General features: G+C 61.2%; 35 protein-coding genes, 1 tRNA gene and 1 pseudogene. 11 read left to right on the forward strand and 26 right to left on the reverse strand.

Going from position 1 to position 41,306, the window contains the following annotated elements:
• Nucleotides 1-509: 509 nt before the first annotated feature.
• The 8 genes from GPK39_RS02725 to GPK39_RS02760 form a co-directional block, all read right to left on the reverse strand.
• Entirely contained in the window at nucleotides 510-851 is a 342-nt protein-coding gene (locus GPK39_RS02725; protein WP_215673684.1) for a 4Fe-4S dicluster domain-containing protein, read from the reverse strand.
• Between the two features lie 7 nt (nucleotides 852-858).
• On the reverse strand, nucleotides 859-1,947 hold the full coding sequence (locus GPK39_RS02730; RefSeq protein ID WP_215673685.1) for a hydrogenase large subunit: 1,089 nt from the start codon (nucleotides 1,945-1,947) through the stop codon (nucleotides 859-861).
• Nucleotides 1,948-1,952: 5 nt separating this feature from the next.
• On the reverse strand, nucleotides 1,953-2,669 hold the full coding sequence (locus GPK39_RS02735; protein ID WP_215673686.1) for an NADH-quinone oxidoreductase subunit C: 717 nt from the start codon (nucleotides 2,667-2,669) through the stop codon (nucleotides 1,953-1,955).
• A complete protein-coding gene (locus GPK39_RS02740) occupies nucleotides 2,669-3,271 on the reverse strand; it encodes an NADH-quinone oxidoreductase subunit B family protein (protein ID WP_215673687.1) in 603 nt (200 codons plus the stop codon). Before GPK39_RS02740 ends, GPK39_RS02735 begins: the two co-directional genes overlap by 1 nt.
• 12 nt (nucleotides 3,272-3,283) lie before the next feature.
• On the reverse strand, nucleotides 3,284-6,166 hold the full coding sequence (locus GPK39_RS02745; protein WP_215673688.1) for a proton-conducting transporter transmembrane domain-containing protein: 2,883 nt from the start codon (nucleotides 6,164-6,166) through the stop codon (nucleotides 3,284-3,286).
• Between the two features lie 180 nt (nucleotides 6,167-6,346).
• The gene (locus GPK39_RS02750; protein WP_035136573.1) at nucleotides 6,347-6,742 is read right to left on the reverse strand and encodes a helix-turn-helix domain-containing protein; all 396 of its coding nucleotides are present in this window, start codon (nucleotides 6,740-6,742) and stop codon (nucleotides 6,347-6,349) included.
• 449 nt (nucleotides 6,743-7,191) lie between these two features.
• A complete protein-coding gene (bilR, locus tag GPK39_RS02755) occupies nucleotides 7,192-9,222 on the reverse strand; it encodes a bilirubin reductase, long form (protein ID WP_252204596.1) in 2,031 nt (676 codons plus the stop codon).
• A gap of 528 nt (nucleotides 9,223-9,750) precedes the next feature.
• Nucleotides 9,751-9,827, reverse strand: a tRNA-Met gene (locus GPK39_RS02760).
• A gap of 197 nt (nucleotides 9,828-10,024) precedes the next feature.
• Between GPK39_RS02760 and GPK39_RS02765 the strand changes: the two genes are divergently transcribed.
• Nucleotides 10,025-10,798, forward strand: coding sequence for a type III pantothenate kinase (locus GPK39_RS02765; protein ID WP_158554584.1), 774 nt, complete (start codon nucleotides 10,025-10,027; stop codon nucleotides 10,796-10,798).
• Between the two features lie 106 nt (nucleotides 10,799-10,904).
• Here GPK39_RS02765 and GPK39_RS02770 read toward each other — a convergent pair whose 3' ends face one another.
• From GPK39_RS02770 to GPK39_RS02785, 4 genes are all read right to left on the reverse strand, one after another.
• Nucleotides 10,905-12,101 carry an ATP-binding protein gene (locus tag GPK39_RS02770; protein WP_195624825.1) on the reverse strand — a complete coding sequence of 399 codons (1,197 nt, stop codon included), beginning with the start codon at nucleotides 12,099-12,101 and terminating at the stop codon, nucleotides 10,905-10,907.
• A gap of 252 nt (nucleotides 12,102-12,353) precedes the next feature.
• Nucleotides 12,354-13,055, reverse strand: coding sequence for a hypothetical protein (locus tag GPK39_RS02775; RefSeq protein ID WP_055310271.1), 702 nt, complete (start codon nucleotides 13,053-13,055; stop codon nucleotides 12,354-12,356).
• Nucleotides 13,056-14,804, reverse strand: a complete 1,749-nt coding sequence (gene folP, locus GPK39_RS02780) for a dihydropteroate synthase (RefSeq protein ID WP_215673689.1) — start codon at nucleotides 14,802-14,804, stop codon at nucleotides 13,056-13,058.
• Nucleotides 14,805-14,899: 95 nt separating this feature from the next.
• The gene (locus tag GPK39_RS02785; RefSeq protein ID WP_215673690.1) at nucleotides 14,900-15,652 is read right to left on the reverse strand and encodes an NAD-dependent protein deacylase; all 753 of its coding nucleotides are present in this window, start codon (nucleotides 15,650-15,652) and stop codon (nucleotides 14,900-14,902) included.
• A 135-nt stretch (nucleotides 15,653-15,787) separates the two neighbouring features.
• Here GPK39_RS02785 and GPK39_RS02790 point away from each other — a divergent pair, with 135 nt between their 5' ends.
• A complete protein-coding gene (locus GPK39_RS02790) occupies nucleotides 15,788-16,606 on the forward strand; it encodes an exodeoxyribonuclease III (protein ID WP_215673691.1) in 819 nt (272 codons plus the stop codon).
• A gap of 149 nt (nucleotides 16,607-16,755) precedes the next feature.
• Here GPK39_RS02790 and GPK39_RS02795 read toward each other — a convergent pair whose 3' ends face one another.
• Genes GPK39_RS02795 through GPK39_RS02805 form a run of 3 tightly spaced genes read right to left on the reverse strand, consistent with a single transcriptional unit; the run spans nucleotide 16,756 to nucleotide 20,004 of the window.
• Nucleotides 16,756-17,469: a DUF6580 family putative transport protein gene (locus GPK39_RS02795; RefSeq protein WP_215673692.1), complete on the reverse strand. Its 714-nt coding sequence runs from the start codon at nucleotides 17,467-17,469 to the stop codon at nucleotides 16,756-16,758.
• Nucleotides 17,470-17,473: 4 nt separating this feature from the next.
• Entirely contained in the window at nucleotides 17,474-19,117 is a 1,644-nt protein-coding gene (locus GPK39_RS02800) for an ABC transporter ATP-binding protein (protein WP_215673693.1), read from the reverse strand.
• A complete protein-coding gene (locus tag GPK39_RS02805; protein ID WP_338404380.1) occupies nucleotides 19,117-20,004 on the reverse strand; it encodes an energy-coupling factor transporter transmembrane component T in 888 nt (295 codons plus the stop codon). Before GPK39_RS02805 ends, GPK39_RS02800 begins: the two co-directional genes overlap by 1 nt.
• Before the next feature lie 196 nt (nucleotides 20,005-20,200).
• Between GPK39_RS02805 and glmU the strand changes: the two genes are divergently transcribed.
• The 6 genes from glmU to gltA all read left to right on the forward strand — a co-directional run bounded on the left by glmU (nucleotide 20,201) and on the right by gltA (nucleotide 27,952).
• Entirely contained in the window at nucleotides 20,201-21,613 is a 1,413-nt protein-coding gene (gene glmU, locus GPK39_RS02810; RefSeq protein WP_215673695.1) for a bifunctional UDP-N-acetylglucosamine diphosphorylase/glucosamine-1-phosphate N-acetyltransferase GlmU, read from the forward strand.
• Between the two features lie 191 nt (nucleotides 21,614-21,804).
• Entirely contained in the window at nucleotides 21,805-22,791 is a 987-nt protein-coding gene (locus tag GPK39_RS02815) for a ribose-phosphate diphosphokinase (RefSeq protein WP_022094252.1), read from the forward strand.
• Nucleotides 22,792-23,344: 553 nt separating this feature from the next.
• The gene (locus GPK39_RS02820) at nucleotides 23,345-24,361 is read left to right on the forward strand and encodes an endonuclease domain-containing protein (protein WP_252204600.1); all 1,017 of its coding nucleotides are present in this window, start codon (nucleotides 23,345-23,347) and stop codon (nucleotides 24,359-24,361) included.
• A 348-nt stretch (nucleotides 24,362-24,709) separates the two neighbouring features.
• Nucleotides 24,710-25,339: an aminoacyl-tRNA hydrolase gene (gene pth, locus GPK39_RS02825; RefSeq protein ID WP_215673697.1), complete on the forward strand. Its 630-nt coding sequence runs from the start codon at nucleotides 24,710-24,712 to the stop codon at nucleotides 25,337-25,339.
• A 373-nt stretch (nucleotides 25,340-25,712) separates the two neighbouring features.
• A complete protein-coding gene (locus tag GPK39_RS02830; protein WP_006235793.1) occupies nucleotides 25,713-26,552 on the forward strand; it encodes a sulfide/dihydroorotate dehydrogenase-like FAD/NAD-binding protein in 840 nt (279 codons plus the stop codon).
• Nucleotides 26,543-27,952 (forward strand): NADPH-dependent glutamate synthase, encoded by a 1,410-nt coding sequence (gene gltA, locus GPK39_RS02835; RefSeq protein WP_006235794.1) that lies wholly within the window; start codon nucleotides 26,543-26,545, stop codon nucleotides 27,950-27,952. Before GPK39_RS02830 ends, gltA begins: the two co-directional genes overlap by 10 nt.
• Before the next feature lie 394 nt (nucleotides 27,953-28,346).
• Here gltA and GPK39_RS02840 read toward each other — a convergent pair whose 3' ends face one another.
• Nucleotides 28,347-30,335 (reverse strand): LPXTG cell wall anchor domain-containing protein, encoded by a 1,989-nt coding sequence (locus GPK39_RS02840; protein ID WP_215673698.1) that lies wholly within the window; start codon nucleotides 30,333-30,335, stop codon nucleotides 28,347-28,349.
• Between the two features lie 226 nt (nucleotides 30,336-30,561).
• Between GPK39_RS02840 and GPK39_RS02845 the strand changes: the two genes are divergently transcribed.
• On the forward strand, nucleotides 30,562-31,965 hold the full coding sequence (locus GPK39_RS02845; protein WP_215673699.1) for a helix-turn-helix transcriptional regulator: 1,404 nt from the start codon (nucleotides 30,562-30,564) through the stop codon (nucleotides 31,963-31,965).
• 108 nt (nucleotides 31,966-32,073) lie between these two features.
• Here the strand turns inward: GPK39_RS02845 and GPK39_RS02850 are convergent, their stop codons facing one another.
• Both GPK39_RS02850 and GPK39_RS09460 read right to left on the reverse strand, forming a co-directional pair.
• Entirely contained in the window at nucleotides 32,074-33,108 is a 1,035-nt protein-coding gene (locus GPK39_RS02850; protein WP_215673700.1) for an IS3 family transposase, read from the reverse strand.
• Nucleotides 32,997-33,236 (reverse strand): annotated as a pseudogene (locus GPK39_RS09460) (transposase); the annotation flags it as partial. The pseudogene GPK39_RS09460 and the gene GPK39_RS02850, both read right to left, overlap by 112 nt.
• A gap of 59 nt (nucleotides 33,237-33,295) precedes the next feature.
• Between GPK39_RS09460 and GPK39_RS09465 the strand changes: the two are divergent.
• Entirely contained in the window at nucleotides 33,296-33,793 is a 498-nt protein-coding gene (locus tag GPK39_RS09465; RefSeq protein WP_252204603.1) for a helix-turn-helix domain-containing protein, read from the forward strand.
• A gap of 20 nt (nucleotides 33,794-33,813) precedes the next feature.
• Entirely contained in the window at nucleotides 33,814-34,665 is an 852-nt protein-coding gene (locus GPK39_RS02855; RefSeq protein WP_338404381.1) for an IS3 family transposase, read from the forward strand.
• A 67-nt stretch (nucleotides 34,666-34,732) separates the two neighbouring features.
• Here GPK39_RS02855 and GPK39_RS02860 read toward each other — a convergent pair whose 3' ends face one another.
• From GPK39_RS02860 to GPK39_RS02895, 8 genes are all read right to left on the reverse strand, one after another.
• On the reverse strand, nucleotides 34,733-35,356 hold the full coding sequence (locus tag GPK39_RS02860) for a cytidylate kinase-like family protein (protein ID WP_148331746.1): 624 nt from the start codon (nucleotides 35,354-35,356) through the stop codon (nucleotides 34,733-34,735).
• Nucleotides 35,357-35,404: 48 nt separating this feature from the next.
• Nucleotides 35,405-36,043, reverse strand: a complete 639-nt coding sequence (locus GPK39_RS02865; RefSeq protein ID WP_215673702.1) for an amino acid ABC transporter permease — start codon at nucleotides 36,041-36,043, stop codon at nucleotides 35,405-35,407.
• Between the two features lie 3 nt (nucleotides 36,044-36,046).
• Nucleotides 36,047-36,793 carry an amino acid ABC transporter permease gene (locus GPK39_RS02870; RefSeq protein WP_215673703.1) on the reverse strand — a complete coding sequence of 249 codons (747 nt, stop codon included), beginning with the start codon at nucleotides 36,791-36,793 and terminating at the stop codon, nucleotides 36,047-36,049.
• A gap of 25 nt (nucleotides 36,794-36,818) precedes the next feature.
• Nucleotides 36,819-37,694: a transporter substrate-binding domain-containing protein gene (locus tag GPK39_RS02875; protein WP_215673704.1), complete on the reverse strand. Its 876-nt coding sequence runs from the start codon at nucleotides 37,692-37,694 to the stop codon at nucleotides 36,819-36,821.
• 8 nt (nucleotides 37,695-37,702) lie between these two features.
• Nucleotides 37,703-38,434 carry an amino acid ABC transporter ATP-binding protein gene (locus GPK39_RS02880; protein ID WP_022094215.1) on the reverse strand — a complete coding sequence of 244 codons (732 nt, stop codon included), beginning with the start codon at nucleotides 38,432-38,434 and terminating at the stop codon, nucleotides 37,703-37,705.
• Nucleotides 38,435-38,758: 324 nt separating this feature from the next.
• Nucleotides 38,759-39,202: a GatB/YqeY domain-containing protein gene (locus GPK39_RS02885; protein WP_055310319.1), complete on the reverse strand. Its 444-nt coding sequence runs from the start codon at nucleotides 39,200-39,202 to the stop codon at nucleotides 38,759-38,761.
• Between the two features lie 54 nt (nucleotides 39,203-39,256).
• On the reverse strand, nucleotides 39,257-40,480 hold the full coding sequence (locus tag GPK39_RS02890) for a peptidylprolyl isomerase (RefSeq protein ID WP_215673705.1): 1,224 nt from the start codon (nucleotides 40,478-40,480) through the stop codon (nucleotides 39,257-39,259).
• 187 nt (nucleotides 40,481-40,667) lie between these two features.
• A complete protein-coding gene (locus GPK39_RS02895; protein ID WP_215673706.1) occupies nucleotides 40,668-41,132 on the reverse strand; it encodes a PTS sugar transporter subunit IIA in 465 nt (154 codons plus the stop codon).
• Nucleotides 41,133-41,306 lie beyond the last annotated feature (174 nt).

A 41,306-nucleotide genomic window follows, 5' to 3' on the forward strand; every position in this document is an offset into this window, starting at 1 on the left:
GCGGCCTAGGATATCAACTGATTCCGGATATCGGACACAGGGGCCGCAAGGGCCCTTACACCAACTTTCTCGACACTACCTAAAGTTACGGAATGAGACACAATTAGGGCAGGTGACACATGTTCCAGATTCGGTTTTGAGCGTGAGACACATGTCTCACCAAAGTTGAGACACGGCGTTTTCGCAGGAAAACGGGTGCGACTCGGAGCCATCAGGCAAAAATGACCCACTTTCCTCCGTCCTTGGGGGGATCAGGAGCTGTTACGGGTATGGTGCCATTTCAAAACTATGCCGGATTACGGGGCAAAAGTCGGGGCCCTCATCCATACCCTCATTTTTTGAAAAACGGCAGGCTATCTACCTGCGGTTTTGTTTTTGCGATTTTCTGTATGGTCGGAGATTCGCTATCCAGCCCCGTAATCCGGCATAGTTTTGTTCGTGGCGGCCCAACCGCGCGTTTAAGCGCGGGGCCGATGGGGCATTTTTGCCCCACCGGCCCTATTCCAGCGCTATTCCGGCTTGGTTTCTACTGTGGGAGTCTTGTCCGCTGCGACTGGGGTGCGGGCGGTGTCCATAGTCAGGCAGTGCTTGGGGCAGCTCTCGATGCACTCACCGCACACCACGCAGGCATACGGGTCGATCGACCACGTTCCACCCCTGCGATCGACTGCGAGCGCGCCCGCCGGACAGCGACGCGCACACATGCCGCAGCAGATACACACGTCCATGTCGTTGACGATATGCCCGCGCAAGCGCTCGGGCGCCGCGAGCTTCTCCTGCGGATAGCACACCGTAACCGGCTGCTTGACCATAGAGCCCAAGGCCGTCTTGGCAAATGTCAGCAAACTCATGCCGCGCCTACCTTTCCGTGCAGCTAATGCAGGGGTCGATGGTCAGGATAATCATGGGAACGTTGGCAAGGAGTACGCCCTGCAGCGCATGCGTCAGACCCGCCAAGTTCTGCGACGTCGGCGTGCGCACGCGGAAACGGTCCAGGTTCTTGGTGCCGTTGCCGCGCACATAGTAATACGCCTCGCCGCGCGGCTGCTCAATCACAACCTCGCCGCGCGCGCCGTCGGCCGGTGTGAGCTTGGTACGCCCGCCGATGCCGTCGTGCGGAATCTTGCCGACAAGCTCCTTGATAATGTCCATGGCCTGCGTGACCTCGGCGCAACGCACCTGGCAGCGGGCATAGCAGTCGCCATCGGTAGCAACGATGGGCTCAAACGCGGCCAGATCCGCATAGGCGCCGTCGCCGAACATGCGCACGTCGTAATCCACGCCCGAGGCGCGGCCGAACGGGCCGACCATCGACAGATCCAGCGCGTCTTTCTTGCTGATCACGCCCACGCCATGCAGGCGCTCGCCGCAGCTGTTGTCGTCCAAAAACGTATGCACCAGGACCTCGTAGTCGGGGCGCATGGCGTCGAGCGTCTGGACAATACCCGCCAGCTCGGAGTCCTCAATGTCGTGCTTAAGGCCGCCGATTTCGTTGATCGACAGAATCACGCGGCCGCCGCAGGTGCTCTCAAAGCTCTTGAGAATCTGCTCGCGCAGGGTCCACGACCGATAGAACAGCGCCTCAAAGCCAAAGGCGTCGGCGAGCAGGCCCAGCCACAGCAGATGCGAGTGGATGCGCGAAAGCTCGTGTAAAATAGTGCGGATATACTGCACGCGGCCGGGCACCTCGATGCCGAGCATACGCTCGCAGGCGCTGGCATAACCGCAGCTGTGGCCCACGGCGCAAATGCCGCAGATGCGCTCGGCGATGTAGCCAAACTGGTGCATGTCGCGCTTTTCGGTGAGCTTCTCGAGTCCGCGGTGCACAAAGCCGATCTGCGGAATTGCCTCGATGACGCGGTCGTCCTCGATCACCAGGTCCAGATGAAGCGGCTCGGGCAGCACCGGGTGCTGCGGGCCAAACGGAATAACGGAGCGATGTGCCATGGACCTTACGCCTCCTTTTTCTGCTTGTCGCGGGCGGCCTTGGCGGCAAGCGCCGCACGGACCTTGGCCGCTTTCTCGGGATCCATGGCGGCGAGCTTTGCCTCCATCTCGGCGGCCTTGAGCGCGGCCTTCGCAGCGGCATCGTCATGCTGAGCATCGAAGCCGGCAGCAGCAGCGGGCTGGGCGGCAGCGGCGCTCGTAGCATCGCCGGCACCCGCGGCACCCTCCCCCGCAGCCGCGGCAGCGACGGCCTTCTCGGCCGCGGCCTTGCGCGCCTTGGCCTCGGCAGTGGCACGGACCTTCATGGCTTTCTCGCGCGCGGTCTTCACCTCGGGCGTGATGACGCTCATGGGCTCGGCAGTCGAGACCTGGTAGAAAAAGCCCTTAAAGTCGATCTGCATATCGGTGATGGCAAGACCAAATAGGTCGTGGGCCTCATTTTCAAACGGGAACACCGCCGGGTAATACGAGCTGATGGACGGAATCTCCTGGTACTGATCAATTCCCTCAACCACCAGGTTCTCGATCGCATAGCTGCCGTCCTGCGCAATATGCTCCTGGACAGCGCGAACGTCGATAAACGTATAGACCAGCCGATACGTGCCGTCGTCGATGTTGCGCTCGGCGTGCATTTGCACAAAGCGCGCGCCGACGCCCTTGAGCGCCTGGACATGCGACAGGAGTTCGTCGATCCCGACGGTGGTATAGATTGCCTTTTGCATTACTCGGCCTCCTTTGCAGCGGCTGGCGTCCCAGCGGGTGCGTCGCCAGCGGCGGGTGCGGCGGGCGTCCCGGCAGGGGCGTCGCCGACCCCCGCAGCCACAAACCCGTCCTCGCCCAGCTCAACGCCACCGTCCCAGGTAGCGGCACCACCCACGGTGAGCGGGTCACCGCCGGCGCGCATCACGGCCTCCTTCTGGTCCAGGATGTCGCACGCCTCCACGATGGCATCGATCACGGTCTCGGGGCGAATGGCGCACCCGGGCGCGTACACGTCCACGGGAATCGCGCGGTCCACGCCACCGATCACGTTGTAGGCGTCGCGGAACACGCCACCCGAACACGCGCAGATGCCGCACGCCACCACGCACTTGGGCTCGAGCATCTGGTTGTAGATCTGGCGCACGACAGGCAGGTTCTGGGCATTGACCGACCCCGTCACCAAAAAGATATCCGCATGCTTGGGGTTGCCGGTGTTGACCACGCCAAAGCGCTCCGCATCGAACAGCGGCGTGAGCGAGGCCAGCACCTCGATATCGCATCCGTTGCAGCTCGAGCCGTCGTAATGAATAACCCACGGCGAGCGCGACATTTTATGATCCATGGATGCCGCCTCCTAAATAAACACGTCGACGAGGATGGGCATAAGGTTGAGTAGGCCAAACACCAGCGCCACGCCCCATCCGAGCTTAAAGCAGCTGCGCCAGGTGCTACGGGCGAAGGTGTTGTCGATCAGCACCTCGACAAAATACGTCGCGGCCATCACGACCAGGGCTACAACCCAGCTCACGGGGTTGTCCCAAACAAAGAACATGCCCACCCACATCAAAAACAGCACGGTCTCGCACCAGTGCATAAGGGTCATCTTGGCCAGCGTGCCGCCGCTCATCTCGGTGGCGACGCCCTGGACAATCTCCTGATGCGCGTGATGCGAGTACGAAAGGTCAAACGGCGACTTGCGCAGCTTGATGGTAAGCACCGCGAGCAACGCGAGGAAAATGGGTGCGCTGTACACGATGATGGGGGCCGACTGCCCCGTCACGGCAATGGAATCGAAGCTGTCGGTGGCAAGGTACAGGCCCACGCTCATCAGCAGAACGGCAGGCTCGTAACTCATAACCTGCAGCAGCTCGCGATCGGCGCCAACCTGGGCAAACGGGCTTTGCGTCGAGGCGGACGCCAGCACCACAAAGATCGCGGCGAGCGTCACCATAAAGGCGCACAGCAGCGTGTTGGAGCCCGACACAAAGATGCCGCCGCCCACCACGGTAAAGATGAGCGCGCACGCCATGTAGGTGTCGTCCATGGTGTTTACGCTGGCGGGGGCCTTGCGCAGGAGCTTGGCCACATCGTAGAAGGGTTGCAGCAGGCGCGGGCCCACGCGGCCCTGCATGCGAGCCGAAAGCTTACGGTCAAGACCGTCAATCAGGCCGCCCACAAGCGGCGCCAGCAGGGCAAACACCACGGTACCAATAAATATGCCCACGACGCCCGAGCCTTCGAAATACTTACCGCGCAGCACCGAGGGCGCACTCATGGCAAGCCGCTCGGGCCCAATCCACGCGCAACACAGCAGCGCAAACAAGATAATGCTACAGCACACGACGCTGCCCGCGGGGCCAATACGCTTCTCGCCAAGGGCGTCCTCCGAGTACCAATTGCGCTTTTCGGCCTTCACCTCGTGTCCCATCGAGCCGCGGAAATGGCGATATTTGTCGGTTCCCACACCCGAAAGGTACACGTTGACGTGCGGCTTGTTGCTCACGCGGAATGAAGTCAGCAGCACCACGGCGATAAAAGCCACGATAACCACCATCAGATACATGGCGTCCTTGCCAATAACGTACGGCACGCGGCCAAACACCATGGCGAGGTAAGGCGACACCAGACCGCTCGAGATAACCGGAAACGCCACGCAGCACAGAATCAGCAGCGCGGCGATGGTGTTGAGCGCCATCCATTCGGTCTTATGGACATTGACCTCGACGTTTTGAGCCGTGGGGTCGACGCCCGAAAGCTTGGCAAGCCACTTGCCCCAGAAGAAGAACGTCGCGGCCGAGCCAAAGGCAAGCACCATGATCATGAGCACGTTGCCGGTCTGGGCAAACGCCACCAGGGCGCCCCACTTGGACACGAGCATGCCAAACGGCGCCACAAACATGCCCATAATGCCCAGCATCATCAGACGCGTCAGGTGCGGCATGCGGCTGAACATGCCGTCCATGTCCTCGATATTGCGGCTGCCGATATGATGCTCGGCGGTGCCCACGCACAGGAACAGCAGCGACTTGGCCACCGTGTGGAACAGGATCAGGAAGATCGCGGCCCACACGGCCTCGGGCGCGCCGACACCCAAGCAGGCACTGATGAGGCCCAAGTTGGAAATGGTGGAGTACGCGAGCACACGCTTGGCGTTGCTCTGCGAGATGGCCATGAGGGCAGCGAGCAAAAACGTGATGGCACCCACACTCGTGACCATAAAGCCGGTCACGGGATAGATGGCATAGAGCGGGCTCAGCTTGACCATCAGGAACACGCCGGCTTTGACCATGGTTGACGAGTGCAGCAGGGCGCTCGTGGGCGTGGGGGCAACCATGGCGCCCAGCAGCCAAGTGTGGAACGGCATCTGTGCGGCCTTGGTAAGGGCGGCGAGCGATAGCAGGACGACCGGCATCACCAGCAGTGCGGACTGCGCGGTACCGGCGCCGGAAAGCTCGATCATGCCCGAGATGGTCAGCGGCATGCCGTTGACGTGCAGAAACATAAGGCCCGCCAAAAACGCGATGCCGCCCAGCATGTTGAGGATGATCTGGGTGAAGGCGTTTTTGATGGCCTCGGGCGTGCGCGTGTAGCCAATCATGAGGAACGAGCACACGGTGGTGATTTCCCAGCCGCAGAACAGCCACTCAAGGTTGTCGCTCGTCACGATGACGAACATGGCCGAGAGGAACAGGAACATGAGCGCCAGGAACTGCGGGCGACGGTCGGGCGCGGTCTGCCCGCGCAGCGCGGCCTCGTGCTCGTCATGGGCCTGGAAGTCCTTCATGTAGCCCAGGGCATACACGCAGATAAGGCTGCCGACAATGCCAACGGCGAGCACCATGATCACACTCATGTAGTCCAGGTAGAGCGGGGTTGCGGTGACGGCTTCGGTCGCGGGCAGCGTCATGGCTGCAAAGCCGAGCGAGCCCACCAGTTGGACTATGCCGAGCACCGTGGTGAGCGCGTTCCTATATTTGTACGCGTTGTATAGGATGACGGCGCACAGGATGACGTCGATGACGGAGCTGATGATCGAGAGCACATGCGAGGTACCGGGGGCAACCTCAAAGCTCTGCGGACCCGTGCCAAAAAACATGACGGCGACTACAACCGTCACCGCCATAATAATGCCGGAACCTATGAGCCCCACCGCATCGCGGGCGCGGTCACCGCGCGCGAGCAGCATGCTCAGCGCCGGTACCAGCGGAAACAGGGTAAGGAAATACAGTAGCGTCATACCATCACTCCCCCATGCAAAAACGCTGCAATTGTTTAACGTTATAGCTCAATTGAGGAGCAGCGGCGGCAGGTTTTCGGTCAACTGGGGAGTTTTAGGCGTACGGGGTAAGGGCACGTCCGCATTGGAGCAGAGGGGCGGCAAGAAAAATGCGCCCCCGTGGGCGCACCATCCCGTTCGCTATTCCGCCTTTTTAACGCGCGGCTTGCGACCGCGCGGCTTATCGACCAGTGCGGCCTCACCGCTCTCGCGGTACTGACGGCACCAAGCCTTGACCGAAGACTCGCTGGGAATCTTGTGCTTGATCATGGCCTCGCGAACCGTCAAGCCGTTTTCCAGACGGTCCTTAACCACAGCGAGCTTTACGTCGTACGAGTAGGTGTGATGATGCGAACCGGCATTGAGAACGGCGTCGGCACCGCCCACGGCATACGCGCGGGCCCACTGACGAGCCGTGGCCTGGGGAATGCCAAGCTCCGCGGCGAGGGCGCGATGACCGACCCCCTCTTGGAGGATCTCGACGGCGCGCTGCCTAACCTCGGGCGCATGCGTGCGAGTCCTAGTTGCTTCCGACATACCTGCCACTTCTTAGCCTTAACCGTTAATCTGCTTTCTTACGTGCAAGTTAGATAGTAGCATTTTACTGTTTGCTCAAAGCAGTTAATTAAAATAGACGCGGCGTTATCTGGGCATTTGGCACCAAATTACGACATTTCTTTATCGATTATTTACGCTGGTAGCTGACTCGCAGCTAATCGTCATTCGCTTGTCAACAAAATTGGCATCTCTTTATGTCCTTTGATATAGAGGATATAGTTATTAACCCCTCCCCCAATAATTTTGAGTGATCTGCGAGGCAGTAGACGTCCTCACTCCTCATGGTTACCGCGCATTGCCATCCACCGGAGCAAAACAAAAAGGGCGGGACCTGCTGCGCTTGCAGGCCCCGCACCGGTTGACACCCGACGGGGCACAGCCGGGCGAGACGGATCCGTGCTACCGCCCCGCCTGGCCGCGATGTTCAACTACAGCTCGTTGGCTGCGTGATACGCCGTGCGAATGGCGCTCGCAATGTCGGCGGTGCGCTCACCCGAGCAGTCGCCCACGCAGGTCACGGGCACCGTCACGCCATCCAGGTCAAACGCGTTGGCCTTGGAGCCCACGGCCATCACCACGTAATCGCAGGCGATCTTCACCGGCTCCTCGGCGCCGTCCTCGGTGGTGCTAACAGCCTCCACGCCCTCGTCGGTAATGGCGGTCAGGCGGGTCTTCACGTGCTGCTCCACGTTGTGCTCGGCAAAGTCGCTCATGATCAGCGGCAGAATGGTCTCGGACTCGCCCGCGGCAATCTTGTCGAGCATCTCCACGATCGCCACCTCGCAGCCGTGCTGCAGCAGGTACTCGGCAGTCTCGGTGCCCACCAGGCCACCGCCAATGACGGCGACGCGGCCCGTAAGCTCCACCTTGCCGGCCAGCACGTCCCAGCTCGAGACGACCTTGTCCGAATCGGCGCCCGGAACGGGAATGACCACGTCGTGTGCGCCCACAGCCACAATCGCGGCGTCGGCGGCGTTGAGGTCCTCAGCGGTAGCGGCATGGTTGAGCTCAACCTTCACACCCAGACCGGGCAGAATCTTCTCGTAATACTCGACCGAGCGCATGATCTCGTCCTTGCGCGGGGGCGCGGCCGCCAGCACAATCTGGCCGCCCAGATGGTCGCTCGCCTCGTAGACGGTCACGTCGTAGCCGCGCTTGGCCGCCACGCGCGCGGCCTCCAGGCCGGCGATGCCGCCGCCCACCACGGCAATCTTCTTGTCGCCCTCGCCCGGCTTAATGGCGATGGTCGCCTCGTCGCCGTTCTCGGCGTTGAGCACGCACGAAATGTACTTGCGGTTTTGAATCGCGTCGACGCAACCCTTGTTGCAGTTGAGGCACTCGCGGATGGGCTCACCCGTGGCGGCCTTCAGCGCAATGTCGGGGTCGCACATGAGCGAGCGGCCGTAGGCGATGATGTCGGCCGCGCCGTCTTCCAGAATCTTCTCGCCGGCCTCGACCGAGACAACACGGCCCACGGTTGCCACCGGCACGGAGACCAGGGCCTTGACGCGCTCGGCCACGGGCAGCGTCCAGTTGTAGGGCATGGCGCCCATGGGCGGAATGGTGTCGCCCATGTTGCCGGTGTGGTTGGCCTGTGCGACCTGGATCATGTCGATGCCCGCGCCCTCAAGCAGCTTGGCAAACTCGCAGGCCTCGTCGGGCTGCAGGCCGCCCTTGCCGCGCGGCGTGCCGTCGGGGTTCTCCATAATCACGGGGAGTTTGTACTCCACCATCAGCTGCGGCGCGGCTTCCTTAATGGCAGCGACGACCTCCAGCGCGTAGCGAACGCGGTTCTCGAACGAGCCACCGTACTCGTCGGTGCGCTGGTTGAGGATGGCCGAGCACAGCGAACCCACCAAGCGGTCGCCGTGGACCTCGATGGCGTCGATGCCGGCCTGCTGCGCGCGAGCGGCCGAGGCAGCGATGGCCTCCTTGATCTGGGTGAGCTGCTCTACGCTCGCCTCGTTCACAAAGTGCTGCATGTCGTGATGCAGCTTGGCGTAGGCCTGGTTGCGGATCTCGTTGGACTCGGCCATCTTGGCGGCAAAGGTCTCCTCGTCGCCGGCGGCCTTGGCCTCCTGCGCGGCCTTGGCGGCGGCCATGGAACCCATGACCATGCGGCCGACACCGGGCACGTCGTACTCGGGGTGGAACAGCTGCAGCGCGACCTTGGCACCGTGCTTGTGGACGGCATCGGCCAGCGCCTTAAACGTGGGGATCTGGGCGTCGGTTGCCAGCTTGGGCGTGGGGCTTGCGGTCATGACGGGAGCAACGTCGCCGATGACGATGTAGCTCACGCCGCCACGGGCCAGGCGCTCGTAAAAAGCCAGGCTGCGCTCGCCAATGGAGCCGTCGCGCTCCTCGTAGCCGGTGGTCAACGGCGGGAACATAATGCGGTTCTTGAGCTCAAGGGGGCCAACCGTAATGGGCTGGAGCAGCTTGGATGCAGGTGCGGTCATGGATATTCCTCTCTTGTAGGCGCGACGGCGATGATGCCGTGTAGTTGTCTAGAGGATATGGCATGGGGGCACAGCGGCACAACGAAAATCGGCGAATATCAGGTGGCGGCAGGTGGATGGGGCGGGGCGGCCCGTCGGTTTGTCTCAATCTGTAACAGTTACGCGGCAAAACCGGGTCTTACTGTTACAGATCGAGACATTCCTCTCGGCCCATCCTCAACAATCTAGATCTGTAACAGCTAGGCCCACTTTTGGCCCCTATCTGTTACAGATCGAGACAAACCAAACCCGCCTGCTAGAAAATCTAAATCTGTAACAGTTACTCGGCAAAATCCGTCCCTCGTGTTACAGATTTAGACAAACACGACCCAACCCACCGGTATATCTCGATCTGTAACACCAAGCCGCCCAAATCGGGTCTAGATGTTACAGATCGAGATTTTGTTTGAGAGGCCGAGAATTGGACCGAAAACACAGTCCCGGAATAACAAAAAAGCTCGCCGGCTAGGCCGACGAGCTGCAAGTTCTTGGTCGCGGGGGCAGGATTTGAACCTACGACCTCCGGGTTATGAGCCCGGCGAGCTACCAGACTGCTCCACCCCGCAATGTCTGGGCGCCTCATGTGCGCAAGAAAGAATACTACGCGGGAGTTCGGTAAGCGGCAAGGAAAATCTCGTAGAGCATAATTCCTTCATATTTAAAACCCCTCAGCCCCTATCACCGTAAACGAATCGCAGCCGAGCGCCGTCGGCGGCGCGTATACAATGGTGCGCGTCCTTTTATGCCAACACTGGGAGTAGACATGCTGCTCGCTATCGATATGGGAAACACGCAGACGGCCATGGGCCTGTTTGACGGAGACGAGCTGGTGCAGTCGTGGCGTATGCCCACCGACCGCTCCTATACCGCCGACGAGATCCACGTGCGCCTGATGGGTTTCTTTAAGATGTACGGCCTTTCGCTCGATGCGGTCGACGCAATCGCCTTTGCGGGCGTGGTGCCGCAGCTCTCGCGCGAGTGGCACGCCGTGGCCGACCGCATTGCCGCGGACGCCATCGTCATCGGGCCGCAGACGGCCGCGGTGACCAAGCTGCGCGCGGCGCGCCCCCAGGCCGTAGGTGCCGATCGCGTCGCCAACGCCGTTGCGGCCGAGACTTTCTACGGCGCGCCGGCAATCGTGGTGGACTTTGGCACCGCGACCAATATCGACGTCATCGATGAGGACGGTTATTACATTGGCGGAGCGATCGCGCCGGGCATCCGCATCTCCATGGACGCGCTTGCCGCCCGTGCCGCCAAGCTCGCCAGCGTGCCGCTCGAGGCGCCCGAGCACGCCATCGGCCGCGATACCGAGGAGTGCATCAAGGTCGGCGCCGTAACGGGCGCCGCCGCCATGGCTGAGGGCCTGGTCGCGCGCATGAAGCGCGAGCTGGGCCGCGAGGATGCCACCGTTATCGCCACGGGCGGTCTCGCCAGCATCGTCGCCGATTCGACCGATGCCTTCGACGTGGTCGACGGACAGCTCACCATCAAGGGTATCTGCGAAATCTACCGCCGCATGCAGGAGCTGGGATAGGACAGGGGCTTAAGTCGAGCACGAGCGCGAGCGGCGAACTAGGCAACGCATCGGCCCTATTCCTCAAAATCGAAAGATTTTCAGTTTTGAGGAATAGGGCTTTCTGCTAGGCCTCGTCGCACAGCCACCTCGCCAGGTCCACGATCTGCACCCCATTGCGGTCCGTGGCCTCGTGATGCGTGCGGGCGAGAATCATCTTGGGGTACGCGTCGCCAATGCTCAGCAGTGGTGAAATCTCGCGTTCAAATGTCTTATCCGAGCTGATGTCGTCGCTCACCTGAATGTAGAGCTTCTCGCTTCGCTTGATTGCTACAAAGTCTATTTCCTTTTTATAGAGCACGCCGACGTATACCTCGTATCCGCGGCGCAGCAGCTCGATTGCCACCATGTTCTCGTATACGCGTCCCCAATCCATATCACGTGTACCGAGCAGCGCGTATTTGAACGCGTGGTCTGCCAGGTAATACTTCTCGCCGCTCTTAAGGTATTTTTTGCCGCGGATGTCGTACCGACGAACTTTATAGAAGGCAAACGCATCGCACAGGCACCCCATGTACGTGCCGACCGTCTTGTTCGTTATCTTTAGCCCATCCGCGTTCAAAATATCCGTAATGTTACGTGCCGACGTTATGTTGGATACGTTGTCCATCATGTAATCGGCAATGCGCAGCAGCGCCGATTCGTTTCTCACGTTATGCCGCTGCACGATATCTCTCACGATGAGCGTTTTGAAGACATTGGAGAGATATTGATAACGCTGCTCCTGCAGTGGATAAGGGTAGGAGCCGGACATACCGCCGGTTCTCGCGTACTCATCGAAGTCGCGGTCGACCTCGCCCTCGTCGCCATAGAGTCGATACTCCTCAAACGAGAATGGGAAAACCTCGATCTCAAACGTACGCCCCGTAAAGAGCGTCGACAGATCGCTCGACAGCAAAAAGGCATTCGATCCGGTAATGAATATGTCGTACTGCTCGGATGCGTGGAGGCTGTTGATCGCACGCTCAAAACCGTCGCACATCTGAACTTCATCGATAAGCAGAAAGTTTTGTTTGCCGGACACTCGATGCTCTTTTACATAGGCGAGCAGCGCGTGATACTCGAGCAGATTCTCGAACTCATCGAGGTTGTAGTTGATATGGATGACATTCGAATTGGACAGATTTGCCTCCACGTAATCGCGGAGGGCCTCGAGCAATTTTGATTTACCGCTACGACGGATGCCCGTGATGACCTTGATGTCCGGCACGCCAATAAGGCTCGTCAACGTGTCCATATATGACGTTCTATTGATGAGTTTCATTGGGGCCTCCTCGCGGTCTTTTATCGCTATTCCTCAAAATTGAAAAATTTTCAGTTTTGAGGAATAGGCTCTATAGCGAATATACCTCGCGAAAGACCGAGCTGCCTTAATCCTATTCCTCAAAAACGAAAATTTTTCAGTTTTGAGGAATAGGGCGCTGGCAACCCATTCCCCAGATAGGCGAAACCCTCCCCGGCACAGGCCGAGGAGGGTCTTGTTGTCATGTCTATCTTTGGGCGCGAACGCCCCGCGCTACAGCCCGCGAATTCGTACGGCCTCGGGCGGAAACTCCTGCTCGCCGGCATCGGTCTTAATGGTCGCGCGGCCCCAGATGTCCAGGCCTGCAAACACACCGACCGCAAGCGGCAGGCCGTTGGGCGACACCGCCGCAACTTGGCGGCCCAGCAGCGGCACCATGTCGAAGTACTCGCCCAGCACGGGAGCCAGCGGCCCTGCGGCGCCTTGCGGCGTGTTGGCAACAACCGCCCAAGCGTCCACGCGGGCCAGCACGGCGGCGGCCAGCGTCTCGACCAGCGCTTCGTCAGCCACGTCCACACCAAGCTCGCCCAGCGCCGAACGCTCAATATCCACCGTCACGGCACCGAACATGCCCGCAGCAGCGGCACCGCCGTTCACGGCAACACGCGCGAGCGACGTCTCAAACGCAGGCGCACCGCACACGATATCGCTCGGCCACTGGATACCCACCTTACCGGCAAGGCCCAACCCCGGCGTCGAAGCCGTGCCCACGAGCGCGTCCATCATGCCCATCGCAGCCACAAACGGCAGGCCGTGGAAGGCATGCATGTTCACGTCCGGGCGCACGATCAGCGAAAACGTCAGCGAAGCATCGCCCGCGCTCCAAGCGCACCAGCCCGCGGACGCACCCTCGCGGCCCGCGTCGCGCGCGGCGTCAAGCTCGGTACCGGCGACAACAGCATTCATCTCGATCATCTACATACGCCCCAATTCGCCCACGATATGGCCCACGCGGTCCTCGGGCTCCTTGACCTCGACACCGTTGTAGCGGAAGAACCGCGCCGGGTCGTGCATCAGGTCCTCGAGCGGCACCAGCACAAAGTCGCGCTCGCCAATGAGAGGATGCGGCAGGCGCAGCTTTTTGCCGCCGTGAGTCTCGCCGTCCATCCACAGCAGGTCCAGGTCGATGGTGCGCGGACCGTTGGCCTTGGCCTTTTTGGAGCGGTCGCGCCCAAGCTCGGCCTCGATCTTCATGAGCTCGTCAAGCAGCACCAGCGGCGCCAGCTCGGTCTTGATCTCGATGACGGCGTTGGCAAACGCGTCCTGGCGCGTCTCGTAGGCCGGCTCGCTCTCGTAGATCTTGGAGGAGTTGGACACGCAGGTGAGCGGAATCTCGGCGATCATGTCGCGCGCGGCGCGGATGTTGTCGCAACGATGCCCCAAGTTGGAGCCCACGGCCACAAACGCACGGCGCGGCTGCGGCTTGGCGACGGCCCAGTAACCGTTCAGGAACTGCGCAAAACCCGCGGCGTCGTGCACGCGCACGATGTTGGCACCGGCCTGGATGGCGCCCAGGCACACGCCAAACGTGGCGGCATCGCGCGCGGCGGCCTCGGTCACGCCCGAGACAGCACCCACAAAACGCTTGCGCGACACGGCGCACATGAGCGGATAGCCCAGTGACGCCATCTTGGCAGTCTCACGCTGGATGACGATGTCCTCGTTAGCCGACTTACCAAAGCCCGGGCCAGGATCGATGCAGATGCGGTCGCGCGACACGCCGGCATGGATGAGTGTGCGGGCCTGGTCGGACAGAAAGCCCATGACGCGGCGCATGATGGGCGCCGAATCGGGCAGGGTAAAGCGGCGGAGCTGAGAGGTGGGCACGTAGGCCTCCTCGCGGCGGGCGCTGCGGCGCATCATGGCGGCCAGGCGGTCATTGGACTCCGATGCGGCCTCGGTGGCCTCGGGCGCGGCCTCGGGCGCGGGCGCGACGGTCTCGGCGGCAGCAGCCTGCTCGGCGGCCGGCGTCTCCTGCCCCAGCTCGGTTGCAGGCTCGGACGTGGGCTCCGGCTCGCCAAACGGCAGTGAGGGCTGTACCACACCGCCCGGAAGCTTGGCCTCAACCTTGGGCTCGCCCAGCAACTTGCCGCGACGGCGACGGGCCGGCTTCTCGGCCTCGCGCGCGGCCTCGGCAGCCGCTTCGCGTGCCTTCTCGGCAACAAACGCCGCAGCCGAGGTATCGAGCTGCACCGTTGCGTGCGTGCGGGCGGGCGCGGCGACCTCGCCGGCATGCATCACGATGACGCCGCAGGTGCTCGTCTTAACAAACTCGACCATCTTGGGATCGGTGAAGCCGGTCACGTCGTTGACGATCGAGGCGCCGCAGCGCACGGCCGCCTTGGCAACCGCTACATGACGCGTGTCGATCGAGACGATGGCGCCCTCCTTGGCCAGCGCGCGCACCACGGGCAGCACGCGGCGCGCTTCCTCATCGGGGTTGACCGGGGTAAAACCAGGGCGCGTGGACTCGCCGCCCACGTCGATGATGTCGGCGCCGGCGTCGAGCATCGCCAGGCCGTACTCGATGGCGGCATCGGGGTCGAAGTGCTCTCCGCCATCGCTGAACGAATCGGGCGTCACGTTGAGGACGCCCATGATGCGCGGACGGTCAAAGCTGAGCTCGTACTTTCCGCACCGCCATGTCTTGCTGTCGTTCGCCATGAACATCCTCCTAAAATGCCCACGCCGCCGAGCTTGGGGAGCTGGCGGCGGGGTCGCTTTGCACTCAGTCTTTCTATTGTATCCGCGCGCGCGGGCTAGAACGCAAACGCGGCCGCGATGTCGCAAGAAATCAGCAGGTCGGCATTTGCATCCTGATCGGTGGGAGCAAGGTTGCATATGGCCAGCGTATCGCCGGTAAAGTATCGCGTAAGGCCTGCCGCCGGATACACCACGAGCGAGGTCCCGCCCACAATGAGGGCATCGGCCGCGGCGATGGCGGCAACGGCACCGGTCAGCACATGTTCATCGAGCGGCTCTTCGTAGAGCACCACATCGGGCTTGATGCGGCCGCCGCACGCGGGGCACGCAGGCACGCCCGCGGCATCCTCGTGCTCGCGCGAGCAAATCCACTCGGCGCTATAGACCGTGCCGCACGACTGGCAAATGTTGCGATGGACCGATCCGTGCAGCTCGAACACGCGCTGTGATTCGGCCATCTGATGCAGGCCGTCGATATTTTGCGTCACCACGGCATCAAGCTTACCGGCGCGCTCCAGCTCGGCCAGCTTGGTGTGGCAGCGGTTGGGTTTAGCGTTAAGCGCGATCATCTTGGTGCGGTAAAAGTCGAAGAACTCCGCCGGATGCGCCTCGTAAAAGCTATGCGACAGCATGGTCTCGGGCGGATAGGCAAACTGCTGGTGATACAGGCCGTCCACGCTGCGGAAATCGGGAATGCCACTTGCCGTGGAAACACCCGCGCCGCCAAAGAAGACCACGCGCTTGTGGGTGTCAAACAGATCCGCCAGCGCGGCGGAGGCCTGCCTGGGGTCCGATATTGCCTGCGTCATATGAGTCCTCCGTCCTTGTTAGTCGGGCAGCGTTGAGCGACGTCCCAGCATGCGGCCTTTAAGTCAGCATGCGCGGATCCCACCCCGCCCCTGTTGCGCTAATCTTAAGCCTGCCAACCCCGTCGAAAGGACACCATGCCTCAGACTTACACTTTCGCCTCGTGGAACGTCAACGGCCTGCGCGCCGTGCTCAAAAAGGACCCGAGCTTTATCCAGATCGCGCAAGAACTCGACGTCGATATCCTGGCGCTGCAAGAGACCAAGTTGCAAGAAGGCCAGGTCGATATTGACCTGCCCGGCTATCACCAAACCTGGAGCTACGCCGAGCGTAAAGGCTATTCGGGCACCGCGGTCTTTAGCCGCCAGGAGCCGCTGCGCGTACTGTGCGCCGATGCGCTGCTGCCCTACGCCGGCGAAGGCGAGGCGGCCGTGCTCGTCGCCCAAGCCGCAACCGAGGGCCGCGTCTGCGCGCTCGAGTTCGACAAATTCTGGTTTGTGGATGTCTACACGCCCAACGCACAAAATGAGCTCGCGCGCATCGACGTGCGTATGGCCTGGGACGATGCCTACCGCGGCTTTTTGAACGCGCTCGAGCGCGAGACCGGCAAACCCGTCGTAACCTGCGGCGACTTTAACGTGGCGCATGAGGAGATCGACCTTAAGAACCCCAAGTCCAACCGCGGCAACGCAGGCTTTTCGGACGAGGAACGCGGCAAGTTTACCGAGCTGCTCAACGCCGGCTTTACCGATACCTGGCGCGCGGCAAACCCCGACGTCGAGGGCGTCTACAGCTGGTGGAGCTATCGCTTTAATGCCCGCAAGAACAACGCCGGCTGGCGCATCGATTACTTCCTGGTAAGCGACGCAATCGCCGACAACGTACGCGACACCGGCATCCGCGGCGACATCTTCGGCAGCGACCACTGCCCCGTCACCCTCACGCTAGAACTCTAGCCCCAAGTAATTCCTGGGGGGACAGAGGAAAACAGATTGTGTGGCCCCTCTCCCCCTATAAGTTGCGGTGGAATAGTTCCTGTTTGGGCAGCAAATAGCCAAAAACGAGAACTATTCCACCGCAAGTTCGTGAGGGAATGCGAAATGCCTTACAGCCCGTATTTCACGACGACACGGTTAATGCGGCGACACCAAGGCTTGTACAAGGCGGCCAAAAACACGCAGGTCGCAAGGCCGTGCGTAATATCGAACGGCACTGCCGTGGCAAGACGCGCCGCGGCACCCGCCCAAGTAAGCGGCTGTACAAAACCAATGATGTCATACGCGTTGATCACGACGCCATAGAGCAGGCCCGACGCAAAGCCGTACGCCAGCAGCGCTGGCATGCGCACGGTGCCGTCGGCGCGGTCGAACGCACCCGCATACGCCAGCACACCGCCAACGTATCCCACGAGCCCCCAGGCATACATCTGCCACGGCGTCCACATGCCCTGCCCAAAAAGGAAATTGCTGGTCAGCGCTGCCAGCGCGCCAACCATAAAACCATTGCGGCGACCAAGCGTCGCCCCCGCGATAATGGCGATGGCGCTCACCGGTTTAAAGTCGGGAATGGGCCCAAACAGGATGCGCCCCGCCGCCGCCAGCGCCGCCAGCACCAGCGTGGGCATAATCTGGCGCAAACCCGGACGAGATGCCTCGTAACCCGCAAAGAACAGCGCAAGTACCAACGCCACCACAACCAGCATGGCCAACGCTGCCTGCTCAACACCCGCCAGCAACGCGGCAGCCATCACCGCCGGCACCGCCAACAACAGCGGGATCTCCAGTTTTGCAAGTAGGCGCGAAACGCGATAATCCGTCATCCCATCACGCCCTATAGAACACGTTGTCGGCAAAGAAGTCGGCCGGGGGCTCCATGCAGGCAATCTCGCCGTCAAACATCATGGCGACGTCGTCGGCTACCTGCTCGGCAAAGTCCAAATCGTGCGTAGCCATGATGACGGTGCCGCCAGCCTTCGCATGGTCACGCAGGGCGCGGGCGATGATGCGGCGGCTCTCCAGGTCCAAGCCCTTCGTGGGCTCGTCAAGCAGCAGCAGCTCGGGGCCGATCAGCAGCAGCTTTGCCAGTGCGAGCAGCTGGCGCTGTCCGCCCGAGAGGTCGTAGGGGTGGCGCGTCTCCAGGCCGTCCAGTCCAAGTTGCACCGCACGCTCCCGCGCCAAGTTCTCGTCATATCCGCAGGTCGAGGACCATTCCATCAGCTCATCGCGAACCGTCTCGGCAACCAGCAATGCTTTGGGATTCTGAGGCAGCAGCGCCGCCGAGGCCGCCCCGCGCACCATGCGGCCGCGCTGCAGCTTGGCGGTCTTCGCCAGCACCGAAAGCATTGTCGACTTGCCGCAGCCGTTACCGCCCGCAACCGCATGCACCGCGCCAGCCGAAAACGACGCATCGAGCCCGCGCAGCACCCAACCGCCCGCGCGATCGTAGCGAAACCAGCTCCCTGCCAGGGTGGTAGCCGACCCAGCGTGCATTTTTTGGAGTATTCTGCTTCCATCCGTGCGCGGGAAGGCTTCCGAGCCGTTCTCGAGCGACGTTTGCGCCACAAATTCAGACGATTTGTCCAATTCCGAACTTTTTTTCGCGCTCGATACGTCCCCGGGCGGCTCCAGAGAGCCCAAATTGTCCTCACGCCTGCTGAATACTCCTTTATTTGCACATCGGATGGCACCCCACCCCAACATGTCATCGGACAACAGCGATTCTCGGCGTCCCAAAGAAGCCATATCCGCCACCTCGCGCACGCGACCGTCCTCAATCCGGTACGCACACGTCGCGTATTCGAGCATTGGGCGCGGCTGATGCGTCGCCACAACAACCGTGCAGCCCAGCTCGCGATTCACGCGAAACAGCGCATGCAGAAAACTCTTCTCGGCAACGGGGTCGAGCTGAGACGTGGGCTCATCGAGCAGCAGCACGCGCGGGCGGAGCGCCAACACGGCGGCCAACGACAGCAGCTGCTTGCGACCACCCGAAAGCGTATCGGTATCGCGGTGGAGCCAATCCTCCAGCCCAAAGAAATAGCTGGTCTCGGCCACGCGACGACGCATCTCGTCACGCGCTAGCCCCAAGTTTTCCAGGCCAAACGCCATCTCGTGCCACACGGTCTCGCACACGATCTGGTTCTCGGGATCCTGGAACACATAGCCCACGCGCTCCGCGGACGTCCGAACATCCATGTCGGCAACGCTCTCGCCCAGCACGCGCAGTTCGCCAGCGCGCTCGCCCGTCGGCGCGATCTCGGGTTTGAGCAGCGAGAGTAGCGTCGACTTGCCCGAACCGGTACCGCCAACAAGCAGCGCAAACGCACCTTGGGAAACACGCCAATCAAGCCCCTCGAGCACCGGTGCCTCGGCCCCGGGATAGGCAAAACTAAGGCCCCGCACCTCAATCGCAGGCACATCGGAGCCGCACGCCCCGCCCGTTACCGAGCAGCTATCCAACCGAGCCATCAGCCAAACCTCTTCTCATCAATCGCGTGCAACGCGCAAGGCAGCACCATCCAGGCAGCGCACACGACATAGCCCGGCCACGGCGCCGGCACCGAGAGCTGCGGATAAAACGAATACTGCGTCGTCGCGGTCCACGCCACCGCCACCGCGGCAGCACCAAACAGCGCAAGCCCAACCAGCGCGGCAACGTCGCTGCGCCCCAGCCGATACCGCGCATACGTCGTACGACGCGTCGCGGCGCCCCACCCGCGCGAGCGCATCGCGTCCGCGCGCTCCAACGAATCTTCCATGCCCCAGCCCATCAATGCACTCGATGCCCGCAGGCGCGAGCGCACGGGGTCGGCCGGCGCGCGGCCCGGCACATCAATCGCATCCTGCACCGCCAGCACCGTACGGCCGCGGCGCAAAAACTGCGGGATAAGCCTCATGCACATCGAGATCATGAGCGCGATCACCGGTGCGGCGTTACCCAAAAGCGCGAGCACCTTGTCGTATTCGAGCATCGACGCCGCGGCCTCAAACCACAGCACGCTCGCCACAAACAGCCCGCCCATGCACAGGCCGTATACCATGCTCTCCAGATACACCGCGCGCATGCCAATACGGAACAGCTCCGTCGAGCCCGAGGCACTAAACAGTGGATTGACCAGCGCGATAATCAAAATCACCGGCAGCTGCCAGCGAAGTGCGCCCAGCGTGCGGGCAGCCCCACGCGTCGCAAATCCATACGCCAACCCGCCCGCAAGTGACAGCGCAATCAGCACCGGCTGCATCGAGAACATGGTGAGCCCCAGCGTCAGCACTATATAGAGCGCCGGCACAGCTGGATGCGACATCGAGAATGCCGCGACGGGCTCGCCGCCAAACTCCTCTCGTATGTTGTCCACGGGCACCCCCGTCCCCTCGCTCAAACGACAGCTCCGCAGCACCGCCGCCATGCACGGCCAGCGCAAACGCCACGCCGGCGGCGCAAGCCTCAACCGCCGCAATCCAATCGTTACGCGCTCAACATATGCCTGCGGTATCATATTGCGCCGTGTATCGTTTCCAAGCACACGTCTCTATAACGTAACAGGAGATCACATGGACGCAACCGCAATTATCCTCGCCGCCGGCGAGGGCACCCGCATGAAGTCGAACCACTGCAAGGTTTCGCACAAGATCCTGGGCAAGCCCATGGTTCAGTGGATCGTCGACGCCACCATCAAGGCCGGCTGCAGCCGCGTCGTGGTCGTCATCGGCAGCCACGCCGACGAGATGCGCGCCCTCATCGACGGCGCCTACGCCAACAGCGCCACCAAGGTCGAGTGCGTCGAGCAGACCGAGCGCCTGGGCACCGGCCACGCCGTGAAGGTCGCGCTCGAGGCCTGCGGCATCACGCAAGGCCCCGTCGTCGTGCTCAACGGCGACTTGCCGCTCATCACCGCCGACACCGTCGCCAAGTTCGCGCAGACCGTCGCCACCGGCGAGCTCGCCTGCACCGTCATGACCATGACCCCGCCCGACCCCTTTGGCTACGGCCGCATCAAGCTGGGCGCCGACGGCCAGATCGAGCGCATCATCGAGCAGAAGGACTGCACACCCGAGCAGGCCGCCACGCTGCTGGAGTGCAACGCCGGCTGCTACGCCTTTGACGGCGCGCAGCTCGCCGCCCACATTAACGAGATCGGCAACGACAACGCGCAGTCCGAGTACTACCTGCCCGACATGCTCGAAATCCTCAAGGGTCACGGCCAGGTGGTCTCCATCTTCCACTGCGACGACTACCGCGACGGCCTGGGCGTCAACAGCCGCATTCAGCTCGCGCAGCTCACCGCCATCGCGCGCGACCGCATCAACGAGCACTGGATGGCCGAGGGCGTCACGTTCATCGATCCCACGCAGGCCTGGATCGGTCCCGATGCCGTCATCGGCCGCGACACCGTCGTGTGGCCGCAGACGCACCTGATCGGCCACGTCACCGTGGGCGAGGAGTGCCAGCTCGGCCCCAACAGCCGCCTCACCGACACCACCGTCGGCAGCGGCTGCACCATCGATGAAACCATCGCCGTCGAGGCCGTCATCGAGAACGGCGTCGACTGCGGCCCGCGCGCCTACCTGCGCCCGGGCACCCATATGCTCGACGGCTCCAAGGCCGGCACGCACGTGGAGATCAAGAAGTCCACGATCGGCGAGGGCTCTAAGGTGCCGCACCTGTCCTACATCGGCGACACCACCATGGGCTCCGGCGTCAACGTGGGCGCGGGCTCCATCACCTGCAACTACGACGGCGTGCACAAGCACAAGACCGTCATCGGCAAGGATGCCTTCATCGGCTCCGACACCATGATGGTCGCGCCCGCCCAGATTGGCGACGGCGCGCTCGTGGCCGCCGGCTCCGTCATCACCGAGCCGGTCCCGGCAGACGCACTTGGCCTGGGTCGTGCCCGCCAGATAAATATTGAGGGCTGGGCCGCCGATTATCGCCGCCGTCTGCACGAGGACGACGAGGTATAACGTTTTACCAAGCATCTAAGGAGCTGTTCCCATGGGGGCGGCTCCTTTTTCTATCGTGACCTGCGCAACCGGATGAGTGGTCGGTTCGTGTCCGTTGACGGTAAAGACGTTATCAAGACCCGATTAACCCCGCCGCGCGGTTACAATGCAACAAGGCATCTATATGGCATTCGATATAAAGGAGAAGGGTAATGCCGATTAATGATCCCGAGAAGTCGGAGAATATGCGCAAGTCCATCCGCGTGTATTCCGGTTCCTCCAACCGTCCCCTCGCTCAGAAGATCGCTGAGTACCTTGGGGTCGAGCTTTCGGGCCTTACGCTAAAGCAGTTCGCCAACGGTGAGATTTACGCCCGCTACGACGAGACCGTCCGCGGCGCCGACGTCTTCCTGATTCAGTCCGTGGCCGGCGGCAACGTCAACGACATGCTCATGGAGCTGCTCATCGCCACCGACGCTGCCAAGCGCGCATCCGCCCGCTCCATCACCGCCGTCATCACCCACTACGGCTATGCCCGCCAGGACCGCAAGGCCGGCCCGCGTGAGCCCATCACCGCCCGCCTCGTCGCCAACCTACTCGAGCGCGCCGGCGTCAACCGCATCATTACCCTCGACCTGCACCAGGGTCAGATCCAGGGCTTCTTTGATATCCCGGTTAACCACCTGTCCGCGCTGCCGCTGTTTGGCCAGTACTACAACGACATGCACTTCGACACCGACAACCTGGTTGTCGTCTCCCCCGACGTGGGTCGTGCCAAGGCCGCCAAAAAGCTGTCCGACATGCTCGGCTGCGACCTGGCCATCGCCCACAAGGGCCGTCCGCGCCACAACGCCGCCGAGGTCATGGGCATCATCGGTGACATCAAGGGCAAGACCTGCATCATCAATGACGACATGATCGACACCGCTGGCACCCTGTGCGCCAACGTCAAGGAGCTCAAGGCTATGGGCGCTGGCGATATCTACGTCTGCGCCACCCACGGTATCTTCTCCGGTCCGGCCATCGAGCGTCTGAACGACGCCCCGATCGTCGAGTGCCTCGTCACCGACGCCATTCCCGTCGAGGTCGGCGGCAAGATCAAGACCATCTCGGTCGCCGAGGAGTTCGCTCAGGCCATCTCCGCCGTTTACCACGAGGAGCCCGTCTCCACGCTCGTCGGCGGCGACTTCGCGCTGTAATCCAGCGTGCATCTCATCATCTTTGGTGTTTTTAAAGGGTCGGAAGCTCGCTTCCGACCCTTTTTCTACCCCTCGACAACCTTCCCTGGACAATTAGTTCAGATACGTATTTTTTTAAAGCTCCAAAGGCCGTTCTGAGCTCCCCGGCGAACGCCATACTGCCCAAAGCTCATCGCTTTCGAGTACGACCGCCGCATATTTACCCTCAAATCGCCCTAGAAAGCCCTTAGAAACGCCTCGAACGCCCGTCGTCTTATACGTATCTGAACTAACTGTCCAGTAGCTATCGTCAACCTTCGCGGCAGAGCTCAATTTCCTGCAATCCCCTCAACCGATTCCACCGATTTCATAACACCCAGCCGTTCATGGCGCGCAGCGCCCCGCTGAGCGAAAAGAACGGTATGGCGGTCGCATTCTGCCGCCAACTTAGTACGTTATAGCTATGACGACCGTGATTTCACATCTCTCCGCCCTCCGCGCAATTCGTCGCGCACGACGGGCGTACTCTGCCCTACCCTGGGACTCCGTTGATAGCGAACAGCAAGCACAGGCCTTGGCTGGCTGCATTCCCAACAATGACGCGATAGACTTTGGCGCACTTTCGATACTCGACGCCTGGAATGAAGATGATTCCGAACTGCTCGATCTTCTCGTTTCAAACGAAGACAACAGGCGCCCCGACAAGCGACTTCTTCAGCATATTCTCTCCACTCCTCTTCCTGAAGGTGCAATTATGCACGTCGAGGCCGACATCTACGCAACGTCTCCTGCCATGACAGCCATGCTTTGTTCCAAAAATGAATCAGTCGCCAAAACCTTGATGCTCCTTATGGAGCTGCTCGGAACCTACTCACTTCCGCCCGAGGCAACTTACCCCATCGCCTACGACGACACGTGGCCCAAGGCCAACAGCTTCGAAGCGATGGACGACCTCGATTGCCAGGGCGACCAACCGACACCCGAAAAGCCAGCCGAAACACGCTACGAACAGGCACACTATAGATGCGAACCCGCTACAACCATCGAAGAACTCGAGGCAGTCGCACGGTTTGCCAAAAGTAGTTCCTACGCCTCGTTTCGTACGGCTGTCAAACTCGCCCAGGCCGGATCCGCATCCCCAGCGGAATCATTGATGTTCGCCGTCCTGGGCGCGCCCATGCGCTTTGGCGGATTCGGGTGTTGCAGTTTGCCCATGGGAGGCCTGCTGCTCAACTATCGTGTCGATTTCGACACCCTTGCGGTCAACATGTCCTCGGGCATCCCCTACGCCATCTGCGACTTATATTGCCCGGCCGCCGGAATCGACAACGAATACAACGGAATTGGACATGAGCTTCAAAACGCCCGCATCCACGATGGCAGTCGCAACAATGGCCTTAAAGCCATGGGTATCCACGTCCTGGTTATCAATCGTGACCAAATGAAGGACCTTGTTGCACTCGAAGCCTTCGCCCAGACGATGCATCGACTTGCGGGGGTTCGATTCCGCTACCGCATCAAGGGTTATCGCAAGCGTCAGGCTGCCTGGCTCAACGCCCTGCGGGCCGGAATCGGCCTCGCGCCGGTCTAAAAGACTTTTACCCAGTGTTACCTAGCATGGCTGGACAGTTAGTTCAGATTTGTATAAAAAGACGGCTAATATCGAGGTAGTTTGCCGCCATCCCGGCGCCAGTCACCTCATTTGAAGACTCGAAAGATCTGAAATAGCGCAAAATGTGCTCCCCAAAGCGCCGTGGCAGTTCCGCGGTCCCAATTTTGACAGTCAAAGACCTCTTGGTTTATACAAATCTGAACTAACTGTCCACCCCGGCTTCTGACGACTGCCCAAACGCCCTCATACAGCCTCAATCACCCGCCATTTGACAGCAGCAACGGGGTCGCTCACCATAGCAGGCGACAAATCAACGAAAGGATGAACATGGCAGCTGCACAGCCGCTTAAGATTCGCATGGTTGCCGGACTTGGCAACCCTGGCGAGGAATATGCCGAGACCCGTCACAACGCTGGTTTCAAAGCAATCGACGAGCTGGCCCGTCAGGCCGGCGTCACGTACTGGAAAAACCAAGCAGGCGCCGAGATCGCGCTCATCAACATCAACGATCCCGAGGAAGAGGGCGGCAAGCGCCAGATTGTACTGGTCAAGCCGCAGTCGTACATGAACACCTCGGGCGGGCCCATCTCCAAACTCTGCCGCGAGTACAAGATCAAGGCCGAGGAGCTGCTCGTCATCCACGACGAGCTCGATATTCCCGCCGGCGACGTGCGTGTTAAGGTGGGCGGCGGCCATGCCGGTCACAACGGCCTGCGTTCCATCATCGATAAGATGGGCAGCCGCGACTTCAGCCGCATCCGCACCGGCATCGGCAACCCTCCCGGCAAGATGGCCGTCGCCGACTACGTGCTTAAGCAGCTGCGCGCCCGCGAGGCCGAGGATTTCCAGGACACCTGCGCCCGCGCGGCCGACGCCGCCGGCCTGGCGATTGTGCACGGCGTAGTCTATGCTCGCGACCATGTCAACGGCGCCGCCTCCGCCAACGGCAAGCACTAAAACCTACTATTTAGGGACAGGGTTATTTTGGCAGGTTTTATCTACGGAAACGCCATGACAGCCGCGCCGTAATAAACCCTGTGCCGCCATACATATGCAGCGCCCCAAAGGGGGCCGGCCTCATCACAACCCGAGGCCGGCCCCTTTGCCGTTTTGCCTGATAAGGCTGACCAAAATAAACCTGCCCCTATTTGGTAGGCCAAAGTGGATAAACCCTGCTCCCACCTGCCAAAGACACACGTAAGCGACATGTCCATGAGGGTATAATTTGCACCGTATGTCTGCACAACGCCTGTGCGCGTACGGTTTTATTCGGGCTACCGTCCATTTCCGTGGAGGCACGGTTCGGCAGCCCTAACAAGAGAGGGGTTCTATGTATAAGATCCTGGAGAAGACGCAGTTCTCGGAGAAGGTGTTCAAGTTCCGCATCGAGGCGCCTGCAATCGCCAAGCATGCGCACGCTGGACAGTTCCTCATGGTTCGCGCCAACGAGACGGGCGAGCGCGTCCCGTTTACCCTGGCCGGCTGGAACGGTGACGAGGGCTGGGTCGAGTTCATCTTCATGGTGATCGGCAAGACCACCGAGATGCTTTCCACCTACGAGGCCGGCGAGTCGCTGCGCGACGTCGTGGGCCCGCTGGGCGTTCCCACCGAGATGGCCGAGGGCCCCTGCGCTGTCATTGGCGGCGGCGTCGGCCTGGCAATTGCCTTCCCGGTCGCCAAGCACCTGGTCGAGACCGGCCACGAGGTGCACGCCATCATGGGCGCCCGCACCAAGGACCTCCTGCTCATGGAGGACCAGTTCCGCGAGCTCCTCGACGAGGACCACATCCACATCACCACTGACGACGGCTCCTACGGCGAGCAGGGCGTTGTCACCGCTCCGCTGGAGCGCCTGCTGCAGGACAAGGCCGTGAGCCAGGTCTTCTGCGTCGGCCCCGTTCCGATGATGAAGTTCTCGACCCTCACCGCCCAGAAGTACGACACCCCCATCACCGCGTCGCTCAACCCCATCATGGTTGACGGCACCGGTATGTGCGGCTGCTGCCGCGTCGAGGTGGGCGGCGTGACCAAGTTCGCTTGCGTCGACGGCCCCGACTTCGATGCCACCCTGGTCGACTGGGATGACCTTCGTGCCCGCCAGGCCGCTTACCGTTCCGAAGAGGGCGAGTCCCTCAAGGCCTATGAGGAAAAGAGCTGCGCATGCCACTAGTTAACGGTCGTTTCGTTGCCGATATGAAGTCGCCCCGCACCCCCGATAACGAGGAGCCGGCTGCCGAGCGCGCCTGCGACTTCCGCCCCGTCGACAAGGGCTTCACCGAGGAGATGGCGCTGGCCGAGGCCGAGCGCTGCCTCAACTGCAAGAAGCCGTTCTGTGTTGAGGGCTGCCCCGTCAACATCAACATCCCCCGCTTTATCGAACAGATCCGCGAGAAGGACTTCGGCGGCGCTCTCGATACCATCCGCGAGGACTCCATGCTTCCCGCCATCTGCGGCCGCGTCTGCCCGCAGGAGAACCAGTGCGAGGGCAAGTGCATCCGTGGCAAGAAGTCCGAGCCCGTGGCCATCGGCCAGCTCGAGCGCTTCCTGGGTGACCGCCCCGAGCTCGCCTCCACGCCCAAGATGGCCCCCAAGAACGGCAAGAAGGTTGCCGTCGTCGGCTCCGGCCCGTCCGGCATCACCTGCGCCGGCGAGCTCGCCCGCAACGGCTTTGACGTCACCGTCTTCGAGGCATTCTTCACCGGCGGCGGCGTGCTGGTCTACGGCATCCCCGAGTTCCGTCTGCCCAAGGCGGTCGTCAAGCGCGAGATCGACGGCCTGGAGGACATGGGCGTCAAGTTTGAGTACAACTCCGTCGTGGGCAACATGGCCACAGCCGAGGAGCTGTTCGAGCAGGGCTTCGACGCCATCTACGTGGCGACCGGCGCCGGCCTGCCCAAGTTCCTCAACGTCCCCGGCGAGAACCTGCCCAACGTCTTCTTCGCGAACGAGTACCTCACCCGCGTGAACCTGATGAAGGCCAACAAGTTCCCCGAGTACGACACCCCCACCAAGCACGGCAAGAACGTCGTCGTCTTTGGTGGCGGCAACGTGGCTATGGACGCCGTCCGTACCGCCAAGCGTCTGGGCGCCGAGCACGCCATCATCGCCTACCGTCGTACCGAGGACGAGATGCCCTGCCGTCGCGCCGAGCTGCACCATGCCAAGGCCGAGGGCGTCGAGGTTCTGCCGCTCGTCTCCCCGCTCGAGTTTGTCGCTGGCGAGGACGGCTCCGTGTGCGCCGTCAAGGTCCAGAAGATGGAGCTCGGCGAGCCCGACGAGTCCGGTCGTCGTCGCCCGGTGCCCATCGAGGGCGCCATCGAGGAGATTCCCTGCGACGTCGCGATCTCGGCTATCGGCACCAACGCCAACCCCTTCGCAAAGAAGATCGGCGGCAAGATGGAGCTCAACAAGTGGGGCTACATCGTCGCTGACGAGGAGACCGGCCAGACCACCGATCCCCGCATCTGGGCCGGCGGCGACATCGTCACCGGTGCCGCTACGGTCATTCTGGCGATGGGCGCCGGCAAGAAGGCCGCCGCTTCCATCACCAAGAGCCTGCTGGGCGAGTAATCACCCACAGCGCTAGCCATCAAACGGCAAAGTCCCCGTCGAGCACACGCCCGGCGGGGACTTTTTCTATGCCGGCCGCCCAAACCACCACAAAGGGGACAGGCACCTTTGTGGTGGTTTGGGACTTGCTTGCTCGTTTTGTCTCAATCTGTAACACCTGGAGCCCGTTGAGCCTTGTAGTTGTTACAGATCGAGATATTGTGCCAGCCGCCCCCGCTTTGTCTCAATCTGTAACAGTTAGAGGTCAAATTCCCCGCTTGGTGTTACAGATCGAGACATTAGATTGGCGGCCATTCGGTTCATCTCAATCTGTAACATCTAGAGGCGTTTTGGACAGTTTGGTGTTACAGATTGAGATTTTGCTGAGGCCGAGAACGAGAGCCGTCACCCAGCTCTAACGTTTGCGGCGCTTTGTCGCGGCGAGGCCGGCGGCGGCGACGGTTGCGCCGGCGATGCCTAGGGCGGCGACCGTCATCGCGGTGGTATCCCCCGTGGTAGCCAGGACAGCATCGCTCTTCTTGGCCTGCGTGGTTTTCTCAACCGTCTTGGTCGTGGCGGTTGTCGTGGCCGACTTGGCCGCGGGTTTGGTCTCGGGCTTCACTTCGGGCTTGGTCTCGGGCTTAACCTCAGGCTGCGGTGTCGGCTTGGGATCCGGCGTAGGCTGCGGATCGGGAGTCGGCGTGGCTTCAAGCGTAAAGGTCAGATCGGTGTTGAGCCACAGGGTGTAAATCCAGCCGCTGTCCTCATCGGATACGCTATCCGCGACCTGGTAGCCGCACTCCTGGCCGTTGATCACCAGCTTGGTGTTGGGCGTAAAGTAGAAGCCGCGCGCCGACTTAAGGTAGATGCCGTAGCGATAGGTCACGCCAGGCTTAAAGGCGTCGATGTGGTTCGTGATGTTCTGATCCCAGAACTCCTGAGAGTTCACTTCGCTGCCGTCGCTACCCGTCCAGTACTCACACTGAGGAAGGAAGTTGGAGCCCGTCGGAACATTCGCCGTAAAGACCGGCTTATCGCCTGCCTTGAAGGTGGTCGTGGCGCCGTTGATCTCGATAACGTCGATGGCCCGCCATTCGTCGATCGGCTGCTCGCACAGCATATTGTCAGCGTTTGGCGCGAAGACGCCGTTGACGGTCTTGATGTGGTGCGTCCAATGGCCGTTGACGTACATCATGCAGTCATTGCCCACGGTATTGTCGCCCTTGAGCCTCAGCTCGACGGAATACATGTAGAACTTGCCCTCTTCGAAGTGTTCGATCCTCCTCGCGCCCGTCGGATACTTGGCGGGGTCGGAATACCAGAAGGCAACGGGCGTGAGCTCCGCGGGGTCGCTGCCATCCATCTCCTCCCAGCACTCGTAGGCGATCTCGTACTTGTCGGCGTCAGCAGCGGGAATCGTCGCGGTCGCGCGGGGCGCCTCGCCGGGCGCGTAGTTGGTCTTCACGTCGTTGACGTTCAGGTTATGGAGGGCTTCGTTTTCTGACGCAACGAGCGTAATTTCGCTATTGATGGCGTAGCGGAGGTAATAATCGTACCTGGTTTCGTTGAGGATAGTCGAGCTGCCTTCATAGTCAGTTCCGGTATACTCCAGTGCCGAGCCAATATAGAGAGCCTCATTGCGCGTGAGTCGATACGAGCCGCCTGCCGCGCCACCCGTAAAGGTCAGCGTCAGCCTCATGTGATTGCCAACGGGTTCGAAGCGAGCCGTCACGTCGGACATGGACGCATCCTGAACTTCGACCAGAGTGCCCGAAGCGGCATCGGCCCTGTAGTACTTAACCTCGACAACTTCGCTCGCAAGCGCTTCTGGAATGCCACCCTCAACATCGGGAAAATCATGGGTATACGACTGGCCCTTTTCGAGCGTGATGTTGTCCGAAAGCTCGCAGTTCGTATAATGATCGACCACGGTCGTATTGACCCTAACGCCGCCCCCGCCTGTCACATCGGTCACGCCACAGGGCATGATGGCGTTGCTCGCCGGCATGGCGGCGTTGTCGTCGCCAGAAGCGTTTTGCCCAGCGAGCGCAGCACCGCTAGGCTCATTGGCGGCATCGGCTGGGATTGTCTGCTGAGGCTCAACGGTGGCTTGCGCCGCCGGAGCAGCATCGGTTGCAGGCGCGGTCGAAGCAGCTGGCGCGGTCGTTGCAGCCGTATCCTCCGCAACCGTCGGCGTCACCGGAGCCGCGGCAACCTCATCCGTCCCAGCGGCGGGATCGGCGCATTCCGTCGCCAGCGCCACGCTCGGCAGCAGCAACTGACCGACCATAAGCGCACACGCGCCGGCGCAAGCTATTTTGGCACCCACACAACGCCAGGTACCGTGAACCAGCGAGCAGGTGGACTCACGTTGAGCTTGCTTGTCAAAGTGGCTTACGTTCATAACGGCCTCCTTGGTCGTAGGGACATACCACCACAAAGGTGCCTGTCCCCTTTGTGGTGGTCCTGTACCACCAAGATGTGCCAAATGACTCCATATGCCTAGGTTCGTAGATGTGAACCTAGGCCTCTACCTGCGGTTTAATTCAATATGATTTCGCCATCGCCACACTCGTCCCGGGAACGCTACAATCGAGGACACGATTATTCGTCCACCCAAAGGACCGTCCTTGAACCTGAGCAGGCCTAAAATCAACGCGCTTCTGGCACTCGCGCTCTTCACCTTCGCCTTCCTTGCCGCCGAGTTTCGTTTCGACGTCAACGTCGGGCTGCTCGCCGGTGCCGAACGCGTTGTAATCGCACAGGGCTTTATTCTGGGTGCGAGCGTGCTCGGCTTTATCGGATATGCACCACTGCTCGGTCTCGCCCAACGCAAAGGCCAGCCCCAGGCAGTTGTCAGCGCCGCCGTTCCCATCGCCATCCTGGGATTGACCCAGATCCAGTCCCCCACGGGTTCGCTTGCCCTCGAGATTCTGGGCTGCCTCGCATTCCTCGGACTCGGCCTGCTGGGCGCCGCTGCGCACCACGCCTTTTCACTGGCGTTTCAAGACGATCCCAAGCTCGCCACCGGTGCGGGAGCAGCCTATGCCGCGGGCATCCTGATGCAGTTCGCCGTCAACCTGCTCAATTGCGGCGGTATCGCAGAGCTCATCGTCCTTGGCGCAGCGACTATCGCCATATCCGCCCTCAGCGTCGTTCCCCAAAAAGCTGCCGAGAGCTCCAGCCCCGCCATCAATCCCTTTGCTGAGTCCTCTCATGCCCTCGCCAAGCAGGCATGCTGGAGCATCGCGCTCGTCATGATTCTTGCCTGTCTGTTCTCCACCCTCGACAACGTGGTCACACTCTCCAACGCCCACGGCACCATTGCCGTGCAGACTTGGCCGCGCCTCTTTTTGGCGGCAAGCGGCCTTGCCGCCGGTCTTATCTTTGACCTTGCCGAGCGCCGCTACATGGGACTTGTCATGCTCGGCATCGCCGTGCTCTCGACCATTTCCATCCTGGCCGTGGAGGCCGGCGCCGATCCCAACCTAGGCCTTGTCGTCTTTTACCTGAGCTCGGGCTTTTTCGTCACGTTCTTTACCGCCACCTTTACACAGCTGGCACCGCACATGCATGCGCCCGCCCTTTGGGCTGGCATGGGCCGCGCCGCCAACAATGTATGCGCTTTCACCACATCGGGCATCTCGCTTGCTCTCGTGACCTCGGATAACGTTGCCCTCATTATGATCGGTGCGCTCGTTTTGCTCGTCGCCGCCTGCGCGGCGTTTGTAGCCGCGGGCCTGTTCCGCCTGCCCCAAACCGAGCGGGAGCGCGAGCGCGAGCAGCTGGCAGAAGAAGCACTCGCCGCCCCCACCATCGAGGAGCAACGCCAGGCCTTCATCGCCAACCACGCTCTCACCCCGCGCGAAGTCGACGTGCTCATAGCCGTGACCCAGGATGAACGCCCGCTCAAGCAGGTTGCCGAGGAACTCGGTATCTCGATGCGCATGGTACAGCGCCACCTGAGCTCCATCTACCAAAAGACCGACACGCAGACGCGCGCCGGTCTCACCAAGGCCTTCCCCTCGGCCTAAAACAAAAACCACCGCAAAGGTGCTTGTGAACTGCCTCCCATTTCTTGGACATCGGGAAATGGGAGGTTTGGAGTGGGAAGGATAAACTGGACTTTCTTTTAAGGATCCTCAAGCGTATTGCCGCTCGTATTCCACTGGAGACATGTAGCCCAGGGTGGAATGCATGCGCACCCTATTGTAATAGAGCTCTATGTACTTGAAGATGTCCTGCTTGGCCTCGTCCCTCGTCCCATAGCTCCTCTCTTTCACCAATTCCCTTTTCAGCGTCTTGAAGAACGACTCGGCCACCGCGTTGTCCAGCGGCGTGCCGGGCCTTGATACCGACTGGACTATGCCATGCGAGTCCAGACACCGCTGGAAGGAACGGGAGGTGTACTGCGCGCCCCGATCGTCATGGAAGACGAGGCTGCCGTCATCTGGCGGACCCTCCCTGCCGACCGCCTGCTCCATCGCGTCGATCGCGACCTTCTCGGTGATGCGCTCGGACATCGACCAGCCCACGACCTTGCGGGAGAAGGCGTCTATCACGGCTGCGAGATAGAGCCACCCTTCTCTTGTGGGTATGTAGGTGATGTCGCCCACCCAAAGCCTGTTGCGCTCGCCCACGGTGAAAGCGCGCTCTACCAGGTTCAACCGAGGATCTCCCGGCTCGACCTTCTTCTGGATGCGGTGTTTTCGGGTCGCGCCCTTTCCGGCAAGTCCGAGCTTCTGCATGATGCGGAGCACGCGCTTCTCGCTCACGACGATGCCGCATTTTCGCAGTTCGCGGTTGATGCGCCGGTAGCCGTAACGGCCCTTGTGCCGCTCGAAGGCCTCGACGACGAAACCTTCGATCGCCTCCCGCTCTATCTGGGCGTCGGACTTCTTCCGGCCGAGATACTCGTAGAAACCGGATTTCGAGACTTTCATCAGCCCGCATGCCTTCTTGATGGGGCCGATCTCGCCCCTATGCTCTTTGAGGAACTCGAACCTCACGCATGGTCTTGACTCAAGAAGGCCCGGAAATTTTTTAGTATCTCGTTCTCGCGCTCGAGCTCCTCGACCTTCTTCTTGAGCTTCACGATCTCGTAGTCCTTGTTGATCTTCGGGGAGCCGTTTCCGGGGAACGCGCCGTCTCCCATCTCCTCGTATTCGCGGGCCCACCTTCTCAGCGTCGAATCCTTTATGCCGAGTTCCTCCGATAGGCCTTTGACCGTCATTTCCCCGGACAGGACCACCTTTGCCGCCGAGACCTTGAACTGCCTGTCGTATCGCTTTCTTCTTTGGGTCATCTTGAACACCTTTCGCTCTTAACTAGGTGTCCAATTCATCATACCCACTCCAGTTTTCCATGAGTATAGACCTCAGGGTGAAGCACGACCTGGAGTCCAGGAGGCGGGCCGTCGAGCTCTTCGACGCCGGCGTCGGCTGCAAGCCGGCGGCCGAGGCCCTGTCCGTCCCCCGCGAGACCGTGAGAGAATGGCAGTGGGTATACCGGGCGTTCGGAAGCGAGGCGCTGCTGTCCATGGGCGGGAAACAATCCAGTTACACATTCGAGCAGAGGGTCGCCGCGGCGTCGGCCGTGGTCGACGGCGGGATGGCGAAGGCCGACGCCATGGCCGAGTTCGGGATCAGGTCGAAGTCCCCGCTGGAGCGCTGGTGCAGGCTCTACCGCGAGGGCGGCGCCGAGGCGCTGCGGCCCCGCCCGAAGGGCAGGCCGAGGGGGTCGAGGTCGAAACCCCGGGCCCGCACCCGCGAGCAGGAGCTCGAGGAGCGCTGCCGCAGGCTCGAGGCCGAGGCCGCCTACCTAAAAAAATTGCGCGCCCTGGTCGAGCGGAACGGGCTCTGACCAGGGCGGCGGCCGAGGCGGTGAGGGCGCTGCGCGCGGAGGGGCACTCCCTGCGCCACCTGCTGGAGTGCTCGGGGCTCAGGAGGTCGACCTACTACTACGCGCTGGCGCACCCGCGGAGGCCGACCAGGCCCGAGCTGCGCGACGCCGCGGCCGAGATATTCTCGCGCACCGCCAACGGCTGCGGGCACCGGCAGATAGCCATGTGCCTGCGCGCCGAGCTGGGCGCGGTCGTGGCCGACAAGACCGTGCTCAAGATGATGCGCGAGATGGGCATCCGGTGCGGGATACGCCGCCGGGGCTCTCGTCGCCGGTACAGCTCCTACAGGGGGCTCGTGGGGAGCACGTTCGAGAACGTCATCGCGAGGGACTTCGGCGCCGAGGGGCCGTGGCAGAAGCTCGGCACCGACGTCACCGAGTTCAAGGTGGCCGGCGCCAAGGCCTACTGGGCCCCGGTGCTCGACTTCTGCACGAAGGAGATCGTGGCGAGCGACATATCGACCTCACCGGACCTCGCCCAGCAGCACAGGATGCTCGACCGGCTCCTCGAGGCCCTGCCCGACGGGGCGGCGCCGACCATGCACTCGGACATGGGCTGGCAGTACCAGCACGAGTCCTACACCTCCAGGCTGGAGGGGGCGGGCATCACCCAGAGCATGTCGCGCAAGGGGAACTGCATCGACAACGCCGCCACCGAGCAGCTCTTCGGCCACGTGAAGGACGAGTTCTACCGCGGCAGGGAGTGGGGCAGCTTCGGGGACTTCAAGCGCGACCTGGAAGAGTACATAGCCCATTGGAACGCGCGGCGCAGGCAGGTAAGATTGAAGGGCCTGACGCCGGAGGAGTTCCGGAACCAGGCCCTTGCGGCGTAGTCGCTATTTATTCAGTCCAAGTTTCGGGGCGCAGTTCATTGTCCCCTTTGTGGTGGTTATTGATCGGCTAGCCTTCGAGCTGCGCTACCTTGTAGCGGTAGGCAGCGGCGATGACGTCTTTACAGCCCTCGCGTCCCAACTTGGCGCGGTTGACAACGATATCCTTGCCGCTCGTCATCTTCCACTTTCCGGCGCTGTAGCGCTTGTAGAACGCCTCGCGCGCCTTCTGCTGCTGCTTGACCAGCTTGGCGCCCTTCTTTTTGTTAAGTCCGCGCTTCTTGCGCACGATCTCGACGCGGTCCTCAAAGGGTGCGGTCACCAACACGGCAATGTGGTTGGGGTTGTTACGCAGCAGGTAGTCGGACAGACGACCCTCGATAATGCAGCTCTCGGTCTCGCCCAGATCCAAAATCACCTGGCTCATCTTTTGGAACAACTTATCCGAGTACGAACGGGCGTCGTAACGGTCGGGCAAAAACGCCATGTTCTCCACGGCCAGGCGCTCGTCGTAGGCGGCCATCTTGTCGAGCGACTCGCCCGCGCGCAGCGACGCACGCACCAGCAGCTCGTTATCGTACAGCGGAATCCCCAACTCATCGGCGAGGATACGACCAATCTCGTGGCCCTCGGCGCCAAAGTCGCGCGCGATGGTAATGACCACGGGGCTCTTCTTGTTCTCCAGATCGCTCATCGCGATTCCTTTCTCTATGTGACAAAGGGACAATCCCTTTGTCACATTCTACGCTGCCACCATTCGCCTCTGATACGCTCGGACCAGCAGCGAGATACCAAAGTTGAGCACAAAGTACATCGCAAACACCAGGCCGTAGAGCATAAGAACCTGCGACAGGTCGATCGCATGGGCCATCACGACATTTGCCGTGTACATGAGCTCGGCCACGTTAATGCCCGAAAGATACGAGCTGTCCTTAATGACAGTCGTGCACTGGCTAAACAGCGCCGGAATGATCGTCTTAAATGTCTGCGGCAGAATGATGTAGCGCATGGTGGCAAAGAAGCCGAAGCCCTGGCTCCGCGCCGCCTCAAACTGGCCGCGCGGAATCGAGTTGAGGCCGCCGCGCACAATCTCGGCCATAACAGCGCTGGTAAACAGCGTAAAGGCGATGGTCGAAATCACAATGTCCAAACCCTGCACCGTAAAGTAGATAAACAGGATCCACAGCAGGTTCGGCGTGCAACGGAACAGCTCGATATAGGCGCTCACCAAAATACGGAACGGGCGGGGCGCATAGCTTTTAACGAGCGCCAGCACCGTGCCAAAGATGAGCGAGAAAAAGATCGACAGCGCCGAGATCTCGATGGTCTTAACAAAGCCGCCCCAAATGTAGAGCAGGTTGGTCGCGTTGAAGATTTCCATGCGCTAGGCCTCCTCTACGTTGTCGAGCCCCAGCTCGGCCAGGCTCACGCCGCGCGGACGCTCCTTGGAGCGGCGCTCGAGCCACTGCACCAGCATGGCAAGCGGAAAGCAGATGATGAAGTACATAAGGCAGCAGACGATGTATCCCTGCAGGTAACCGTACAGACTCACAAAGTTGTCGGAACGGTACATAAGGTCGCCGCCGGCCACAAGCGCCAGCACCGACGTGTTCTTGACCAGGTTGAGTGCCTGGTTACACAGCGGCGGCAGAATAATCTTGAACGTCTGGGGCAGCACGATGTACCAGTACGCCTGCGCACGGGTGAAGCCCTGGCTCCGGGCCGCCTCCATCTGACCGCGCGGAACCGCCTCGATACCAGTGCGGATGACCTCCGAAATGTAGGCCGCGTGATACAGGCCCACACCCAAGAAGCCCAGCACGAACGGCGCGATGCGCACCGGCTGGTCGGCACCGGTTATGGCCTGCAAAAACTGCGGACCGGCCATGTACATAAAGAGCACCTGCACGGGCAACGGGGTGTTCTGGTAAAACTCCACGTACACGCGGCTGATCGCACGTAGTACACGCGAACGGGTGGTAGAGAACACGCCCAGCAGTGTGCCCAGCACCAGCGACAGCAGCAGACCGGCAACGACCACCTGCAGCGTCACGCCAAAGCCCTCCCAGAAGGGCCCCATGTTTTGAAATGTCGTCGACCAACGGTCGGCGTCAAATAATCCTTCGAGCATTTGATTCCTTCCTTGGACGATGTGCCTATACAAGACCCCAGGTCTTGACCTCTTGGTCGAGCCAGCCGTCGGCCAGGCGATCGCAAATCACCTGATCGACCACGGCCGAAAGGTCGCAGCCCTTCTTGGTCGCCACGCCGTAGCCCTGCTCGCCAAACTTGACCTCAGGCTGCAACAGCTCAACGGTCTCGTTCATATAGCCGGCCAGCGTGGAGCGGTCCATGGCAAAGACGTCGATATTGCCGGCGTCGAGCGAACTCTTGATGATGGGGTAGCCACTAAAGGCCCTAAACTCGGGCTTGCAGCTAAAGCCGTTGTCCTTGATCATCTGCTCGATCAGGCTCTGCGTGGTGGCGCCCTGGCTCACGCCAATGACCTTGCCATCCAAATCCTCAATCGAGGTAAAGCCCGAACGCTTCTTGACCATGAGTCCCACGTAGTCGGTGCGGTACGGCGTCGAGAAATCCCAGCTCTTCTTGCGCTCGTCGGTGATGGTGTAGGTCGCCGCGACCACGTCGAGTTGGCCGTTATCGATCAGCGGGCCGCGCGTCTTGGGCGTTACGTCGGTAAACTCGACTAGCTCCTGGGCGCGGGCCTCCTTGTAGCTCACGCCAAAGACGGCAGCGGCGATCTGGTAGCACAAATCGACTTCCATGCCCTCAAAGCGGCCCTTGGCGGTGTCGTAATAGCCATAGCCGGGAACGTCCTTCTTAACGCCGGCATTCAGATGGCCACGCGACTTGATGGCCGCAAGCTTGGACCCCTTGTCGGAGCCCTCGCCGCTGGTGGAGTTGCCGCAACCGGCAAGCGCGGTCCCCGTCAGCGCAAGCATGCCGGCGCCAGCCAGCTGCAAAAAGTGACGGCGCGACACGGCCGCCCTCGTCATATCCGTCATGTCCATCACCGCGCCTAGTGCAGAATCTTGGACAGGAACTCGCGACAGCGCGGGTTCTCGGGGTTATCGAAGAAGTGCTCGGGCGTGCCCTCCTCCAGGATGCGGCCGTCCTCCATAAAGATGACGCGGTCGGCCACCTGGCGCGCAAAGCCCATCTCGTGCGTCACGCAGATCATGGTGATGTCTTCCTGCGCGAGCTCAATCATAACGTCCAGAACCTCCTGGACCATCTCGGGGTCGAGCGCCGAGGTCGGCTCGTCAAACAGAATGATGGGCTGCTTGGTGCACAGGGCACGGGCGATGGCGATGCGCTGCTGCTGACCGCCCGAAAGATTCTGCGGATACTCGCCGGCCTTATGCGCCATGCCGACGCGCTTGAGCGCGGCGATGGCGATCTCGGTCGCCTCCTCCTTGCTCTTCTTTTGCAGCTTGATGGGCGCGAGCGTCAGGTTGCCCAGCACCGTCATGTTGGGATACAGGTTGAACTGCTGAAACACCATGGAGCTGTACTTGCGAGCCATCTCCAGGTGATTCTTTTTGGTGAGCGGCGTACCGTCGATGACGACCTCGCCCGACGTAGGCTCCTCCAGATAATCGACGCAACGGATGAGCGTCGACTTACCCGAGCCGGAAGGCCCGATCATTACGAGCTTCTCGCCGCGCTTGACGGTGAGATTGATATCTTTGAGCACATGCAGGTCGCCAAAGTACTTGTTGAGATGCTTGATCTCGATCATGTCTGCCATGAATGTCCCTTCCCTGCGTTTACACGAGTTGAACTATTGTACGGAAAGAACCACGTTTCCGCAGCCCACACTACATTCCCGTAAAGAACCCGCAACCTTCCACCCACTCATTGGGGACAGCCTTAAATGAGTACCCGATCATTGTGTACTCATTTAAGTCTGTCCCCAATGAGTACCCAGTCAAAAAAGGGGCGCGACCGCAATGGTCACGCCCCTCAAGACCCGAAAATAATACAACCGCCCTTGAAATTGAACGTCAGATTGCCGCGTGTACGGGTTTGCAGCGTCGAGCCGTTACGCGGTTTGGTAAAACCGCGTAACAAATTACGCGAGGCGGGCTCCGACGATCTTTGCTGCTGCCGGCTTGTCGAAGTTACCGCCGGTGGCCTTGCCCAGAGCGCCCATAACCTGGCCCATCTGCTTCTTAGAGGTCGCGCCCAGCTCGGCGATAACCTGCTCGATCAGGGCCTCGAGCTCCTCGCCCGAAACCTGCGCGGGCAGCAGGCTCTCCAGAATCTTGACCTGCTCGGTCAGGTTGTCGGTACGCTCCTGGTCGGTACCGGCCTTAATGGACATCTCCAGCGTCTCGCTCGTCTGCTTAATCAGACGCTTGATCATGCTGTTGACGTCTTCCTCGGTCACATCACGACGCTCGTTGACCTCGATGTTCTTCACCTCGGCCTTAACCTGGCGAATGATGGACAGGCGAACCTTGTCCTTGGCCTTCATGGCCGCGATCATTTCCTTCTGCAGCTCTTCGTTGGTCATCTGCAAATCCTCCTCAATAGCGTGGGCGGCACCCGCACGAGCGCCGCTCCATGATTACTCAGTCGTCGACGAATCGTCGGTCGAACTCTTGGTGACGCCCTTCAGGCTGACGTTGTACGGCACGTCCTTGGGCATGGGGTTAACGGTGATGTCGGCATCCTTCTTGTACTGCTCCAGCCACTCGCTGTACGCGGTGCTTGCCGCCTGCGTCTTCACCACGTTGGAGACGTACTTCTTGATGTCCTTGGGCACCTGCTTAATGTCATCGACCTGATTATCGACATGGAAGTAGTCGGTGCACTTGATGATGTGATAACCATAGGTCGACTCGACGACGTCGCTCACATCGCCCTTGTTGAGCCCCTCGAGCGCCGTCTGGTAGCTGTCGACGAAGGTAGTGAGCTTGTCCCAGCCCACATCGCCCTTCTTATCCTTGGAGCCGGTATCGTCGGAGTACTGCTCCACGGCATCCTCAAAGCTCAGCTCGCCGGAGTTGATCTTGTCCAGGCACTCCTGCGCCTTGGCCTTGGCGGCAGCTTTGTCCTCGTCGGAAGCGTCAGAATCGACCTTGATCAGGATATTCGACGAACGACGGGCATCGTTGTAGTTGGACAGGTTCTCATTGATGTAATCGACAATCTCGCTGTCCTTGGGCTTGCTGGTGGGTGCCACGGCATCCTTGAGCTTCTGCTGCGCCAGGCTCTCCTTGAGCGAATCCTTGTAGGTGTCCTCGGTGTAGCCGTAGGTCTTAAGCGTCTTCTTAAAGGTCTTGGCGCCGCCCGCGCTCTTGCACGCGTCCTTCCAGGCCTTCTCGACCTCCTCGTCCGACACCGTCACACCGTTCTCCTTCTGTGCCTGCTGAAGCAGAATCTGCTGCGTGTAGGAGTCGATGAGTTGCTTGCGGTACTTCTTGGGCGTGAGGTCATTGTCGACCAGGTACTGCGCCCAGTCCTTGTCCTTGGTGTAGCCGTAGGACGTGCGCATGCTCATGATCTGCTTGGTCACGGTGTCCTCGGTGAGGTTGGTGCCGTTGATAGTGGCAGCCACACCGCCGGTGAGCTTATAGCCCGAGCCGGCGCTTTCGGTCTGCGACATCAGGCCGGAGCACGCCATGGCCGAAACGGAGAGCAGCATCGCCAGCACGCCAATGACCACCAGGACAATCTTGACGGTCTTGGACACATAGGTCTTGCGCTGCTTCTTGCGAGAGCTGGAGGCGGCGCGGGACCGTTGCTCGGGCGTCGGCGCGACCTCGGGGTTCTTTTTCTTATTTGCCATGTTTGGCCTTTCGCATCACGAATCGAACAAACGCCATTGTGTCACAACGCAGCCCCCGCGGCACACCTGGTGCATGGGGGACAGGTTAATCTGCACCATTTTGGTGCAAAGGGGACAGATCTGGCAGCCGGCAGTTAGGGACGTTCCTTTTCTGCCGGCAGTTAGGGACAGTCCCCAAGTGCCGGCCCTAAAAGTGGCGGCGGATGGCGTCGACCATGCCTTGGCACGTGGTCTGGCCGAGCACATCGGCTGCAGCGTCGGTGTCCATAAAGATATTCATGAGCGCCTGAAGTGCCTCGACCTGGCCGCCCGGCTCGGCAATGCCCAGGTTGATGACGATCTGCGCCGGCACCGGGGCACCCATGCCCGCCATCGCGTTGAACGTCACAGGTGCGGCGGGCTTTACCACCGCAATATAGGGCTTGGCCACAAATCCCGGATCGGTATGCGGAATGGCGATGTTTGCCGCCGGCATGGCGAGACCCGTGGGATAGGCGTCCTCGCGCGTGCGGACGGCGTTGAGCCAACCCTCGGCAATGTAGCCGCGCGGGGCAAGCTCGCCCTCGAGCCGCGCAAACACCTCGCCCGGCGTCGCGCACTCCCAATCAAAAAACACCAGCTCGGGCGTAAACAGCGCTTCGTTATCCGCCACACGCTCACCTCTCTCACCTAGTCACCTGGGACGTTCTTAAACGACTAGTCGTTTAAGAACGTCCATTACAGTCGAAATTGTCAGCCCGGGACCATCTCGGGCTACGATTGAGGCGCGCCCAGAACGGGCCGCCGACCGGGCGCCCGCGCACGGCCGAACGTCCCTGCCCCCGAG

Source organism: Collinsella aerofaciens, from assembly GCF_018785245.1.
Classification (GTDB): Bacteria; Actinomycetota; Coriobacteriia; order Coriobacteriales; family Coriobacteriaceae; genus Collinsella; species Collinsella aerofaciens_AD.

Bases quoted from the DNA above. Each gene is read 5' to 3' on its own strand.
- GPK39_RS02725 (WP_215673684.1), bottom strand. From the start codon at position 851: ATGAGTTTGCTGACATTTGCCAAGACGGCCTTGGGCTCTATGGTCAAG.
- GPK39_RS02730 (WP_215673685.1), bottom strand. From the start codon at position 1,947: ATGGCACATCGCTCCGTTATTCCGTTTGGCCCGCAGCACCCGGTGCTG.
- GPK39_RS02735 (WP_215673686.1), bottom strand. From the start codon at position 2,669: ATGCAAAAGGCAATCTATACCACCGTCGGGATCGACGAACTCCTGTCG.
- GPK39_RS02740 (WP_215673687.1), bottom strand. From the start codon at position 3,271: ATGGATCATAAAATGTCGCGCTCGCCGTGGGTTATTCATTACGACGGC.
- GPK39_RS02745 (WP_215673688.1), bottom strand. From the start codon at position 6,166: ATGACGCTACTGTATTTCCTTACCCTGTTTCCGCTGGTACCGGCGCTG.
- GPK39_RS02750 (WP_035136573.1), bottom strand. From the start codon at position 6,742: ATGTCGGAAGCAACTAGGACTCGCACGCATGCGCCCGAGGTTAGGCAG.
- bilR (WP_252204596.1), bottom strand. From the start codon at position 9,222: ATGACCGCACCTGCATCCAAGCTGCTCCAGCCCATTACGGTTGGCCCC.
- GPK39_RS02765 (WP_158554584.1), top strand. From the start codon at position 10,025: ATGCTGCTCGCTATCGATATGGGAAACACGCAGACGGCCATGGGCCTG.
- GPK39_RS02770 (WP_195624825.1), bottom strand. From the start codon at position 12,101: ATGAAACTCATCAATAGAACGTCATATATGGACACGTTGACGAGCCTT.
- GPK39_RS02775 (WP_055310271.1), bottom strand. From the start codon at position 13,055: ATGATCGAGATGAATGCTGTTGTCGCCGGTACCGAGCTTGACGCCGCG.
- folP (WP_215673689.1), bottom strand. From the start codon at position 14,804: ATGGCGAACGACAGCAAGACATGGCGGTGCGGAAAGTACGAGCTCAGC.
- GPK39_RS02785 (WP_215673690.1), bottom strand. From the start codon at position 15,652: ATGACGCAGGCAATATCGGACCCCAGGCAGGCCTCCGCCGCGCTGGCG.
- GPK39_RS02790 (WP_215673691.1), top strand. From the start codon at position 15,788: ATGCCTCAGACTTACACTTTCGCCTCGTGGAACGTCAACGGCCTGCGC.
- GPK39_RS02795 (WP_215673692.1), bottom strand. From the start codon at position 17,469: ATGACGGATTATCGCGTTTCGCGCCTACTTGCAAAACTGGAGATCCCG.
- GPK39_RS02800 (WP_215673693.1), bottom strand. From the start codon at position 19,117: ATGGCTCGGTTGGATAGCTGCTCGGTAACGGGCGGGGCGTGCGGCTCC.
- glmU (WP_215673695.1), top strand. From the start codon at position 20,201: ATGGACGCAACCGCAATTATCCTCGCCGCCGGCGAGGGCACCCGCATG.
- GPK39_RS02815 (WP_022094252.1), top strand. From the start codon at position 21,805: ATGCCGATTAATGATCCCGAGAAGTCGGAGAATATGCGCAAGTCCATC.
- pth (WP_215673697.1), top strand. From the start codon at position 24,710: ATGGCAGCTGCACAGCCGCTTAAGATTCGCATGGTTGCCGGACTTGGC.
- GPK39_RS02830 (WP_006235793.1), top strand. From the start codon at position 25,713: ATGTATAAGATCCTGGAGAAGACGCAGTTCTCGGAGAAGGTGTTCAAG.
- gltA (WP_006235794.1), top strand. From the start codon at position 26,543: ATGCCACTAGTTAACGGTCGTTTCGTTGCCGATATGAAGTCGCCCCGC.
- GPK39_RS02840 (WP_215673698.1), bottom strand. From the start codon at position 30,335: ATGAACGTAAGCCACTTTGACAAGCAAGCTCAACGTGAGTCCACCTGC.
- GPK39_RS09465 (WP_252204603.1), top strand. From the start codon at position 33,296: ATGAGTATAGACCTCAGGGTGAAGCACGACCTGGAGTCCAGGAGGCGG.
- GPK39_RS02860 (WP_148331746.1), bottom strand. From the start codon at position 35,356: ATGAGCGATCTGGAGAACAAGAAGAGCCCCGTGGTCATTACCATCGCG.
- GPK39_RS02865 (WP_215673702.1), bottom strand. From the start codon at position 36,043: ATGGAAATCTTCAACGCGACCAACCTGCTCTACATTTGGGGCGGCTTT.
- GPK39_RS02870 (WP_215673703.1), bottom strand. From the start codon at position 36,793: ATGCTCGAAGGATTATTTGACGCCGACCGTTGGTCGACGACATTTCAA.
- GPK39_RS02875 (WP_215673704.1), bottom strand. From the start codon at position 37,694: ATGGACATGACGGATATGACGAGGGCGGCCGTGTCGCGCCGTCACTTT.
- GPK39_RS02880 (WP_022094215.1), bottom strand. From the start codon at position 38,434: ATGGCAGACATGATCGAGATCAAGCATCTCAACAAGTACTTTGGCGAC.
- GPK39_RS02885 (WP_055310319.1), bottom strand. From the start codon at position 39,202: ATGACCAACGAAGAGCTGCAGAAGGAAATGATCGCGGCCATGAAGGCC.
- GPK39_RS02890 (WP_215673705.1), bottom strand. From the start codon at position 40,480: ATGGCAAATAAGAAAAAGAACCCCGAGGTCGCGCCGACGCCCGAGCAA.